At 50.8% G+C, this 57,671-nt stretch carries 47 protein-coding genes (2 of these 47 cut by a window edge); 29 read left to right on the forward strand and 18 right to left on the reverse strand.

Going from position 1 to position 57,671, the window contains the following annotated elements; translation table 11 throughout:
* The 11 genes from HJG54_RS32520 to HJG54_RS32570 all read left to right on the forward strand — a co-directional run.
* Positions 1-533: the 3' end of a response regulator gene (locus HJG54_RS32520; RefSeq protein WP_316435968.1), read on the forward strand. 1,471 nt of this gene lie to the left of the window's left edge; the window shows 533 of its 2,004 coding nt (coding positions 1,472-2,004); its start codon lies off the left edge, out of view; it ends in the stop codon at positions 531-533.
* 83 nt (positions 534-616) lie between these two features.
* On the forward strand, positions 617-3,331 hold the full coding sequence (locus tag HJG54_RS32525; RefSeq protein WP_316435970.1) for an ATP-binding protein: 2,715 nt from the start codon (positions 617-619) through the stop codon (positions 3,329-3,331).
* A complete protein-coding gene (locus tag HJG54_RS32530; RefSeq protein WP_036011395.1) occupies positions 3,328-3,702 on the forward strand; it encodes a response regulator in 375 nt (124 codons plus the stop codon). Before HJG54_RS32525 ends, HJG54_RS32530 begins: the two co-directional genes overlap by 4 nt.
* 461 nt (positions 3,703-4,163) lie before the next feature.
* Positions 4,164-5,273: a photosystem II q(b) protein gene (locus HJG54_RS32535; RefSeq protein ID WP_316435971.1), complete on the forward strand. Its 1,110-nt coding sequence runs from the start codon at positions 4,164-4,166 to the stop codon at positions 5,271-5,273.
* Between the two features lie 112 nt (positions 5,274-5,385).
* On the forward strand, positions 5,386-7,740 hold the full coding sequence (gene psaA, locus HJG54_RS32540) for a photosystem I core protein PsaA (protein WP_316435972.1): 2,355 nt from the start codon (positions 5,386-5,388) through the stop codon (positions 7,738-7,740).
* A gap of 361 nt (positions 7,741-8,101) precedes the next feature.
* Entirely contained in the window at positions 8,102-10,327 is a 2,226-nt protein-coding gene (gene psaB, locus HJG54_RS32545) for a photosystem I core protein PsaB (RefSeq protein ID WP_316435973.1), read from the forward strand.
* A gap of 275 nt (positions 10,328-10,602) precedes the next feature.
* Positions 10,603-11,172, forward strand: coding sequence for a photosystem I reaction center subunit XI (locus HJG54_RS32550; protein ID WP_316435975.1), 570 nt, complete (start codon positions 10,603-10,605; stop codon positions 11,170-11,172).
* Between the two features lie 416 nt (positions 11,173-11,588).
* Positions 11,589-11,756, forward strand: coding sequence for a photosystem I reaction center subunit VIII (gene psaI / locus HJG54_RS32555; protein ID WP_316435976.1), 168 nt, complete (start codon positions 11,589-11,591; stop codon positions 11,754-11,756).
* 45 nt (positions 11,757-11,801) lie between these two features.
* The gene (locus HJG54_RS32560; RefSeq protein WP_316435977.1) at positions 11,802-12,296 is read left to right on the forward strand and encodes a Photosystem I reaction center subunit III; all 495 of its coding nucleotides are present in this window, start codon (positions 11,802-11,804) and stop codon (positions 12,294-12,296) included.
* Positions 12,297-12,357: 61 nt separating this feature from the next.
* On the forward strand, positions 12,358-12,498 hold the full coding sequence (locus tag HJG54_RS32565; protein WP_316435978.1) for a photosystem I reaction center subunit IX: 141 nt from the start codon (positions 12,358-12,360) through the stop codon (positions 12,496-12,498).
* Between the two features lie 107 nt (positions 12,499-12,605).
* Positions 12,606-12,737, forward strand: coding sequence for a hypothetical protein (locus HJG54_RS32570; RefSeq protein WP_316435979.1), 132 nt, complete (start codon positions 12,606-12,608; stop codon positions 12,735-12,737).
* Between the two features lie 65 nt (positions 12,738-12,802).
* On the opposite strand, the gene HJG54_RS32575 is transcribed toward HJG54_RS32570, so the two are convergent.
* From HJG54_RS32575 to HJG54_RS32600, 6 genes are all read right to left on the reverse strand, one after another.
* Positions 12,803-13,831 carry a dipeptide ABC transporter ATP-binding protein gene (locus tag HJG54_RS32575; protein WP_316435980.1) on the reverse strand — a complete coding sequence of 343 codons (1,029 nt, stop codon included), beginning with the start codon at positions 13,829-13,831 and terminating at the stop codon, positions 12,803-12,805.
* A gap of 21 nt (positions 13,832-13,852) precedes the next feature.
* Positions 13,853-14,887: an ABC transporter ATP-binding protein gene (locus tag HJG54_RS32580; protein WP_316435982.1), complete on the reverse strand. Its 1,035-nt coding sequence runs from the start codon at positions 14,885-14,887 to the stop codon at positions 13,853-13,855.
* A gap of 51 nt (positions 14,888-14,938) precedes the next feature.
* Entirely contained in the window at positions 14,939-15,640 is a 702-nt protein-coding gene (locus tag HJG54_RS32585; RefSeq protein WP_316435983.1) for a DUF1028 domain-containing protein, read from the reverse strand.
* 58 nt (positions 15,641-15,698) lie between these two features.
* The gene (gene nikC, locus HJG54_RS32590; protein ID WP_316435984.1) at positions 15,699-16,580 is read right to left on the reverse strand and encodes a nickel transporter permease; all 882 of its coding nucleotides are present in this window, start codon (positions 16,578-16,580) and stop codon (positions 15,699-15,701) included.
* A gap of 264 nt (positions 16,581-16,844) precedes the next feature.
* Positions 16,845-17,768 carry an ABC transporter permease gene (locus HJG54_RS32595; protein ID WP_316435985.1) on the reverse strand — a complete coding sequence of 308 codons (924 nt, stop codon included), beginning with the start codon at positions 17,766-17,768 and terminating at the stop codon, positions 16,845-16,847.
* A gap of 101 nt (positions 17,769-17,869) precedes the next feature.
* Positions 17,870-19,513, reverse strand: a complete 1,644-nt coding sequence (locus HJG54_RS32600) for an ABC transporter substrate-binding protein (RefSeq protein WP_316435986.1) — start codon at positions 19,511-19,513, stop codon at positions 17,870-17,872.
* A 525-nt stretch (positions 19,514-20,038) separates the two neighbouring features.
* Between HJG54_RS32600 and HJG54_RS32605 the strand changes: the two genes are divergently transcribed.
* Positions 20,039-23,698, forward strand: coding sequence for an NACHT domain-containing protein (locus HJG54_RS32605; RefSeq protein ID WP_316435987.1), 3,660 nt, complete (start codon positions 20,039-20,041; stop codon positions 23,696-23,698).
* A 413-nt stretch (positions 23,699-24,111) separates the two neighbouring features.
* Positions 24,112-24,312, forward strand: a complete 201-nt coding sequence (locus HJG54_RS32610) for a hypothetical protein (RefSeq protein ID WP_316435989.1) — start codon at positions 24,112-24,114, stop codon at positions 24,310-24,312.
* A 272-nt stretch (positions 24,313-24,584) separates the two neighbouring features.
* On the opposite strand, the gene HJG54_RS32615 is transcribed toward HJG54_RS32610, so the two are convergent.
* Both HJG54_RS32615 and HJG54_RS32620 read right to left on the reverse strand, forming a co-directional pair.
* Positions 24,585-26,672 carry a dynamin family protein gene (locus HJG54_RS32615; RefSeq protein WP_316435990.1) on the reverse strand — a complete coding sequence of 696 codons (2,088 nt, stop codon included), beginning with the start codon at positions 26,670-26,672 and terminating at the stop codon, positions 24,585-24,587.
* Between the two features lie 264 nt (positions 26,673-26,936).
* Positions 26,937-27,419 (reverse strand): DUF2165 family protein, encoded by a 483-nt coding sequence (locus HJG54_RS32620; protein ID WP_316435991.1) that lies wholly within the window; start codon positions 27,417-27,419, stop codon positions 26,937-26,939.
* Positions 27,420-27,546: 127 nt separating this feature from the next.
* On the opposite strand from HJG54_RS32620, the gene HJG54_RS32625 reads away from it, so the two are divergent.
* Positions 27,547-27,960: a hypothetical protein gene (locus tag HJG54_RS32625; protein WP_316435992.1), complete on the forward strand. Its 414-nt coding sequence runs from the start codon at positions 27,547-27,549 to the stop codon at positions 27,958-27,960.
* Between the two features lie 23 nt (positions 27,961-27,983).
* On the opposite strand, the gene HJG54_RS32630 is transcribed toward HJG54_RS32625, so the two are convergent.
* The 4 genes from HJG54_RS32630 to HJG54_RS32645 all read right to left on the reverse strand — a co-directional run bounded on the left by HJG54_RS32630 (position 27,984) and on the right by HJG54_RS32645 (position 31,936).
* Complete coding sequence (locus tag HJG54_RS32630; protein ID WP_316435993.1) at positions 27,984-28,613, reverse strand: alpha/beta hydrolase; 630 nt, start codon at positions 28,611-28,613, stop codon at positions 27,984-27,986.
* Positions 28,614-28,699: 86 nt separating this feature from the next.
* Positions 28,700-29,464 (reverse strand): alpha/beta hydrolase, encoded by a 765-nt coding sequence (locus HJG54_RS32635; protein ID WP_316435995.1) that lies wholly within the window; start codon positions 29,462-29,464, stop codon positions 28,700-28,702.
* A gap of 211 nt (positions 29,465-29,675) precedes the next feature.
* Positions 29,676-29,816: a hypothetical protein gene (locus tag HJG54_RS32640; RefSeq protein ID WP_316435997.1), complete on the reverse strand. Its 141-nt coding sequence runs from the start codon at positions 29,814-29,816 to the stop codon at positions 29,676-29,678.
* Positions 29,817-29,839: 23 nt separating this feature from the next.
* Positions 29,840-31,936 (reverse strand): iron uptake porin, encoded by a 2,097-nt coding sequence (locus HJG54_RS32645; RefSeq protein WP_316435999.1) that lies wholly within the window; start codon positions 31,934-31,936, stop codon positions 29,840-29,842.
* 326 nt (positions 31,937-32,262) lie between these two features.
* On the opposite strand from HJG54_RS32645, the gene HJG54_RS32650 reads away from it, so the two are divergent.
* Positions 32,263-33,057: a Uma2 family endonuclease gene (locus HJG54_RS32650; protein WP_316436000.1), complete on the forward strand. Its 795-nt coding sequence runs from the start codon at positions 32,263-32,265 to the stop codon at positions 33,055-33,057.
* A gap of 55 nt (positions 33,058-33,112) precedes the next feature.
* Here the strand turns inward: HJG54_RS32650 and HJG54_RS32655 are convergent, their stop codons facing one another.
* Complete coding sequence (locus HJG54_RS32655; protein ID WP_316436001.1) at positions 33,113-34,555, reverse strand: PepSY-associated TM helix domain-containing protein; 1,443 nt, start codon at positions 34,553-34,555, stop codon at positions 33,113-33,115.
* A 266-nt stretch (positions 34,556-34,821) separates the two neighbouring features.
* Between HJG54_RS32655 and glpK the strand changes: the two genes are divergently transcribed.
* The 4 genes from glpK (at position 34,822) to HJG54_RS32675 (ending at position 40,375) form a co-directional block, all read left to right on the forward strand.
* Positions 34,822-36,306 carry a glycerol kinase GlpK gene (gene glpK, locus HJG54_RS32660; protein WP_316436004.1) on the forward strand — a complete coding sequence of 495 codons (1,485 nt, stop codon included), beginning with the start codon at positions 34,822-34,824 and terminating at the stop codon, positions 36,304-36,306.
* A gap of 710 nt (positions 36,307-37,016) precedes the next feature.
* A complete protein-coding gene (locus tag HJG54_RS32665; RefSeq protein WP_316436006.1) occupies positions 37,017-37,676 on the forward strand; it encodes an NAD(P)H-dependent oxidoreductase in 660 nt (219 codons plus the stop codon).
* Positions 37,666-39,525 carry a monovalent cation:proton antiporter-2 (CPA2) family protein gene (locus HJG54_RS32670; protein ID WP_316436008.1) on the forward strand — a complete coding sequence of 620 codons (1,860 nt, stop codon included), beginning with the start codon at positions 37,666-37,668 and terminating at the stop codon, positions 39,523-39,525. Before HJG54_RS32665 ends, HJG54_RS32670 begins: the two co-directional genes overlap by 11 nt.
* Positions 39,526-39,931: 406 nt before the next feature.
* Positions 39,932-40,375: a GNAT family N-acetyltransferase gene (locus tag HJG54_RS32675; protein ID WP_316436009.1), complete on the forward strand. Its 444-nt coding sequence runs from the start codon at positions 39,932-39,934 to the stop codon at positions 40,373-40,375.
* On the opposite strand, the gene HJG54_RS32680 is transcribed toward HJG54_RS32675, so the two are convergent.
* From HJG54_RS32680 to HJG54_RS32690, 4 genes are read right to left on the reverse strand one after another with little or no spacing between them, the layout of a single operon-like run.
* Positions 40,372-40,959: a Uma2 family endonuclease gene (locus HJG54_RS32680; RefSeq protein WP_316436011.1), complete on the reverse strand. Its 588-nt coding sequence runs from the start codon at positions 40,957-40,959 to the stop codon at positions 40,372-40,374. The genes HJG54_RS32675 and HJG54_RS32680 overlap by 4 nt on opposite strands.
* 36 nt (positions 40,960-40,995) lie before the next feature.
* Entirely contained in the window at positions 40,996-41,388 is a 393-nt protein-coding gene (locus tag HJG54_RS32685; protein WP_316436012.1) for a WD40 repeat domain-containing protein, read from the reverse strand.
* The gene (locus HJG54_RS35670; protein WP_420717420.1) at positions 41,295-41,567 is read right to left on the reverse strand and encodes a WD40 repeat domain-containing protein; all 273 of its coding nucleotides are present in this window, start codon (positions 41,565-41,567) and stop codon (positions 41,295-41,297) included. The genes HJG54_RS32685 and HJG54_RS35670 overlap by 94 nt, the downstream gene beginning before the upstream one ends.
* Positions 41,488-42,354 carry a BTAD domain-containing putative transcriptional regulator gene (locus HJG54_RS32690; RefSeq protein ID WP_316437105.1) on the reverse strand — a complete coding sequence of 289 codons (867 nt, stop codon included), beginning with the start codon at positions 42,352-42,354 and terminating at the stop codon, positions 41,488-41,490. Before HJG54_RS32690 ends, HJG54_RS35670 begins: the two co-directional genes overlap by 80 nt.
* On the opposite strand from HJG54_RS32690, the gene HJG54_RS32695 reads away from it, so the two are divergent.
* From HJG54_RS32695 to HJG54_RS32705, 3 genes are all read left to right on the forward strand, one after another.
* On the forward strand, positions 42,246-42,542 hold the full coding sequence (locus tag HJG54_RS32695) for a GNAT family N-acetyltransferase (protein ID WP_420717443.1): 297 nt from the start codon (positions 42,246-42,248) through the stop codon (positions 42,540-42,542). The genes HJG54_RS32690 and HJG54_RS32695 overlap by 109 nt on opposite strands.
* A gap of 21 nt (positions 42,543-42,563) precedes the next feature.
* Positions 42,564-43,067 carry a YbaK/EbsC family protein gene (locus tag HJG54_RS32700; protein ID WP_316436013.1) on the forward strand — a complete coding sequence of 168 codons (504 nt, stop codon included), beginning with the start codon at positions 42,564-42,566 and terminating at the stop codon, positions 43,065-43,067.
* 193 nt (positions 43,068-43,260) lie between these two features.
* Positions 43,261-44,541, forward strand: a complete 1,281-nt coding sequence (locus HJG54_RS32705; RefSeq protein ID WP_316435595.1) for a transposase — start codon at positions 43,261-43,263, stop codon at positions 44,539-44,541.
* A 187-nt stretch (positions 44,542-44,728) separates the two neighbouring features.
* Here HJG54_RS32705 and HJG54_RS32710 read toward each other — a convergent pair whose 3' ends face one another.
* The gene (locus HJG54_RS32710) at positions 44,729-48,163 is read right to left on the reverse strand and encodes a PAS domain S-box protein (protein WP_316436014.1); all 3,435 of its coding nucleotides are present in this window, start codon (positions 48,161-48,163) and stop codon (positions 44,729-44,731) included.
* Between the two features lie 547 nt (positions 48,164-48,710).
* Between HJG54_RS32710 and HJG54_RS32715 the strand changes: the two genes are divergently transcribed.
* The 7 genes from HJG54_RS32715 to HJG54_RS32745 form a co-directional block, all read left to right on the forward strand.
* The gene (locus HJG54_RS32715; protein ID WP_316436016.1) at positions 48,711-50,114 is read left to right on the forward strand and encodes a UDP-glucose dehydrogenase family protein; all 1,404 of its coding nucleotides are present in this window, start codon (positions 48,711-48,713) and stop codon (positions 50,112-50,114) included.
* Positions 50,115-50,178: 64 nt separating this feature from the next.
* Entirely contained in the window at positions 50,179-51,417 is a 1,239-nt protein-coding gene (locus tag HJG54_RS32720) for a glycosyltransferase (RefSeq protein ID WP_316436017.1), read from the forward strand.
* Positions 51,414-52,604, forward strand: a complete 1,191-nt coding sequence (locus tag HJG54_RS32725; RefSeq protein ID WP_316436019.1) for a glycosyltransferase family protein — start codon at positions 51,414-51,416, stop codon at positions 52,602-52,604. The genes HJG54_RS32720 and HJG54_RS32725 overlap by 4 nt, the downstream gene beginning before the upstream one ends.
* 129 nt (positions 52,605-52,733) lie before the next feature.
* Positions 52,734-54,077, forward strand: coding sequence for a glycosyltransferase (locus HJG54_RS32730; RefSeq protein ID WP_316436020.1), 1,344 nt, complete (start codon positions 52,734-52,736; stop codon positions 54,075-54,077).
* A 56-nt stretch (positions 54,078-54,133) separates the two neighbouring features.
* On the forward strand, positions 54,134-55,270 hold the full coding sequence (locus HJG54_RS32735) for a glycosyltransferase family 2 protein (protein ID WP_316436022.1): 1,137 nt from the start codon (positions 54,134-54,136) through the stop codon (positions 55,268-55,270).
* A gap of 134 nt (positions 55,271-55,404) precedes the next feature.
* Positions 55,405-56,601: a glycosyltransferase gene (locus HJG54_RS32740; protein WP_316436024.1), complete on the forward strand. Its 1,197-nt coding sequence runs from the start codon at positions 55,405-55,407 to the stop codon at positions 56,599-56,601.
* 20 nt (positions 56,602-56,621) lie between these two features.
* On the forward strand, positions 56,622-57,671 hold the 5' portion of the coding sequence (locus HJG54_RS32745; protein ID WP_316436027.1) for a glycosyltransferase family 2 protein. 27 nt of this gene lie beyond the right edge of the window; only the first 1,050 of its 1,077 coding nucleotides appear in the window; the start codon lies at positions 56,622-56,624; its stop codon lies beyond the right edge, outside the window.

The raw sequence follows: 57,671 nt of genomic DNA on the forward strand, positions 1-57,671 counted from the left end.
CCTCGATTCTGCTGTTCACCGATCAGGTTGACCTCAACTTGCGGGTGCAATTCACTCAGGCAGGCGTGCATGCGGTTTTGCCCAAGTCGTTAGTTGGCCAAATTCTCAGCCTCGCTGGACAGCCCGCCGCACAGCCATCTATCCCCTGGCAAGTGCTGATGGTGGATGATGATCCGCAGATACTGGCTGCGATGCAGACTTGGTTGTCCCCTTGGAATATCCATCTCACAGCGCTGGAGCATGCTAAACAGCTGTGGCAAACCCTGCAAACCTGTGACCCCGATTTGCTGATTCTGGATGTGGAGATGCCCCAAATCAATGGGATTGAGCTGTGCCGAGCCATCCGCAGTGAGCCACGCTGGCAGCAGTTGCCAATTGTATTCCTCACGGTTCATCGCGATTCGGAAACACTACGGCAAATGTTAGAGGTCGGCGCAAATGCATTGATCAATAAACCAATTGGTGAATCATCGGCTCTCTTACCGATCCTGACGCAAATCAAGCGAGCGCAAGTCATGCGTGTGATGCAGTAATGTACCAGTCGCATATGAATTACGGACGAGTTACGGACAGGCAATCTGCCTAATCACCAACCCAGAGGAGGATACAACCCGGAATGCGATCCAGACAGTCGTCCCTAAAGTTATCTGATTACTCAGCGAAAGCCATGCTGGGGAACCGCAACTCGTTTGCACTGTTGTTGCATCGCATCACCCGCCGCATTCGCCAATCGCTAGAGCTAGAGGAAATATTGGCTTCCACGGTGGCTGAGGTGCGCTCTTTTTTGGGAACCGATCGGGTCAAAATTTATCGCTTTCATGGCGACTGCAGTGGGGAAGTGGTGGCCGAAGCGATTCGAGATCAGCGCCTGCCCTCCTTATTGCATCACAATTTTCCAGCTGGAGACATTCCCCGCGAGGCCAGAGAGCTGTTTTTAAGCGTCCGGCAGCGTTCTATCGTCAATGTATCCACGCAGCAGATCGGCATCAGCCCCTTCAAGCCCGGTTCCATGATGGATATCCGCTTTCGCAAAGTCGATCCCTGCCATGTCGAATACCTAACCGCGATGGGGGTCAAGTCTTCTCTCGTTGTGCCCATCCTGGCTGAGGAACGGCTCTGGGGTTTGCTGGTCTCCCACCACGCCACGCCACGTCAGCTAGGCGAACGAGAATTGCACCTCGTCCAGTTAGTTGCCGATCAGTTAGAAATTGCTATTGCCCAATCCAATCTGCTCAGCCAGACCCGCCTGCGTGCCCACCAGGAGCAGACGATTAACCAAATTGCCACTCTGCTGCATGCGGCTCCCCAGATTCCGCTGCAAACCGTCCTAGAGCAAACCGTCATTGCACTCCAGGCCAACGGCGGACGGCTCTATCTCCATTCCCACTTTTCAGACCACAGATCCGGGCAATTCCCGCCCCAACTCTTCACCACCGGCCCCCAACCCCAAATCCCCGCTTCCTGGCTGCAAGACCTGGATACACCCCCAAACCGCAACTCAACCAACCCTCCCTCCCTCCTCATCCCCCCCACCCCATCTTCCTCGTTCGGCGAGGCTCACGAGCCGCCATCTTCCTCGTTCGGCGAGGCTCACGAGCCGCCATCTCCCTCCCCCCACCTCGAACAACACCCCCACTGGCAAACCTGGCTAGAAATGGAGGAACCCGCCCCTGTTTCGAGCAACCTGTGGGCGATTGCTGACCTCTACCGAGCCGTGATGCCATCGGACCTGGCAATCGCCTTTTTAACGGTTCAAATTCGTGGGCTGCTAATTGTGCGACTCTACTATCAGCAACAGTTTTTGGGATACCTGAGTTTATTTCGCGGTGAAATTGATTTTGAACGGATTTGGGCTGGACGGATTGATCGCAATGATCCGCGTCAGTTGCGTCCGCGTCGTTCGTTTGAGACCTGGCGTGAGTTAAAGCAAGGACAATCCCACCCCTGGTCAACTGCCGATCAGGAATTGGTGCGAGCGCTGGCCGATCACTTTGCAATGGCGATTCATCAGCACCTGCTCTATCAGCAAGTCTGTACCCTCAACAGTACCCTGGAGCAGGATATTCAGCAGCGCAAGCAGGCCGAGCAAAAAATCTCTGCTCTGAATGCGGAGTTGGAACAGCGAGTCTTGCAACGCACGGCGGAACTACAGCAGGCTAACAGCGAACTATCGCGGCAGATTGCTGACCGGGAGCGCGCCCTGACTAAATTGCAGCAAACGCAAGCCACCCTAGTTCGCCTGGGGCACCAACTAGAGCTGATTCTCAATTCAGTAGCCGAAGGCATCTATGGCCTCGACACCCAGGGCATCATCACCTTTGCCAATCCAGCCGCTGCCAAACTGCTGGGCTATGAAGTCGAACACCTGATTGGGCAATGGATGCATCAGTTTTTCCACCATGCCAAGCCGGACGGTACGCCGTATTTGGCGGCAGAAAGCCCGATTTATCTGACGATGCACAATGGCACTACCCACCACTGTAGCGAAGATCGGTTTCAGCGAGCCGATGGCACCAGCTTTCCGGTGGAATATGTCAGTAGCCCGATTCGAGAAGCTGACCAGATTGTAGGAGCCGTGGTTTTGTTCAAAGACATTACGGCGCGTCAGCAAGTTGAACAAATGAAAGACGAGTTTGTTTCGATTGTCAGCCATGAGTTGCGCACACCGCTCACCTCAATTCGCAGTACATTGGGGTTACTCGCTAGCGGATGGTTGAACAGCTATCCTGAAAAAAGTCAGCGCATGTTGGAGATTGCTTTTTCTAATACTAATCGCTTGGTGCGGTTGATTAGTGACATCCTCGATATCGAGCGAATCAAATTTGGCAAGATGCCGATGCAAAAGCAGACTTGCAACGCGGCTGACCTGATGCTGCAATCGATCGACGCCATGCGAGCGATGGCTGAGAAGGCAGGCATTCAGCTCTCGGTTGCTCCCATCTCCGTCACCCTCTGGGCCGATCCAGACCGGATTATTCAAACCTTCACCAATCTGCTCAATAACGCCATCAAGTTTTCACCCTCCGGTTCTGTCGTTTCCCTTACTGCGGAGCTACACCAGGCAGAACCAGATTATGTGCTGTTTCGAATTAAAGATCAGGGCGTCGGCATTCCTGCTGACCAACTCGAAGCCATTTTCGACCGATTTCAACAGGTAGATGCATCCAATTCTCGCAGTCAGGGGGGAACGGGACTGGGGTTGACCATTTGTCGCGGCATTGTCCAGCAACACCAGGGGCAGATTTGGGTAGAAAGTAAGCTAGGAGAGGGTAGTACGTTCTGTTTCACCTTACCGTTAGTCACACCCGACCATCATGACTCAACACTATGACTAAACATATTCTGATTATTGAAGATGAGCCAGATATCCGCGAGGCGACCCAACTCTGCCTAGAAGTCGCCAAAGGCTGGAAGGTTTCAACCGCCTGTTCTAGCCAGGAAGGAGTCGAAAAAGCCGTTGCCGAACACCCCGATGCTGTTCTGCTAGACGTGATGATGCCCGATGTGGATGGTTTAGCCACCTTTGCCCAACTGCAAGCCCATCCCAGCACCCAGCATATCCCGGTGATTCTCCTAACGGCTAAGGCCCAACCCGATGAGCAACGCCGCTTTGCCCAACTCAAGGTGGCTGGAGTGATCACAAAACCCTACGATCCATTGACCTTAGCAGACCAAATTGCTGAAGTTTTGGAGATACGGTAAAGGAATGTTCTCTGGCTTCCTCTGTCTAGAATCAACTGTCTAGAATCAACTGTTTAGAATCAATCCTAAATTTACAAATCGAAACAAACAACAATAAATCAAGCCAACGTTAGTTGGATTGTTCACTAAAGATAATTCTATCGTTAGTAGTGACACGCTAAGGGAAAAGCGCGAAATCAAGGTTTTTATGTTCAGCCCAATTCGTAACGTTTTCTAAAACAAATTTTGACCTCCATCAGTTCTTCATCTTTTTCTCCTACGCTTCAAAATGAAGAACTTGACGTTATAGATACGCTCACAACTAGACCCACGACTAGACCGTTTTAGATCGAATTGGCTCAAACAGCGGTTGTACGAAGCAGTAGACTCAGCCGATTGATGGATGAATCGATTTATAAATCGGCAACTCTAAGTGCTTCGCAATCGACACGCTTAATTTATTAAAAGGAGCGACTATTATCATGCTGATCCAGTTTGGTCGAGCCAGCGTCGCTAAGAGCGATCAGCCTGACCAAATCTCCATCGCTGAACAGCCCATCCAACGCCCTAGAATCTCGCCCTGGGAGCAGTTTTGCCGATGGGTTACCAGCACCGAAAATCGCCTCTATATCGGTTGGTTTGGTGTGCTGTTGATCCCCACTATGTTGACTGCTGCTATTACATTTGTAGTTGCCATTATTGCTGCTCCAGCCGTAGACATTAACGGTACCGGAGAAATGCTTTCTGGTTCTCTGTTGGATGGTAATAATATCATTACTGCAGCTGTTGTCCCGACTTCAGCGGCGATTGGGTTACATTTTTATCCTATTTGGGAAGCGAGTTCGCTCAAGGAGTGGCTCACTAATGGTGGCCCCTATCAACTGATTGTTCTCCATTTCTTGATTGGGATTATTTGCTATCAGGATCGGGAATGGGAACTCAGCTATCGCTTAGGAATGCGACCCTGGATTTCTTTGGCTTTTACTGCGCCTGTAGCAGCAACCATGTCGGTTCTACTGATCTATCCGGTTGGACAAGGCAGTTTTTCCGCTGGGATGCCGTTGGGAATCTCAGGTACGTTTAACTTCATGATGACATTCCAGGCGGATCACAATATTTTGATGAATCCGTTTCATCAGTTGGGAGTGATTGGTGTCTTCGGCGGTTCGTTTTTATCTGCCGTGCATGGTTCATTAGTCACGTCTACCCTGTTTCGGACCACGGGTGCTGACCAATCTCCTAATGCTGGATACTATTTGGGACAACGAGAAACGACCTACAGTTTTCCTGCGGCTCAGCGCTTTCAGCAAAAGCTATTTTGGCGGGGCATGAGTTTCCCCAACTCGCGCTCGGTCCACTTTTTCCTAGCCGCCTTGCCCGTCGCGGGAATTTGGTCTGCTGCTCTGGGGGTCGATATAGCAGCCTTCAATTTTGATCGAATTTTTTACCATTCTCCTGTGGTCGATTCAGAGGGGCAGGTGATCCGCACTTGGGCCGACGGCATCCATCAGGCTAATTTGGGCATTGCGGCTTTTAATGATCGAACGATTCACACGTTTCCCAGCATCCTAGAAGCTGAGAATGCGTGGTAAATCGTTTCAAACAAACTGCACCTTCATTGCTTTCTCACCTTCTCACCTTCTCACCTTTGTTTCAATTTCACCTTCTCATGTTTCACCTTTGTCTCATTAAAGGAGCGACTCCATGACCATCACTCCTCCAGAGCAACGGCGAGCCAGAGTCCAAGTGGATAACAATCCTGTTCCTACTTCGTTTGAGAAGTGGGTGCAGCCTGGACATTTTGACCGCACGTTGGCACGGGGACCTAAAACCACAACCTGGATCTGGAATCTCCATGCCGATGCTCATGATTTTGATAGTCACACTAGCGATCTACAAGATATTTCTCGCAAAATCTTCGCGGCTCATTTTGGCCATTTGGCCATCATCTTTATTTGGTTAAGTGGCATGTATTTTCACGGTGCTCGCTTTTCCAACTTTACAGCCTGGATGGCAGACCCACTCCATATCAAACCTAGTGCCCAAGTCGTCTGGAATATTTTTGGCCAAGATATTCTCAATGCCGATGTCGGCGGTGGCTTCCACGGCATCCAAATTACCTCCGGGCTGTTTCAACTTTGGCGAGCTGCTGGGTTCACAAATGAGTTCCAGCTCTTCTGCACGGCCATGGGCGGACTGGTGATGGCAGCCCTGATGCTATTTGCCGGCTGGTTTCACTATCATGTGCGGGCACCCAAATTGGAATGGTTCCAAAATTGGGAGTCCATGATGAACCACCACTTAGCAGGCTTGCTAGGCTGCGGTGCGCTGGGTTGGGCGGGGCATCAGATCCACGTTGCGTTGCCCACAAATAAAATGCTAGATGCGGGCGTGCCGCTCAAGGACATCCCGCTACCGCATGAGTTCATTCTAAATCGGGAGTTGATGGCAAGTCTTTATCCTAGCTTTGCCCAGGGGTTGACTCCTTTCTTTACCCTCAACTGGGGCGCTTATACCGACTTCCTCACCTTCAAGGGTGGCTTGAACCCGGTTACGGGTGGCCTCTGGCTCTCAGATACGGCCCATCACCATCTAGCCATTGCAGTGCTGTTCATCATTGCGGGTCACTTCTACCGCACCAACTGGGGAATTGGGCACAGCTTTAGAGAATTGCTGGATGATGCCCGTACTCCGAAGATGTTCCCCTTGTTCAATTTTATTGGACCGGTAGGCCATCGAGGTCTCGACAAAATCTTTGAGACATCTTGGCACGCCAACCTGGCGATTCACCTGGTGCAGATGGGAACCGCTAGTTTGCTGGTGGCACATCATATGTATGCCATGCCGCCCTATCCCTATCTGGCTACCGACTATGCCACGGTCACTTCGCTATTTACGCATCATGTCTGGATTGCGGGCTTCTGCATTGTTGGAGGAGCGGCTCACGCAGCTATCTTCATGGTGCGAGACTATAACCCGGCAGATCATGTCAACAATGTGCTGGACCGGGTCATCCGTCACCGAGATGCCATCATTTCTCACCTCGCCTGGGTGTGTCAGTTCTTGGGCTTCCACAGCTTCGCTATGTACTGTCATAACGACACGATGCGGGCCTTTGGGCGGCCTCAAGACATGTTCTCGGATACGGGAATTCAGCTTCAGCCCATTTTTGCCCAGTGGATTCAGCAGATCCACACGGCGGCGATCGGTGCGGTTAACCTGCAAGCGGCCCAGCCCCTTGGCAATACATTTGGTGGCCTGCGGAATATTGATCTATCTGGAATTGGCACGACAGCGCCTGGAATTATGAATCCAGTCAGCCATGTCTGGGGAGGTGATATTGTGGCTGTGGGTGGCAAAATAGCCATGATGCCAATTACCTTAGGCACAGCAGATTTCATGATTCATCACATCCATGCCTTTACGATTCACGTCACCGTTCTGGTATTGTTAAAAGGCGTGTTGTTTGCTCGCAGTTCTCGTCTGATTCCCGACAAGGCGAACCTGGGTTTCCGATTCCCCTGCGATGGCCCTGGACGCGGCGGCACTTGCCAAGTTTCGGCATGGGATCATGTTTTCCTAGGATTGTTCTGGATGTATAACTCCCTGTCGATGGTAATTTTCCACTTCTTCTGGAAGATGCAGTCCGATGTCTGGGGGGTCGTGAACGCCGATGGTACCATTTCCCATTTGACGAACGGTAACTTTGCCGTTTCCTCGATTACCAATAACGGCTGGCTACGAGACTTCTTGTGGGCACAGTCGGTGCAGGCGATTGGTTCCTATGGCAGTGCCCTCTCAGCCTATGGATTACTCTTCTTGGGTGGGCACTTTGTGTTTGGCTTTAGTCTGATGTTCCTGTTCAGCGGACGCGGCTATTGGCAAGAGCTGATCGAATCGATTGTCTGGGCACACAATAAACTCCACATCACGCCTGCAATTCAACCTCGCGCTCTGAGCATCGTCCATGGTCGGGCGGTCGGGGTCGCTCATTATCTGTTGGGCGGTATCGTCACGACCTGGGCGTTTTTCTTAGCCCGAATGGCAACGATTGGGTAGATCCGATCCCCCCTAGCCCCCCTTCAAAAGGGCCACCGTGTACACAGATCTCGATCGTGACTCAATGCAAGGGTTTGATCCCCCTAAATCCCCCTTATCAAGGGGGACTTCAATCCCTGGTTGGTATGGGCTGTGCCCAGGCTTCGCCTACAGTTCCCCCCTTTGGGTTAGGGCGGGTAGGGGGGATCTTCGATTTGTGTGTATACCGTAGCTTCAAAAGGAGGAGACCGAGTAAAACCAGTTTGAAGGTCCTCTTTTTATAGGCGTAGCCTTCCCGCAGAGTAAGGGGATTTAGGGGGATCAAGAAATTCAAACCAATATTCCGAGACCTTAGCACCTCAGAATTCAAACTTGCAAAACTATGGCAACCAAATTTCCTAAGTTTAGCCAGGGTCTACAGCAAGACCCAACAACCAGGCGAATATTCTATGCCATGGCTACAGCCCATGACTTTGAAAGTCACGATGGCATGACCGAGGAGAATCTGTATCAAAAGATTTTTGCGTCTCACTTTGGTCATCTTGCCATTATCTTTCTCTGGGCGTCTGGCATTGTCTTTCACGTCGCTTGGCAAGGTAATTACGAATTATGGATCAAAGATCCGCTGCGAATTCGCCCAATTGCCCATGCAATTTGGGATGCGCAGTTTGGTCCATCTGCGATTCAGGCCTTTACGCGAGCCGGAGCCGCCAACCCGGTTGATATCTGCTATTCCGGCGTGTATCACTGGTGGTATACGATTGGGATTCGCACCAATAATGAGTTATACGCTGGTGCATTGTTTTTAATCTTGTTGGCATCGCTGTTTCTCTATGCTGGATGGCTACATCTGCGGCCCCGGTTCCGGCCCAGTTTGAGCTGGTTCAAAAATGCAGAATCGCGGTTGAATCATCACCTGGCTGGATTATTTGGCGTTAGCTCGCTGGCCTGGGCTGGGCATCTGATTCATGTGGCAATTCCCGAATCGCGTGGTCAACATGTCGGCTGGGATAATCTGCTGTTTCACCGTCCCCATCCGGCAGGATTAGGGCCACTCTTCACAGGCAACTGGGGCGCTTATGCTCAAAATCCCGATACGGCCCAGCATGTATTCAGCAGCGCCGATGGAGCGGGAACGGCCATCCTCACTTTCTTGGGTGGTTTCCATCCCCAAACCCAGTCCCTCTGGCTCACCGATATGGCCCATCACCATCTGGCGATTGCGGTGATCTTTATTATCGCGGGACACATGTATCGCACGAACTGGGGTATTGGGCACAACATTCGGGAGATGTTGGATTCCAAAGCCGGTTTGTTTGGGGGCAAGAGCGAAGGTCAGTTCAATTTGCCCCACCAAGGACTGTATGACACCTACAACAACTCACTCCACTTCCAGCTCGCCTTTGCCTTGGCAGCCCTTGGCGTCGCCAGTTCCCTGACGGCCCAGCACATGTACTCGATGCCGCCCTATGCCTTCATCTCCAGGGACTTTACGACGATGGCGGCCCTCTATACCCATCACCAATACATTGCCGGATTTTTGATGGTAGGAGCCTTTGCCCACGGCGCGATTTTCCTGGTGCGCGACTACGATCCGGTGCAAAACAAAGGCAATGTGCTCGATCGGATGTTGCAACATAAAGAGGCGATTATTTCTCACTTGAGCTGGGTATCGCTATTTCTCGGTTTTCACACTTTGGGCTTGTATGTGCATAACGACTGCGAAGTCGCCCTTGGCAGTCCAGAGAAACAGATTTTGATTGAGCCGGTATTTGCCCAATTTATTCAGGCGTCGCACGGCAAGATGCTCTACGGCATCAATACGCTATTGTCCAATCCCGATAGCATTGCCTCAACCGCTTGGCCCAACCATGCTAACGTTTGGCTGCCTGGCTGGCTCGATGCGATCAACACCGGTACCAACTCGCTGTTCTTGACGATTGGCCCCGGCGATTTCTACGTCCACCATGCGATTGCTCTGGGTTTACATGTCACGACCCTGATTCTCGTCAAAGGCGCACTGGATGCCCGTGGCTCCAAGCTAATGCCCGACAAGAAAGACTTCGGCTATTCCTTCCCTTGTGACGGACCCGGGCGCGGCGGCACCTGCGATATCTCAGCCTGGGATTCATTTTATCTCGCCATGTTCTGGATGCTGAATACCCTCGGCTGGGTGACTTTCTACTGGCACTGGAAGCATCTCACCATTTGGCAGGGCAATGTAGCGCAGTTCAACGAAAGCTCCACCTATCTGATGGGCTGGTTCCGCGACTACCTTTGGCTGAATTCGGCCCAGTTGATTAACGGCTACAACCCTTATGGCATGAATGCCTTAGCCGTCTGGTCCTGGATGTTCCTGTTTGGCCATTTGGCGTGGGCTGTTAGCTTTATGTTCCTGATTACCTGGCGGGGCTATTGGCAAGAGCTAATCGAAACGTTGATGTGGGCGCACGAAAATACACCCTTGTCCTTTGGCTATCCCAAAGACAAACCCGTGGCGCTCTCTATCGTTCAGGCTCGTTTAGTCGGCTTGACTCACTTTACGGTCGGCTACATTGCCACCTACGGAGCTTTCCTAATTGCGTCCACGGCGAGTCAGTTTGGCTAGCAACTCACAAATTTAAGTTTTGAGTTTTGAGTTTTAGATTTTGAGTTGAATGACGTAAGGTAAATAACTTTGGATTCCGTAACAATTCAAAACTTAAACCTTAAAATTCAAAACTTTTGAAGGCTTGAGACTCTCCTCGTCTCAGGAGTCCTGGTCAAGAAGTAGTGATCAGGACTTTCCCCCAATCATTCCTTTTAGTGGTTAATACGCTTTTCCGTATTCAGTTCAAAAACTTCATGATTTGATTCATTTGAATATTCAACAGGTCAAGTAACATGGCTACTCAAATCTCTTCTCCTGCTGCTGCCTATGCAGGTGATGATCCAATCCAGCCGGATCACCGCGATGTCTGGCGAGCCAATCTTTCCACTCCAATCAATGACTCTCCAATTGTCAAAGCCTACTTGCGCAACTTACCGGCCTATCGTCCGGGGCTATCTCCCTTTATGCGCGGACTAGAGATTGGCATGGCGCATGGCTATTTTTTGGTTGGACCTGAGGTGGTAGTTGGTCCGCTGCGGGAAACTGCCCATGGCGCAAATCTAAGTGGTTTGATTACTGCAATCTACATTACCGTTTCAGCCTGTCTAGGAATTTCTATTTTCGCGCTAGCCACATTTCAGGGCGATCCGAGAGGAGCCTATAACTCCCATTCTAAGGATGATCTGAGGCCGCTGCGCAAAAAAGAAGATTGGTTTCAGCTTGGTAGCGGGGTGCTGCTTGGCTCGATGGGTGGCGCGGTTTTTGCCTATCTGCTGTTAGAAAACTTCAGCGATCTCGATTCGATTCTGCGCGGTGGTGTCAATGTCAGCCAGTTGTTATTTCCCTGGTTGGGATTAAGCTGATTATCACTTGGTTGCTAAGCAGTAACCATCACCCATCCCTATACCCATCCACCCATCGATTCCTACTATCCACGACCATTTACCGCTCTCGTTAATAATTGTCACTGAATTATCAGTAGATCGGAAATGAATTTATTTTGGTCACCAGACTTGGGTTCGTTCGCGCAGCGTGTGCATAGCACAATACTCCTAAATCTCTAGGGAGATGCGCCTTCGGCGTAGAGGAAGGGAGACTTCAAACCAGGGTTGCACAGTTCCCCCCTTTTATAAGGGGGGCAAGAGCCAAGTCGGTTTTAAGAAACTGCGGTACAGCTCGGTTGCACAGTTCCCCCCTTTTATAAGGGGGGCAAGGGGGGATCTCAACAGGATTTGCGATCTACTGACTATCAATCATCAAACTCAAGTGAGGCATAACGATGGAAACCAATTTAACTGAACTTACCGGTGCCTATGCTGGAGCATGGCTACCTTGGATCATGATTCCGTTGATATTTTATATTTTGCCATTTCCCGTCTTTGCGCTGGTGTTTTTGTGGATTGAGCGGGAAAACGTCGAACAGGAAAACGTCGAGCAGGAAACCTGACGCCAACCCCATTAATAGAAGGAGAAATAGATAGAAGGAGAACAGATGATGCGTCTGCTGCGTATTTTATTTTTACCGATCTTCGTTCTAATTATTTGGTTTAGCACTGTTTCTAATGCAGTGGCTGTGAATACAACCTTGATTCCTTGTAAGGATTCTCCGGCATTTCAACAGCGTCAAAACAGCGCCCCCGACAACTACTACTACACCCGTCCCTTTGAGATTTACTCTTCAGAATTGCTGTGTGGCCCTGATGGATTGCCCCACTTGCCCCTCGACCGACTGGATCGGGCTGTAGATGTTGCGATTCCCTTTGGCATATTTTTCTATGTAGCTGGTTTCATCGGCTGGTCAGGCAGGGCCTATTTACGCGCATCTAACAAAGCCAAGAATCCAGAGGCGCTAGAAATTTTCATCAGTATTCCCCTGGCGATTCAATCCCTCTCGCAGGGACTGCTTTGGCCTGTGTTTGCCCTCAAGGAATTCTTCAGTGGAGAACTGGTTGCTGACGACGAAACGCTTTCGGTCTCGCCGCGCTAAAGTCTGCTCAATTGCGTCGTCCTTTGTTTAACATTCAGGTCAACATTCAGGAGTCAGCGTCATGCAATATCTATCCAAATATCTCACTATGGCTCCAGTACTGGGCATTCTCACTTTTGTAGCAGTCTGGATCTTGTTTATTCAACTCAATCACTTCTTTCCTGGCCTACAGTATGGCACCTATTTTCACTCGGTTCCCTGATCCGGGAAGTTGAGACGAGTGATAACAATGCTCCTTTTCTCGCATGCCCACAGGGTGATAGTCTCCCTTTCTGAGATCCGTAATGGTAACAGATGGGAGATTTTTTTATGGCAGTTGAGCGAAGGGGTAAAGGGGTGAAGGGGTGGATGTTTACTGTGGTTAGTAAAACTGAGGATCAGGCGCGGCTAATCTGGTTTCGGTATGGCGAAAAATTTCATCATGCCGAAATTTTGATTTGATGCGATCAGAATCATTTGGCCCTTCGTCAGCTAGACCAGTGAGGAAGCTTCTATGGCCTCCTGAATTACCTGAAGTCATCAACTAGATGACAGGCTACATAATGTCCGCCTCCAGCATCCTTAAATAGCGGTTCTGGTTCTTGCCGACAGCGGTCAATGGCCACTGGGCAACGGGTATGAAAGCGACAGCCTTGGGGTGGATTGGTTGGGCTAGGCAAATCTCCCTGCAAAACAATGCGCTGACGGGTTGCTTCTAGATCGGGATCGGGGATTGGTACGGCGGATAAAAGCGCCTGAGTGTAGGGATGGAGAGGGGTATTGTACAAAGCATCTCGATTCCCTAACTCAACAATTTTTCCTAGATACATCACTGCGATGCGATCGGAAATATGACGAACTACGCTCAAGTCATGGGCGATGAACAGATAGGTTAATCCAAACTGCTGCTGTAATGCCTGCATGAGGTTAATGACCTGGGCTTGAACTGAGACATCGAGAGCTGCAATTGGTTCATCACACACGATGAAATCTGGCCGAACGGCAAGGGCACGCGCAATCACAATTCGCTGCCGCTGTCCGCCCGAAAACTCATGGGGGTAGCGGTGAACCACCTCTGGACTCAAGCCAACGGTTTGTAAGAGTTGTTGAACCTGGGCTTGCTTGATGGCTCCTGTGGCTAAATCAAAAATTTCTAGCGGTTCACCTACAATATCTCCAATTGTCATGCGTGGATTCAGTGAAGCATAGGGATCTTGGAAAATCATTTGCATATGTCGCCGCATTTGCCGCAGGGATTCACCAGTGAGGTTGGTTAGTTCGGTTTGCTCAAACAAAACCTGACCCTGGGTTGGCCGCAGGAGTTGGAGGATCGCGCGTCCAGTGGTGCTTTTGCCACAGCCCGATTCGCCCACTAGTGCCAGTGTTTCACCTCGCTTGATTTCAAACGATAATCCATCGACAGCCTTGATCCAGCCGACCCGGCGCTGTAACAGCATGCCGCGCATCAAGGGAAAGTGAACCTGCAAGTTCTCGATCTGCAGCAGAGTATCAGTTTGTGGCTGCGTCAGTTGATCGCTGGTCTGAGATGGCATCATAGGGCTAGGGCGCAAATAGGGTTAGGCGACAAACGGAGCATTGGGAGTTGGTGGGTGAGGATTGGTTTCTGGCAGAATGGTGGCACCGACTGGCTTCACCCAACAGGCCACCGTGTGATGATCGCCAACCAACTCTAGGGGGGGATCGTTGACGTGACACTGCTCGATCGCAAACCGGCAGCGCGGCGCAAATGGGCAGCCTTGCGGATAATGAATCAGATTGGGTGGCAGTCCTTCAATTGGCTGGAGAGCGGCTTGTCGCTGTGCATCCAGGCGCGGCATGCTTTGCAGTAAACCAATCGTATAGGGATGGCGCGGACTTTTGTAGAGTTGCCGCAGTGGAGCTTGTTCAATGATTTGGCCAGCGTACATGACAAGGATACGATCAGCCAGGCCAGCTAGTAATGACAGATCGTGAGTAATCCAGATTACTGCCATGCCGAGTTCGGCTTTGAGTCGCTTCACCAGTTCTACAATCTGAGCTTGAATGGTGACATCTAGGGCGGTGGTCGGCTCATCGGCAATCAGCAGTTTGGGATTACAAGCCAAGCCCATCGCAATCATTACCCGCTGCCGCATCCCGCCCGAAAACTGATGGGGATAACTGCGAATCCGCTCAGCCGCGTTGGGAATGCCCACATATTGTAGAAGCTGAATGGCTCTGGCTTTAGCCTCGGTAGATGTCATGCCCAGATGCAGTTGAATTGCTTCGGTCATTTGTTTTTCGATCCGCAGCACGGGGTTAAGCGAAGACATAGGGTCTTGGAAAATCATTGCAATCTGGTTGCCACGAATGCTGCGAATTTCTTGATCACTGAGCTTCAACAAATCACGTCCTTCAAACCGTACTTCACCGCCTGTAATTTGACCAGGGGGTGAGGCAATTAGCCGCATGACCGATAGCATCGTAATGCTTTTACCCGATCCCGATTCACCGACAATGCCAACCGTTTCGTCTTGGTCAACGTGAAATGAAACGTCATTCACCGCATGCACGACGCCATTCCGAGTAAAAAAGCGAGTTTGGAGTTGCCGAACTTCAAGCAGGTGATTCATGAATCAAAATAGACTTCTATATAAATTTTCACGTATATCTTTTCTAAACTTTTACGTGGACTGTTCCGCAATCAGCGCTTCAACCAATTCTCGGCTAAAGCGGCCTTCGGGATTGCGGGCCGTGGGCAGCGCATGTCGAAAAGAAACGTAATAGTTCTGCTGAGATTCTTCAAACAGTCGGCGCAACTCCATGACTGGGTTAACATGATCATCCACCCGCAAATCTAAATAAGCGTACACTTCAGTATGCACTACATACAGCGCGGCAGACTGTCGGCCTCGTTTATCGCCACCTGCGAACTGTCCTGCTTCGAGCGCCAGCAGCAGCCGATCGACAAACTTTGCCTGACTATTGTCTTGGTAAACGGTTGCCATCGCTTGAATGGTGGCTTCGCTGACCAGCATGTTTCCGGCTACCGAGCAATAGGGAAACGACAAATGTCCTGCCCAACCCACACATTCCTTCCCAGTCCAAGCTGCTGTGTTGCCAAAGCGATCGACCAGGTGCACCTGCCGATGTTCACGTCCGGCATCGTCGTGAATCAACATGTCCAACACCGTTTGGGCATCATAATTCTGCAAGAGTTGAAGGCCACGACGACCCCAGAGCGGATTGGTCAGCGCCTGAGTGGCCACAGCTCCCACCTGCGCCTGGGCAAAGGGAACCAGTGCCCCCACGGCTAGATTTTTGGTAGAAACCGCTACCCCCGTCATCCCAGTTGCCCGGTCCCACGCCACAATCGAAAATGTCATTCTATCGATATCCTCAAAATCTGGAATGTCATTAAGTTGGATTTGCGTGAAGCGTGTCTTAAGAGTGCCGCTGCTGCGGATCAAACGCCTCTCGCAATCCATCCCCCAACAGATTGAACCCCAACACCGTAATCGCAATTGCTAAGCCTGGAAAGGTAGTTACCCAGGGTGCTCGTTTGAAATAGTCTCTTCCAGCGGCCAGAATGGCACCCCATTCCGGAGAGGGGGGTTGCGCACCCAACCCTAAAAACGACAGCGCTGATGCAGAGAGTACAGCGACTGAAACGCCCACAGTAGCAACTACGATAATTGGTGATAGAACATTGGGTAAAATATGGCGAAAAATTAAGCGAAAATGTTTTGCACCCAGCGATTGAGCCGCCTTGAAATACTCTTTGTTTTTCTCCACCAGCACTGCTCCATAGGTGACACGAGCATAGAACGGAATCGAGCTAATGCCAACGGCAATCATGGCATTCTTGAGGCTCGGCCCCAGCACCGCCACAGCCGCTAACGCAATCAGCGTTTCGGTGAACGAGAACAAGACATCCATCGCCCGCATCAGTACTGTTTCCAGCCAGCCTCCGGCATAGCCTGCCACCAGCCCGATCACAACCCCAGCCGTCATCGAAATGCCGACAGCAATGATACCAATCATCAGCGTCAGGCGACTGCCATACACAACTCGGCTAAACAGATCGCGCCCAAACTCATCGGTTCCGAACCAGTGTTGCGCGTTAGGCGGCTGTAGATTTTTGCCTACTCCCATTTGCGCTGGATCGAAGGGAGCAATCAACGGAGCAAAAATAGCGACCAGAATTAGCACCAGCAGAATCAAAGCACCAAGCTTTGCGCCCGGACTCCGGAACAGAACTCGCAAAAATTGCCGCCGATCTCTAATTTGAGAGGATGAAATGGGTGGAGTGAGTTGCTGAGTCATTTGCTCCTCGAACTGTTTTCACTGTCCTGATTAACTAATTTGTCTGACGCTTTTGTCTGACGCTTTTGTCTGACGCTTTTGTCTAACCATTTTGTCTAACCATAGGTATTTGTCTAAGAGGGTGTTTGAAAAGTATCAAAAGTACTGCACGCCCCCTAAATCCCCCAAAGTTGGGAGACTTTCAAACCCAACTTCGGCTTGATTGCCCCCAGAATTGGTGGGGCTATGGGGGGCGGGTCGCAATGGCGACTTTTAAAACATCCTCTAACTATAGGTAATGCGCGGATCGATCCAGACATAAATTAGATCCAAAAGAATCGAAACGACAACAACAACGGTGGCAAAAATCAGAATAAAACCCTGAATAGTGGGGTAATCGCGTTGAAAGATAGATTGGATGGCCAATCGCCCAATCCCGTTCCAGGCAAATACATTCTCGACTACAATAGCGCCACCCATCATGTAGGTGAACTGTAACCCTAGCATATTCACTACGTTAATCAATCCGTTTCGTAAGGCATGACGAGATAACACAATATTTTCTCCTAGCCCTTTGGCTCTTGCCGTTCTCATGTAGTCTTGCGAGAGTACATCTAGCATCGAGGAGCGGGTGAGGCGGGAAACGGCTGCTGCATTCGCTAACCCCAGTGTCAGGGCGGGTAGAATCAGGTTTTTCAGATCGGTGCCGGAAACGGGCAGCCAGCCTAATCGAATCGAAAAGATGTAAATTAGCATTAGCCCCAACCAAAAGCTAGGGATGGAGATGCCTAAAATCGCTCCGGTCATCAGTGTGGTATCAATCCAGGTGCCGCGCTTATAGGCTGCGAAAAACCCAGCGGTGACGCCAACTACTATCGTGACGATCAGGCTAGCGACGGCCAGCAACAGTGTATTGGGAAGGCGCACCAGCAATAAATCTAAAACCGGCTGATTGCCGCGAATGGTGGTGCCGAAGTCACCACGCAGAATGCGTCCCATATACATGAGGTATTGTTCATAAATCGGGCGATCGAGTCCTAGATTATGGCGAATCTGTTCAAGCTGTTCAGGAGTAGTAGACTGCGACTGAGCATACATAATCTGCACTGGATCACCCGGCACGAGATGAATCAGCAGCGTCACAGCAATGGTGGTGATCCAAATGGTGAGCAGTCCACCCAGGATGCGTTTGATCAAATAGCGAGTCATGGGCGTTTGGGATTAAACAGTGGAAATTGTCAGGAATTGAGTCGAGCACGATCGCACCGTGCCCTAAAGAGAATCGCTCTTGAAATTTACTGCAATTTCACCTATTGCAATCTCACATCATTGAAAACCGGGCGGTTGAACGGGCCAATTTTATAGCCCTGCACTTCTTTGCGAGTTGCATAGACCCAGAGCGAACCTGGCGTGTATAAAGGCACATGGATTGCGTTCTTCAGCAAATACTCCATTGCGTTATTGACTGCCTGTTTACGTTGTTCTGGATCAACAGTCGTTCGTGTTTTCTGTAACAGGGTATCCAGTTCTTTGCTTTGGTAGCCACTATAGGCTCCCGGAGAATGCCAGAGCTGATAGAGAATATCTGGATCGAACCAAGCCCAATCCATCATATCGAAGGTGCTGACCCCCGCTTTTTTCTCGTTCTCTTGCTTAACGCGGGCATTCAGTGAACCAATATCCATAGTTTCTATCTTCGCGTTAATCCCAACTTGCCCAAGCTGGCTCTGAAAGATCTGCACCATTTTTTCCCGGTTATCGCCGGTTGAGGTCATCAAGATCACTTCCATCGGCTTGTCAGGACCGTATCCCATTTCAGCTAAAAGCTGCTTCGCTTTTTCAGGATTATATTCGTAGGTGAATTGACCACAAAAGTCCTGATCGTTGCCAAATACGCCACGGCTGATCGGGCATTTTTCGCGCTCTACTAAACCTTCACCAAAGGCTGTCTGAATCGCTGCATCTACATCAACGGCATGGGCTACCGCTTGTCGTGCTCGAATATCATTGAATGGCGGACGGGAAATCGTAAACTCAAAGAAGAAGTTTTGCCCGGTGTTTTTGGCCACATGCAGCTCTAGGTTTGAGTCATTCCGAACAGAATCTAGATCGTCTAGCGGTGGATTGACAATTAACTGCACCTCTCCGGTTTGCAAGCCAGCCAGACGTGCCTGCGCTTCTGGAATTTGGCGCACAATCAACTTGTCCAGATAGGGCGCACCCGGATTTTCCACCGGACGACCAAACTTCTTGTAATCGGGATTCTTCTCGAGTTCAATCTGGTCGCCCTTTGTCCAGTTCACCAGTTTCCAAGGTCCGGTGCCAATGGCCTGAGAAACGCCAAATTGATCGCCCAGCGCTTCGTTACTATCACAGAGCATACTGGCAAACGGATCGGCCATAAACGAAACAAACGCACCAAACGGACTGGAAAACTTGAAGCGAACCGTCTGCGGATCAACGACTTCAACCGCAGCAATTGGTCCCCAGGCTCCTTTAGTGACGCTGGGATTTTTAGCATCAGTGGCTCGCTCTGCCGTATATTTCACATCGGTGGCGTCAAAGGCACTGCCATCATGACAGGTAATGCCTTCGTTTAGTGTGAATGTAACTTCCTTGCCATCTTTGCTGACTTGCCAAGATTTAGCCAGGTTAGGCACAATCTCACCCTGATCGTTGAAGGCCAGCAGCGTATCATAGAGTTGGTCAAAGATTTGCCAAGATAGTGTGGTGGTGGTGCGTTGGGGATCGAGTGAATCGGCATCGCCATAGCGTGCCCAGACCAAAGCACCACCTGCTTGAGCGGATTCGGATCCTGTGCCAGTGTTGGTGCTATTCGATGCACTATTCGATGCGTTATTCGTACAAGCCGTTAGGGCCAAAGCTGCTAAAACTAAACCCCAGAGCGATCGTCGTAACGATTTAGTTCCAACACGAGAAGTATCTTGCAACATTAGAGTTTTCATCCTCAGTAGATGGAAGTAGATGGAAGTAGATAGGAAAGCCGCCGAAAAAAATTGTTATGAGTGTGGCGTCAAGATGCGGAACCATTGCCCATTAATGCCAAACATCAACACCAGATATTTCCAACCATTGAATGTTCTATAGTGTTTGATCATTACGAAATCAGTTGAGTCTGGATGTATCGCGGAAAACCATTTTTAATCCAGGAGTTGAGGGTTTTTCTTAAGACTTTCTAACGAATCGGTTTGCTTGCCGGTTGCAATGACTGCCGCAGCAAGGAAATGTACCTCCCTTCTCAACTAGCTTTCAAGCTTTTCAGTTGGAGCTAAACAGTTTAGCCGCTACTATGAATTGCCATCCAAAAGTTAATAAAAGTTGAGGTGATCAGGCTAAAAGGTCGCTGGGTAACAGTTTGATAGAATTAACTGACTTAAAGTTGAGAAAAGTTGAGGTAGTCGTTCACGGTTGAACTATCGTTATCGCGTCATCAGCATGAGAGTGTTTCGGCCCATTCCATGAATTCGGAACCGTTACTGACGGCTGAAACCGCCGTTGCCTTTGTCGATGCTTTGCTAGCTGCTCATGGGGGTAAGCCTCTGTCCCCCTTGCAAATTGCGCTCTTGCAGTCGGCTTGGTCGACTCAGCGGCAAGAATATCGTCAAATTGCCAAGCGCTTCGGCTATTCGGAAAACTATTTGAAGTTTGATGCTGCTCCCAAACTGTGGCGATTGCTCTCTGAGTTGTTTCAAGAAAAAATACGGAAAGCTAACCTCCAGACCGTGGTGGAGCGGCAATATCGACAGCAAACCATGTTGCCACCAGTCGCATCCAAACCTTCCATCCGACCAGAGCAACCCGCTCCCAATGGTGTAGCTCTTCCCAACTCTCGGTTTAATCAGTTTAATCAATTGATTGATGTATCTATTGATGTATCTATTGATGTATCCCACTTTTGCGGACGGGTGGAAGAGTTAACCCAACTTCAGGCTTGGATCGAACAACACTGCCGGATCTTGGTACTAGTTGGGATGGGAGGAATTGGCAAAACGGCTTTGGCGGCAAAACTAACACAACAGCTAACACAGCAGGATCGGTTTGAGCTCATCCTCTGGCGCTCGCTGGCCCATGCTCCCCCACTCAATGACTTTCTGAGAGATCTGATCAATGCAATCGAACCAGCTTCGGTCGAAGTGAGAGATATCACCACGCAACTGTTGGTTTGTCTAAAACAGAAACGCTGTCTGATTGTTTTAGATGGTGTTGATCACCTATTTCAGGACAGCGCTCCCAATGGAGCCAGATTTGATGGGACTGGTCACTACCGCAATGGCTACCAAAATTACGGCCAATGGCTGCGACAGATTAGCGAGACTTTGCATCAAAGCTGCCTACTGCTCACAAGTCGTGAAACTCCGCGGGAAATAGCTCAGCTTGAAGGAACAAGCGTGCGGATTTTGTCCTTAACTGGATTAGGATTCGCTGATATTCAAGCCAGTCCGGCGATCAAAGGCACATTGGTTGGTAGCGATCAGGATTGGCAAGAGTTGCATCGCCGCTGTGCAGGTAATCCTCTGATCATCAAATATGCCGTATCTGCAATTCAACGCTTATTTGCAGGCAATCTCCGCTTATGTCTACAGGGGACGCTGGTGTTTGGCGCGGTGCGAGACTTACTCGATCAACAGTTCAATCGCCTATCTCCACTAGAGACAGAGTTAATTTATTGGCTAGCAATCCATATCGAGCCAGTATCTCTGCCAGAATTACAAGCGGATTTACTCTCTAGCGTTCCACAATCGGCATTACTAGAAGCTATAGATTCCCTACTGCGTCGTTCGTTGATTGAACTGGCGTTTCCAGCATTAGTCGCCAAGCAATCGCCTTTATTCACGTTGTCATTCTTGATGATGGAGTATTTGGGTGAGCAGTTGGTGAGGCAAGTTTATCAGGAAATTATTAATCAATCGCTGCAAGTATTTCACAGCCATTCCCTGATCAAAGCCCAAACCAAAGACTACATTCGGGAAATGCAAACACAGCGATTTTTGCAACCCTTGGTGGATTTGCTCCACCATCATTTTCAGACGAAGCCGCGTCTAGAGCACCATTTGCGTCAATTAATTTCCCTGCTGCATCAGGAGGCTAAACCAGGCTATGCAGCGGGAAATCTGCTCAATATCTTGACTTATTTACAAATTGATTTGACCGGGTCCGATTTTTCCAATCTCACCATCTGGCAAGCCGACCTTCAGGGCGTTCATCTCCAGGATGTTAACTTTAGCAGAGCCGATCTGTCTCGTTCGACCTTCACCAAACCATTAGGTGGTGCGTTATCTGTAGCGTTTAGCCCTGATGGTAAACAGTTGGCAACGAGTGATATCAATGGCACGATTCAGCTCTGGCAGGTTGCAGATGGCAGACAAATTCTCACCTGTGAAGGATATGGAAGCTGGGTTTGTTTAGTGAGCTTTAGTCCAGACGGACGCTATTTAGCCAGCGCCAGTGAAGATCATAGTGTTAAGCTCTGGGATCCCAGCAGCGGCAAATGTCTGCAAACCTTTACGGGCCATCAGAGTTGGGTGTGGTCGATTGCGTTTAGCCGGAATGGGCAGATCTTGGCAAGTGCCAGCGAGGACCACACAATTCGGCTTTGGAGCCTACGCTCTGGGCGCTGTTTGAAAATTCTCACCGGTCACAATAGCTGGGTTTGTTCGGTGGCCTTTAGTCCAGTCAGTAATCTGCTCGTCAGTGCTGGAGATGATCATCTATTGCGGCTTTGGAACACTCGCAGCGGAGATTGCTGGAAAACCCTATGGGGGCACAGTAGTCGGGTCACCTCATTGGCCTTTAGCCCCGATGGAGGAACAATAGCTAGCGCCAGTGAAGATCAGACGATTCGTCTCTGGGATGTCAAAACCGGTGACTGCTGGCAAATTTTGAAAGGGCATTGCCATTGGGTCTGGTCAGTAGCTTTTAGTCCAGACGGTCAGACGTTGATCAGCGGCAGTCAAGATCAGACGGTGAAGGTGTGGCAGCCTGAAACGGGCCAATGTTTGCAGACGCTGCAAGGACACACCAGTTGGGTGCAGTCGGTGGCCTTTAATTCAGATGGGATTACGCTGGCCAGCGGCAGTGAGGATCAAACCGTGCGGCTGTGGGATCTGAATACAGGGCAATGCATCAAGACATTGCGGGGATACGCCAGTTGGGTGCAGTCGGTGGCCTTTAGCCCAGACGGTCATCAATTAGCCAGCAGCAACGAAGATCATAGCGCTCGCCTGTGGGATATCAGCAGCGGAGAATGCGTCAAAATTCTGCATGGAGCGACGAGTGCGCTACTGTCGGTGGCCTTTAGTCCCGACGGTCACTGGTTGGGTGGCGGCGGCTTTGACCAAACGATTCGTCTGTGGCGAGTCAGTACCGGAGAATGCGGCCCTGTTCTACAAGGTCATACCTCCTGGGTGCGTTCAATTGCCTTTAGCCCAGACAATCAACTGCTGCTAAGCGGTGGCGGCGACTGCTATCTCAAGTTATGGCATATCGAAACTGGCGAATGCATCAAAACTTGGCGGGGTCACAAAAACTGGATCTGGTCTGTTGTTTTCAGCCCCGATGGCCAACAGATCGCTAGCTGTGGCGATGATCAGGCAATTCATCTTTGGGATGCCCATACAGGAGAATGTTTGACCAAGCTGCAAGGACATAGCAGCAGCGTCACCTCGGTCTCATTTAGTTCCGATGGCCAATGGTTAGCTAGCAGCAGCGCCGATCAAACCATCAAACTTTGGCACCGGGACACAGGTGATTGTCTGCACACCTTCAGCGGACATACCAGCGCCATTTTTCTAGCCACATTCAGTCCAGACAGTCAACTGATCGCCAGCGGCAGCGCCGATCAAACAATTCGCCTCTGGCAGGTTAGCAGTGGCACTTGTCTGAATACATTAAGAGGTCATACTAACCTAGTGTTTTCTGTCGCCTTTAGTCCCGATGGAACGATGCTTGCTAGCGGCAGTCGGGACGAAACCATCAAACTCTGGTGGGTCAACCGTGGGGAATGTTGGAAAACACTGCGCGTCAAACGGCCCTACGAAAGATTGAACATTACAGGCGTGACTGGATTAACTGAAACTCAAAAAGTAATGCTGAAAGGGCTGGGTGCAATTGAGGATTGATAATGTTGCACGGTTGCTCTCATAGGGAAGCGTCATAAGTAACGCTTTCATGAAACAGCGTCCCAACAGTAAGACGATACAAAGAAATGTCCAGACTCAACAATTGTTGACAAATGCTGTGACTCGGTTGTGTTTACACCGCTTTTGGTTTATGCTTTGCTTTACTAGTTGTTCTCGGTCCCGGAAGAAGGCTAGGCTGCCCGCTCAAGGCGACTAACCGGGGCGCTGATCCAGAAGTGTTCGCAGCACTTAAGGACCAGCTCACCTGACTTCCTGTCACGGCAGGAAGCAAGGCTGTGTTGATTGTACTGTAAAGTGCAACCTTCGCGGCATCGCTTAATGCAAACAGCAGTCAGGGCATCCTGCCTTGAGCGATTTCTTCAACGAAATCTGATCAAGCGAGGCTAAACCAAATGACTACTGAATTTAACGAACTGCTCAACGCAGGCGATCAGGCTGGCGTGCAAATCTGGATTATCGGTACCAGAGATCAGCTGATCCACCAGATCAACGAGTTCTACGTCAAGCGCATCGCCACCGACCGTTCGCGCTTCACGCCGCTGATTCCGGCTCCCTTTGGCCGCGACAAATACATGACGATATTAATCCGGTAGAAGAGTCAGGCACCAGAAACCAGAAACCAGGAGAAGAGAGATTTTTCCTAGTCGCGCACAGCGACTAGCCTCTTTTTTGGCTTCTAACTTCTGGCAATGTCGAACGAATGATTGCCCTCAGGTCAGGACAAAGTAAGGACAAAGCATTTGTTGATAGATCTATATACTTGCGCTCTAGATTATTTGGCAGATGCTTTGTCCCTACAGCCCTGCTGGTCAATCAACCAGATTTAACAAACGTTCTGACTCCTGTCTTCTGGCTTCTACATCTATTACGCCGCACTCATCAACGGCATCGGTTGCCCGATTAAATAATCGTAGGCATCTTCTACTTCATGTAGTTGAGTTAGCACCGTGTTATCCAGCAGGTTTAGACGACGCTCTTCTACCTGTTGGTTGATTTCGTGATCTTCTTTCTGCCGTACCAGTTCATCCAGTTCCACCTTACGAGATTGAATGTCTTTATTCATCCGCTTGACGACTTCTTGCTGATAGGTGTCAAAACATTCCTTGACGGCTTGATACACCTGGAATGACTGCTCTTGAGCAATTTGGGGCAGTAGCTTGATCAGTTCTGCCTTCATGGTTTCCACCACCTTGCGGCGAGCCATTTCAGCTGAGAAACTGCCCAGGCTCAGACCGGCTAAGGCCATGCCTACAGGTCCCAGAAATACGCCCGTTACAGCATACAGCATCGAGGTCAGCAGCACCGCACCGCTAAAGTTGAGCAGAATTTGCTTCCAGTTAAATACACCCGTTCCCGCCATCGCGATCGTCCCCACATCGCCGGTGGTGAGCGCGTATAGACCCACAGCCCACTTAGCCCAGCGAGGCGAGGTATCTTCGGCACTCAGGTTGGCGTTGGGAATCACCTTCTGACCTGTGAGTTTTTCGGTGATGCGATCAGTGACTTGGGTATAGGATTCGCCATATTGGGTCGCGCTTTTGGCTAAGTCGAGAAAACTAGCATCCAACTGCTGCTGGGCGGTCAAACTCCAGGCGGCAATTTTGTCCAACAAATATTTCTCAAACGCTAGACGCAGAGATGCCTCGAACTCTTGCCGTTTGCCCTTCTGCAAAAAGTCGAAGAACTTTAGCTCCGGCTGATAGCGGCTAAAATCGACTTCAAAGCTAGAGGCTAACTCTGGTAGGTAGGTGCGGAACGAGTTGGAAATAGTGCTGGCCTGCCGCTCACCCACAATCCGAATCTCGTCTTTGAACTGGTCGCGGATGGTGACGAGTTGATCAAATTCTGGTTGCACCGAGCGAATTTTTTGCCGCAGGTCTTGAACGCTTTCGCTTAACAAGGGAATACGGCGATCGCAAGCTTCATGCACAGTACGGTAGGCTTGGCGAGCCATCAATTTGGCCTGCCGCAATTCAGAAATGGCTCGCTCCTTGGTTAAAAAGTGATTCAGCGCGGTGATGAATTCCGAGAAGTCTGTACCATCCAGCGATTCATGTTTTAATCGTTGCCGCAATGCATTCAGCGAAGAAATTTCAAATACGCGATCGTCATAGCGGTCTTCTCCTTCTACCTGACAGTAAGGTGTCAGATTCGTTCTAAAGACTTGTCGTACCCGTTCCTCTGCTTCCTGCAAAGCAGCATAATCGTTCGGATCAATCAAACGATTCTGGATTTCGTCCCAGTGGTTGATCAAGAAGAATACGGACAATCCTCGATCTTTAATGTAGTTCTCTAGATAGCGCTGTTCGCCTAACGTATACGGTTGCGTAGCGCTGAGCACAAATAAAATCGCGTGGCAGTTGTTGATATACCCCAGCGTCAACTGATTGCGCTGTTCGGTGTCGTTCAATCCCGGACTGTCGATGATCTGCACGCCCTTTTCCAGTAGAGTGAGCGGATATTGCACCTCGGCATAGGCCACATCGGGAAAGGCAGAAATACCTTGCTCTTGCAGCGTTTTGGCGACTTCTGGCGGAATCGTGTAGCGCTGTTTGAAGCTGTCAAAATCCAGCAATTCGGGTGCTCGCCCATCTTTGAAATGAACGGTGACCTGCTTGTCTTGCCCATAGCTGAGCACCGTTAGCACTGCCGTACAGGGGTTGACATCCGTTGGCAGCACATTTTCCCCAATCAGCGCATTCAGGAATGTGCTTTTGCCCCGTTTCATGTCGCCCAGCACCAGCAGTCGGAACACCCCTTCGCCCAAATTGCGGCTCACCAACTCCAAATCCTCGATGGTGGTTTCCAATCCCAGCTTGCCGGAGGCGGTTTCGCCAATCTGCTCTGCTTCGGTTAGGGTGCCGGCAATCTCCTGCAAATATCCAGCAAACTCTTGTCGAGCTTTGGCAACTTTGTCTAAATCATGAATCAAACTTTCAGCTTTGTCAGCCATTGAAACTCCTTAGGTGGAAATACGATAGGCCAAAAACCGGTGTCATCCCGTCTAAACTGGTGCACCAGAGCCATGAGTCATTTCCAGGTGAATGCTTCCGCAAATCTGTCGAGTCAATTCTTGGATCCACAAGACTAGATGATTCCCATCCTTTTCTATTCCTTGGTTTCAAGAGATTGACCTCTGCGCTTGTTTCCCCATCATGCAAGGCCGAATCTACTATCGCCATCCTCCACCTGGATGAATAGGGTTCAGAGACCCCACTCAATCTGGTTGCCGCAGCCACAGCAGCACAATGCTAGAGATGGTAAACATGCGAAACGCCGTCGGCTGACCGTTCCACACCGGAGACTGCCACATGACAAACCACTCGCCACCAATGCAAAAGAAGGCCAGCAGCCACAGCACACAACTCGCCGTTAAGCCAATCAACGCATAGGATTTGGCGGCATCGAAGTCAGAGATATCTGCCTTGAGGGCTTGACTGAGCCGCAGCACTCCCGTCCAGCACAGGAGAGCCGTCATCGCTTCCCAGGCAATAATGCTCCAGTAGATCAGGTGCTGTAACGGGGGATAAGTAATGGCTCGCCAGGTTAGCTTACTTTCTGGGAAAATCGTATCCATCAGCAGCACATGCTGCACATAGGCAAAGTTGGTGCCATAGTCAGTCAGATTATTGAAGACGACCAGCGTGAAAAAACAAGCAATAGTAGCAACTAGAATAATTTTAGAGATACGTTCAATCATGAAATTCCTCCCCTTGCTCATAACCCTAATCTGCAGCGGCCCTCTCTCTGCTTGTTTTTCAGAAGGGTGGCAGATGGGTTCTGGTTCATCTCCGCCATCTGTAGATTCATCTCTCAATTCATCACCATTGTCTACCAATAGCCCAGCCGCTTTGGATGTGCAGCTATTCACATCTGAGGAATTGTTCAATCAAGACGGCGGAGGTTGCGGCATGAGTCTCTGGAAGCAAGCAGATGGGCCGCGTCCCTCTGGGTATTTATTTTTTAATCGACTGGCGCAACAGCCAGGGCGAGAGTTGACGCTGATGAAGATTAACGGTGAGTTTGTCCGCTTTCGCCGCACGGCAGCATCGGGCGAAGAGTTCTACGGACAACATACCTCTCAAACCTTTGTCAGTCAGGATGGCAGTATGCAGGTTCAAGTCGATGTGACGCTCGGTGAACCGGGAGAAATTGAATCAGTCGCCGTTGATGGAATCATGCGTGTTCAGAAGGGCGAACACACCGTAGAGATTCCTGTTCAAGGCGATGCAGGTTGTTGAGCATGGGTAAGGCTGATGCAGGACTAGCGATTCCGGGCCGGTTCACAATCGCAAACTAAACCCTCTAGCACCGTTTGCACCGCAGCCACAATCGGTTCAACTCGATTCACAATCCCCTGCACATCCCTAGCAAAGCTGAGCAGCGATCGGCCATCAACGTACAGTTCCTGAGTTGGGTAGTTTTGCAGAAACTCCAGCAGCGAAAGCTGATTGTCATCGCTGAGCGACAAAACCAGCGCCGAGCGGAGCGCCTGCACATTAGCCCGCCGTGATCTGGTATGCAGCGTATTCCCAACCTGATCCAGCACAAATTCACCGGGCAGCGAGTTGCCAACCCGATCCACCAATCGCAGGCTCACCCCTACCTCCTGGGTTAACACCTGCTGCAAGGTTTCAACCTCTAAATTAGCGACATTCAGATACCAGCGAATCTGCCGGGTGGTTTGGCCGGTTTCGGCTAGTGCTTGCAAATCGGCAACGGGAATTGAGCGTCCTAGGGGACCGAAGGTAAACACAACCCGCTCCGCCGCCCGCACCGGAGTAGCCGCAAATAGGGCCGCCGCTCCCATACCAATTAAGCTGCCAAAACCGAGAACTCTGCATCCGACTGGGCCAAACCGAGGCAAACAATCAACGAGGGAAACAATTTTCATAGGAAATTTTTAGGTGAATTGAATGCACAAATCAACCAGTTAATCTGAGGGATCCCAGACAGTAGGGCGCTACACCCATCTACCCGTCAGGGAGTTTGGGTAGCGGTGTGCTGATCGAGACAGTTGACGGCTGTATTAGATGTCAGTTGAGTTTGCGGCGAGTCAGGTGTCGATACAGATGTTGATGCAGCTGTAGACGTCGATGCAGATGTTGATGCAGTCGTAGGTGCTTCACAGTCGCAGACAATTCTTTGTAAATAGTCTTTAGCGACCTCAAGGGCTGGCAAAATCCGCTCTACAAAGGCGCTGACATCGTTATAGGTTGTGACCAATCCAGTAATGTTGAGTGTGACTTCAGGAACTGGATAGTTTTCCAATACTTCTAGCACGGAAATTTGCCGATCCTGGATCGAGGTTCGCACCGCTGTCCGTAGGTCGGTCAGTTCCGAAGATCCTTGAATCAATCGCTGCAGTTGCGCCACCACAAAGCGACCAATCGAGCTGTCAAGAAACTCTGCCTCTACCGTTTCTAGGGTTCCTGGCAGCTGAATTGGTGTCGCGAGTGCTCGTTGGATGAGCGTAGGATCCTGACGATTTAAGTCTAAAAATTCCCTTGCCTGCTGCGGTAATGCGCCTGCGCCTGAGTTAACGAATTGCTTGATTTCATCGAGTGTGATCGTGGTTTCAGAAGGCACGTTCGGGTCCGAGCCGTAATACCGCAGGGTAATTGTCTCTACAGCCGAGGCGCTGGCAGTGGAAAGTAAAATACTAGCTGCACTCAAACCGATGATTTTGGTAACAGCTTTGGTAATGGAGCTAGTAATTGATGCAGTAATTACTTTAGTGATCATTTTAATTACTTCGTTGATGTTACAATCCTAAATAATTCCAGAAAGACCGGAAGCGCTATCTTGAAAAAGCTATATCAGACTACGAATACGTCGAACCAATCGTAGTACTGAAACATTATCGCCTTACATTGGTGTTGTCAAGGTTAAGATAACTACAAACGGATAGAAAACGTAGATTTCAACCTTGTGGATAGAAACGCCGCTCTCCTACTCAGCGTGTTTGAGCAATTGTTGATTCAACTGAGGGTGCAACCGCTGTAATGCGACCGCCTTCAATCCCGACATCCCAAAGTCCGGTTGTTCCCAGCAGACAAGCGCAGGTAATTTTCAGATCCATGAGACTAATTGCCACAATTCATAGTTTGCGTTCAGCCCCTAAAATAAAAACGTCGTTCTGAGCGTAGCAATCACCGCATCGGGGTTGTCGTTGTCCTGATTTGGAGCTGTTAGCCAGATCACACCAGGCGTAATAAAAATATTGTCAGTAACGCGATGACGATAAAACGCCTCAATATGCAGCGGGACATCCACATCAAAATCCTGCGGATCGCCACCCATGCGAGTCAAATAGGGTTCTGCGCCCACAACCAAGCCCAGCAAATTGCCTCGACGGAACAGATCGGGAAATGCAAACGTTAACGCATAGGTGAGAATATTACCATCGCCTTCGCCAATCAAGCGAGGATAGAAGGTGCTAAACCAACCGCTGATCGAAAAGCGGGAACTGGGTTGCCAGTTGAACTGTGCCCCATATCCGTTGGTGATTACGGGCGAGTCCTCAATGGTTGTAACCAGACCACCAGTAAAGCGACTAGCCAAAAGATCCTGCCCCGCCAGCGTGTTAGCGACAGCGGTTCCGGCCACTTCTAAACCATTGTAGTTAAAGCCAAAACGCCCAGAGGGAGAGTATTGGTTGATGTAGACCCCAGCGATTGAAAAATTGTCTGTAACGTTCCAGGTGAGCTGTCCCAGGAATCCGTAGCCGCCATTAAACAAGCCGCTGCCCGGTGAAGGATCGCCAGCCGCCAAGCCATCAGCCAAATAGCCAGCCGTGAGTTGGAGGGCATCGTCAAACGGCGTAGCGTTGAAAATCAAGCCGGTACCGCCGCCTGTTAGCGTATAAATGGGATTGTATTCGCCAAATACACTAATTGCACCGGTGCCGCTCTCGAAATCGCTCAGATAGGGGTTCAGGGTAGGAGCATAGAGTTGAAATTGAGCAAAGCCGTGGGCAAAGGCAATGTTGATGTGCCGATTAATCGGAAAGCTGTAGGACGCAACCCGCACTTGTAATGTATCTGTGGTTAGAGCTGAAAGTTGGGACGAGAGGGTACCTTCTGCTGTAGAGACTTTCACTGGACGCTCCACTCCGCCAACCAGAACATCCACCTCAGTACCAGGTCGATCAAATACACCTGTGTAGGGTGGATCAGCATTCAAGCTGCCAAAGGAAGTATTGCCAGCATAGAGGCTGAGCAGCAGCACATCATCTCCAGTGAAGCTGGTGACGAAGCTCAAGTTCTCTCGATGCTGAAACACAGTTTGGTTATTATCGCCTTCGCCAAAGACATCAGCCACGGCAAAGATTGCGTTTCCCCGCAGCACTGTAGTTGCTGAGAACTGATTGGCTTCTAGTTCGGCCACTCGCGCTTCTAGTCCATCAACCCGGCCCCGTAAAACGGCTAGTTCCGTCTGGAATTCGTCGGCCAGCCGTTGCCGCACTGCTAGATCCTCTTCAGTGACCAGATCGGCGGTACTAGCTTCGATTAGCTCGCTGATGCGATCGAGACAGGCATTCAATCCCGCAGCAAACTCATAGCGGCTCAAAGCCCGTTCCCCTCTAAAGGTGCCATCGGGATATCCGACAATACAACCATAGCGTTCTACCAACGATTGCAGTGCTTTATAGGCCCAGTCGCTAGGCTGTACATCGGCCAGTTCACTCACTGAGGTTAACTGCGCCATTGAGCTGGTTCTGGCCCCGTTGCTGGGGATACTGAGGGCAGTAGCCCCCGGTGTAGCAGTGGGTGCAGTTGACGGCGGGTCGGGTGGGGACGTCTCAGGTAAGGGGGCTGGAGCAATGGGTAAGGGAGCATCAGCGGCAGTAATAGGTGGCTCGGTGCCAGACTCTTCTGCATCCGGTACCTGATTTTGACCTGCATCAATTCTTTCTATGGTTTGGTGCGAATCAATTGGTGTATTTGCAGATGAATGCTGTTGATTTGCCTGTTCCGAATCAGACCCTGAACCCGGAATGGCGGCTGTTTCCGCTTGGGAATTTGGTTCTTGCTCCAGATCCTCTCCGCGTTCGTCGTCATCTGCAGGCGAGGCGATTTCTCGCGCTTCCGGGGTTGCTGCATCTGGGGTTGCTGCATCTACCGCAATGACCGGCACTGCCATCCCAACCGACATGCCCCAGACCGCCGCACCAATCCCGATCAGGGCTAGCTGATTCCATAATTGATTGCTCACGTTGCCCACTCCACACCGTTCAAAGGTAAACACCACTCGCAAGGATCCTACTAGACCTGTAGGATTCTCACAAGGTTTAACACCGCCATTCCACCGCAGCAGGGCTACGATAAGAAAAGCATGCCTATAAGAAATCGAGTGTGAGGAAGCCAACGTTTTCACTTTACACCGAATTACGGTTTTGCAAGAATCCTGTAACAACTGAAAACGAAGTCTTGGACTTTAGGTCAGCCAATGGGTGCTGTCAATAGCAAGAAACGAGCCATTCACTGCTGGACCAGGTGGGATCGAGTAGAATAGCTGTACTGTTTCTCGGCTGAGCTGCTATGTCCATCGCCAATCAGGAAACTGCGCATCCAGAGACGCCTCCCCTTGCCGATGCAGTACAGAGTGGAGCAGAAACGCCTGTCTTTCCTCCCAGCGACCTCTACAGTGACGAACCGCCGTTGGAAACCTACTTTCACTTACGCCAACTGCTGTTGCTGCTCTCCTGCCTCGAATGGTACTGGCGTGACCGCAACGACTTCTTTGCGGCTGGCAATCTCACGGTCTACTACAGTCCCAATCAGCGCAAATCCGAGGACTTCCGTGGTCCCGATTTCTTTGTGGCGCTTAACACTGAACGAAAGCCGCGCAAAAGTTGGGTGGTGTGGGAAGAAGACGGTAATTATCCCAACGTGATTATTGAGTTACTGTCTGACTCAACCGCCAAAACCGACCGGGGATTGAAAAAGCAGATCTATCAGAATACGTTTCGCACCCCCGACTACTTCTGGTTTGATCCCGTCAGCTTAGAGTTTGAGGGATTTCATCTGGTTGACGGACAGTATGAACCAATTCAGCCGAATCCACAGGGCTGGCGTTGGAGTCAGCAGCTTCAGCTATTTTTGGGCATTCAGGATCAGCAGTTACGCTTTTTTACCCCAGAAGGCCAGCTAGTATTGACCCCAGAAGAGGCAGCCCGCGCAGAACAGCAAAGAGCCGATCTAGCTGAAGAACAAGTTACGCAGGCGCAGCAACAAATCGCTCAGGCGCAACAGCAAATTACTGAAGCAGAAGCTCGCAACCAGAAGCTAGCTGCTAAGCTACGCGAATTGAACATCGACCCAGACGCACTCTGAATTGTTGTGGGGAAAAGCAATAGAATTCCTCTGATTACGGCTTATGAACTGTGAATTAATAAAAAATCTGCCTGAGAGCGGGAATGCGCGATAGAACAAAATAGTCTAGTGATAGAACAATAACCAGAGAAATACCGACTAACGGGAATGCAAATCCTAATATGGCTACGATGATTAAGGGAACTCGCCAATTTTGGCTATAGGGCGGCATGGCCGGAGCACCAAGCAACCCTGATTCCCTAGGCCGCCGTTGCCACCACATCACGGCTCCAGTGATCGAAAGCAGCATGACAATCAAAGCCGCCACCAGCATCAGTAATTGATTGGCAATGCCAAAGTACTTGCCCATGTGAATCGCGGTTCCCATCTCTACGGCTTTAGGAACCAGTCCATAATCGCTCCAGCGTACATCTGCCAATACTTCACCACTGTACTGGTCAATGTGCATCGTTACTTCTTGCCTCGGATCGTTGGGGAACGCAGAAACTGTGTATACACCTGTTTTTCCCTCTGGCAGGGTGACGCTAAAACCAGGAGGTGCACCTTTGGCCTGGGCGAGGGCGATCACAAAATCGAGGTTGACCCGAGGTGCAGACGCCGCTTCGTTGGTTGCAGCAGAACCGCCGTGACCATGGCCGGCGTGATTTGCTCCAGATAGATGCGATTGCGGCATGGGTAATTGTTCCACGGCCCAAGGCACAACCTGACCCCGTTGATTGAGGGAGCCAGTCAAGATAGTAGATTCAGGAATCTCATCCCACATCTGAGCTGGAAATCTCCCCCACACCTGAGCAAAGGTATCTCCCCAAAAGCCAGTCCAGGGCAAGCCAGTGAGGATCAGAAATCCAATCAGGAGCAGACCATAGAAACCGGGTACCGCATGTAAATCGCGCCAGAATATGCGTTGGTTGGAACTCCATAGACGCGGAATTAGCGTTCCTAGCACGGCAAACCGATGGCGCGGCCACCACAGATACAGCCCCGTAATTAACAGCACCAGACCCCAACAGGCAGCTAACTCCACGAGATAATCACCCGTCTGACCAATCAGTAAGTCACCGTGAATTTTGCGAGCAATCGCCTGCAGGTTATGGTCTTCATCGCGCTGGCCCAACACTTGACCTGTGTAGGGATCGACAAACACCATGAGATTGCGCTCGTCTGCGGTGGTCAACAGCACTTCTGTACTGCGATCTGGCGCGATATTGGGTGTAATTTGAGTGACAGTTGCAGTGGGAAAGGCTGCCTGGGCACGTTCGACCTGCTCTGTAAACGCGAGGGCTGTGCCGTTAGGCTGTACAACCATCAGATTGTGATACATCACGGTGTCTAGCTGAGGCTTGAACAGATAAACAATCCCTGTGGCGGCCAGAATTATCATGAAGGGGATGACGAACAATCCAGCATAGAAATGCCAACGCCAAACGGTACGATAAAAGCGATTGCCTGGAGATTCGGTTGCTGATGTTGCTTTAGGAGCGGTTGGAGATTTACCCATATGCATGCTGTTAACAAGAGCTAGAAAACGAAAACTAGGAGCGGAAAAACTATCTCCTACAGCCCAAGCACTGTCAAAAGACAGAGCGTCAAACATTTACAAATCTTTGCTTGAAGTTGTCCAAGCGATGGCGTTTGGTTGCAGATGAGGGCTGCCAATGTAGCCCAGGTAACCATGTTGCCGGATAATGGACCCACAGGTGGTTTTCTGTTGGGATGACAAACCCATGCCGTGGTGAAAATCAGGTCAAAATTCAGAACAACTCTATGACGCAATACATCCTCGCCTTTGATCAAGGTACAACCAGTTCTCGCGCCATTGTGTTTGACCGCCAAGGCAATGTGCTTTCCCTGGCCCAGAAGGAATTTCCGCAAATCTTTCCCCAGTCGGGTTGGGTCGAGCATGATGCCGAAGAGATCTGGTCCTCGCAGATTGGGGTAGCGAACGAAGCCCTAGCCCGGCTTGGTATTTCAGCCCGCGACATTACCGCCATTGGCATTACCAATCAGCGGGAAACCACCGTCGTCTGGGATCGCAGTACTGGGCACCCGATTTACAACGCTATTGTGTGGCAGGATCGGCGCACGGCTGAGTTGGCTGATCAGCTGAAAGCCGCCGGACAGGAAACCCTGTTTCAACAGAAAACCGGCTTGGTGATCGATGCCTACTTTAGCGGCACCAAACTGAAATGGCTGCTGGACAACATCCCCAACGCTAGGGAAAAAGCCAATCGCGGTGAGCTAGCCTTTGGCACGATTGATAGTTGGCTGATCTGGAAACTGACCCAGGGCGAATTGCACATTACCGATGTCACCAACGCCAGCCGCACTCTGCTCTACAATATCCACACCGGTGATTGGGATGAGGAATTGCTCAACCTGTTGAATATTCCCCGGAGTCTCCTACCAGAGGTTCGCAGCTCTTCCGAGGTCTATGGACATACCGCCCCAGGTCTATTAGGTGCGCAAGTCCCGATTGCTGGCATTGCAGGAGACCAACAGGCTGCCACCTTTGGACAGGCTTGTTTGCAACCCGGCATGGCCAAAAACACCTATGGCACGGGCTGTTTTATGCTGCTCAACACTGGCGATCAGCCGATTGCCTCAGCCCACAAACTGCTAACCACGGTAGCCTGGGGCGTGAAGGGCCGCACCGATTATGCTCTGGAAGGCAGTGTGTTTATTGCCGGAGCTGTGGTGCAGTGGCTGCGGGATGGACTGGGTATCATCAAGCGGAGTGAAGAGGTGGAAGCGTTGGCCTATAGCGTTCCCGATAATGGTGGCGTTTACTTTGTGCCCGCTTTTGTGGGACTGGGTGCCCCCTACTGGGATAGCTACGCTCGCGGTACGATTGTCGGACTCTCCCGTGGCTCTACGGCGGCTCATATTGCCCGGGCTGCCCTCGAAAGCATTGCCTACCAAACCGCAGACGTACTCGACGCGATGCAGCAGGATGCCCAACTCCACCTCTCGGAACTGCGGGTCGATGGCGGTGCCTCCCGCAATGATCTGCTGATGCAGTTTCAGGCCGATGTGCTAGGCATCCCTGTGGTGCGACCCAAAGTCACCGAAACGACAGCCTTGGGAGCCGCCTATCTGGCCGGACTGGCTGTGGGCTACTGGGAAAGTGAACAGGAAGTAGTCCGACTCTGGCAAATTGACCAACGCTTTGAACCTGCTATTACTGCAGAGCAGCGGCAGTCTTTACGAAATGGTTGGCAGCGGGCTGTTGCGCAGGCGCGGCAGCGGTAGGGGAGATGGCGGTTCGTGAGCCTCGCCGAACGAGGAAGATGGGGTGGGGTTGCTGGCTATTGTGCTTTGCTTTGGTAGCGTTTGCGGAGTGGAGTGCACAAACTTGGATTTCGTTGAAGTCATTCAACCCAATTAAACGATCAATGGAGTGTGGGCATCTTGCCCACCGCAAGCGAGACCTTGCGCTACAAATCGTTCAAAAATCGTTCAAAAATCGTTCAAATAATCTAAATGGACTGACTTAATGCGGCAATTGCGTTGGTTAAGGTGTTCCTACGCCGTTGATTTCAATGTTCCGAATTAGATTTTGCAATGGGTAATTGACCGTGATCCTTAAGCCTCTCAATTCCCTCACGAAGCATCTTGTCGCTGTGTCAGCAAACGGGTGTCAGCAAACGGGTGTACCCAGGCCGGTGTACCCAGACCGGTGTACCCAGACCGACAAACTGAAAGACTGTAAACCAAAATGATTTTGCAATTGAATCGAAATCAAGCGGTATCTGCCCTGCCTTCGCTGAGTCGGTTACAGATGGGCTGCTGCCTTGCTTTCTGCCTGCTCTTGGCTTTTGATTGCTGGCTGCTGCTGCCTTCGGCATCCTAACTCTATTGCTCTTCCGAGACCAATCTGTTACTGTGCCAATTGAGGATTTACTCGACAAGCTCGCTAGAAACTGAGCTGTACACTACGTTGGGATGACTGGATGAAAGCAATGGGCCAGCCAAATCGAATTCTGATTCTCTTTGCCCATCCTGCCTTGGAGAAGTCACGCATTAATCGGCAGTTGATTAGGGCGATGCGCGAAACGGATTCGATTACCATTCACGATCTATATGAGCACTATCCCAATTTCCACATCAATGTGAAGTGGGAGCAAGAACTGCTGCTGGCCCATGACATTATTGTGTTTCAACATCCCTTCTACTGGTACAGCAGTCCAGCGATTCTGAAGGAATGGCAAGATCTGGTTTTGGAGTATGGCTTTGCCTACGGTCACAATGGCACGGCCCTGCAAGGAAAAAAAGTACTTTCGGCCATTACCACCGGCGGCAGCAAACAAGCCTATTGCCGACAGGGGCACAACTACTTTACTGTCCGCGAACTGTTGACGCCCTTTGAGCAAACGGCTCGCCTCTGTGGCATGGAGTATTTACCGCCGTTTGTGATTCATGGCACCCATCAACTGCGGGAAGCCGATCAAATTGCTTTGTGCGTGGAAGAGTATCGCACCGCAATCGCGGCTTTGCGCGACGATGTAATTGATTGGCAGCAACTGCCGCAACATCTATACCTGAATCATTATTTGTATGCGAACAAGCTAACGAATAATCCAGTGAATCATCCAGTGGAGCCATCCCTGCATGTCCAATGAGAATTTGTTTTTTCAGGCGTTCGTGTATCTGACGGCTGCCGTGATCACAGTGCCCATCTCTAAACGCTTGGGGTTGGGGTCGGTGCTGGGATATCTGATTGCCGGGGTGATTATCGGCCCGTTTGGTCTGCGTTTGGTGGGGCAAGAAGGTCAGGATGTGATGCGCTTCGCTGAGTTTGGCGTGGTGATGATGCTGTTTTTGGTGGGCCTACAGCTTCAGCCGGATTTGCTGTGGCGAATGCGCATGCCGATTGTGGGACTGGGCGGGTTGCAGATGATTGCCAATGTGGTGCTGCTATCGGGGGTGGGCCTGCTGCTGGGGTTATCGTGGCAGACGGCTCTGGCTATCTCCCTGATCCTGCCGCTCTCTTCTACGGCGATTGGCGTTCAAACCCTGACCGAACGGGGACTGATGCGAACGCCGGGAGGCCAGTCTGCTTTTTCGGTATTGCTGTTTCAGGCTGTGGCGGTGATTCCGATTCTGGCGCTGCTGCCCCTACTGGCGGCAAATCCGGCGGTGGATCAAGCTGCTGCTGCCCAAACTGGGCTGGCGGGCTGGCAGCAAACTCTGCTGGTGATCACGACGGTGGCGGGCATTGTCGTGGGTGGGCGGTTCTTGATGCGTCCGGTGTTTCGCTTTATTGCGGCGACACGGCTGCGGGAAATCTTCACGGCTACGGCGCTGCTGCTGGTGGTGGGGATTACTTTAGCAATGCAAGCGGTTGGTCTATCTCCGGCCTTGGGCACGTTTGTTGCTGGGGTAGTGCTGGCGGAGAGCGAATACCGGCATGAGCTAATGAGCACAATTGAACCGTTTCAGAGCTTACTGCTGGGCTTGTTTTTTCTCTCGGTGGGAGCGAGTATTGATTTTAATTTAGTCCTGGGACAACCGCTGCTGATTGTCGGGCTGATTATCGGTGTTTCCATTTTCAAATCCGGGCTGTTGATTGGGTTAGGTACGCTGTTCAAACTGGGGCTGAGCCAAAGTATTTTGTTTGCCTTTGCCCTGGTGCAGGGAGATGAGTTTGCCTTTGTCTTGTTTTCCTTTGCGGCTCAGAGCAATGTGCTATCGGAAAATCTGGCCGGAATTTTGATTGCGGTGGTTGCCCTCTCGATGCTGCTGTCGCCGCTGTTTATGATTGCCTATGACCGATTGATCGAACCGCGCTTTGCCATTACGTCCGACGAGCGGGAGGCTGACGAAATCGACGACAACGAAAATCCGGTGATTATTGCTGGATTTGGCCGCTTCGGGCAGATTGTCGGCCGGTTGCTGCTGGCAAATGGCTGTTCGATTACGGTGCTGGAACACAATCCCGCCCAGATTGAACTGCTGCGCCGATTTGGCTGGAAGGTGTTTTACGGTGATGCCTCGCGGATCGATTTGCTCTATGCTGCCGGTGCCGACCAGGCCAAGCTGCTGGTGATCGCGATTGACGATAGCGAGAAAATCCTGGAAATGGTCGATCTGGCGCGGAAACACTTTCCAGACCTGAAACTTCTGGCGCGGGCGATCGACCGACGCCATGCCTATGAGCTGATTCGACGTGAGGTAGATGTAATTCAGCGGGAAACGTTTAGCTCGGCCTTGGATATGGGAGTTGAAGCCCTCAAACTGCTGGGAGTCCGCTCCTATCGAGCACACCGGGCCGCTCAGACCTTTAGGCATCATGATGAGGAAGCCCTGCATGATATGGCGGCGATGGCGGAAGATGATTCAGCGTTGATGGCCCGATCGCGACAGTTGAGTGAAGATCTAGAGCAAATTCTGCAATCTGACGAACGGGAAGTGGTTCATGAGGTGGATCGAGCCTGGGATCTGTTGGCGCAGCAACAAGACGGCCAATAGTCAGCTATTGCTGGTTTCAGCATTCTCCGAATCGTATCGGTTGCTAACCCTAAGTTACCGAGCCAAGCGATCCAGTTCCGTTCCAAAACCGTTCCGATCAACTGAGCTGAGTCTGTCAATATTGACATGTTATTTTGCGGCTTCAGCCGCGCAGGAAGAAGCGAAGCTAAGGCCAAATTGACACAAAATTCTGTACAGGCTGATCCTAAATTTTTAGCGTGGGTGCAATCTGCTCCATGCAAGTGCACGGTTTCCATTGCCCTGATGAAATCGTTTTTACCGTCCATGTAGCCTTCAAGGTTGCTCGCATCCAGTTGTTGCCAGATAGAATATTTTCCAGCATTACCAAAGATGGAGTCAGCGTCAAAAATGCCGTTTATCAACTACGTGATGGGGAAGTTTTGTGATGCGTATCTCTTTAGCTCAAGCTGAACACATTGACCATCTGGCAGTCCTGTTTGATCAGTATCGTGTTTTCTACAACCAGGCTTCTGATCTTGATGCCGCCAAGCAATTCCTGGATGAACGGTTCCAGCATCGGGATTCTGTCATTTTTGTGGCTATGGATAATCAGAACATGGTTGGATTTACTCAACTTTATCCCAGCTTTTCGTCGGTATCGATGCAGCGAGTTTGGATTTTGAATGACTTGTTTGTGGCAGAGAATTATCGTAAACAGGGAGTTGCCAACTTACTCATGGATGCAGCGGAACAATATGCACAAGATACTGGTGCAGTTCGTATTGTTTTAGCAACCCAAATTACGAATACCGCTGCTCAAACGCTGTATGAATCCCGCAACTACGTTAGAGACGAAGCTTTCTATCACTATGCATTGCGATTACATTAGCCGTTGGTGATCGCCTTGCGAAACGTGCGAATTGCCTCAGCTACGTCTGTTTCAGCTACTAAAACACAACGTCTCAGCAGTTCAATATCTAATGTTTCGAGTCCAGGTAATTGGCTCTGCTCAATGCGCTGGTAGCCATCAGCACCAAGATGATAAAGCGCAAAAGTGCCATCCTGCCAGAACCACACTTCTGGAACACCAAGTGCCTGATAGCGAGTGAGTTTACTGATTCCACCACTCGTCAATACCACCTCAATGGATAAATCTGGAATGGGTTTCGATCGCCCCAAGCAATAGGACTCGTCAGCTTGAACAAACGCTAACCCTTCTCGCTCCTGGTCTTTTTGCCGAGTAGGGACAAACGGAATTCCCTTCTCTGTCAAAAAAGTTGTGATCAAATAGCCGATGATGTGAGCAAAAACCTCATGCAATTCCCCTGGCATTAGGATTTCTATCACTCCATCGTAAAACGCTAATCTTGCACCCGGAGAGTCCTGCAATCCTTGTTGAACTAGTTTGAATCCTTCCCATGTGCCAGGAAGGGTGATCAACTGATCATGAGTTTTGTCCAACAACTGAACCATGGCGATCGCATCTCCTATGACCCACCTGCCCCTATTTTAATTGAATTCTATTGCTCCCAATGCCTTCAACGCTGACTTTTGAGCATCCGTTAATCCTGTGACTCCAGTGATGTCCATGCCTTCGTAGGGGCGATCGGCTCTGAGAGTTTTTAGACATTCGCCTGTTTGCACATCCCAAATTTTGATGGTTTCATCGGCACTGCTGCTGGCGATCAACGTGTTATCGGCATTGAATACAACGGTGTGAATCACATTCTGATGTCCTTCAAATACGCTTACAGGTTTACCCGTATTTACATCCCATAATCTGACGATTCGGTCGTCCCCTCCACTGACTAACCACCTGCCATCCGTGCTAAAGGCAATTGACCAGATCTGGCTATTGTGGGCTTGCCACTGCCTGAAACATTTGCCAGTTGCACATCCCAAAGTTTCACGCCATGCCCACCTGTTGCTATGATCGCGCCATCAGGACTGAATGCGACTCGTAAGATGCGATCGGCTTCTCCCTCAAATGTTTTGACAACGTCACCTGTTTTGACATCCCAAAAAATAATCGTTGTTCCATCCGCATGACTTGCCAATATGCTGCCATCTGAAGTAAACACAAGATTTCGTATCCAATTCGTCTGGGCAGGAATGACCCGAATGATCTGTCCCGTACTCACATCCCACAGACAGTTTGTGCCATTCACTGTAATTTTCATACCCTGGACGGCATTGTCCAGCGCGATCGCCTGCTTGAAAGATTGTTTCCAAATTGTCGAGAATAATTAGGCAGCGATGAGTGCGTAACCAATGAACTAACCGTCCAACCTCCATCCTGGTGTCCTGCTGACCTGATAAAAACGACACCAAATCGGACAACAGTGTTTCTAAAGGTGGGGCATTGCGAAGCGATCGCCAAATCACAAACTCAAACTTTTGAGCAGGCCCTGAATTCTGAATCAGTTCCTGCGCCGTTTTCACGGATAGTGCCGTCCTACCAATTCCACCCATGCCCAGCAGTAGGATCAGGCGGCAGTGATTGTTCACCCACTGCTGAAGGGTTGCCAGTTCAATCTCCCGACCATAGAAAGTAGAGACATCGATCGCCTCGCCCCAATCGAAGTTAGGGAGTGTGGGAGTAGGGGGAGTAAGAGTTGTGGGAGTAGTCGTCTCTTCTACTCCCCTACTTCCCTGCTCTCTTGCCCTCCCGATCTCTTCCTCCTGCAACAATTGCTCATAGAGTTGGCGAGTCGTCGGGCTAGGATCAATCCCCAGTTCCTCTCGCAGGGTGGTGATGCATTGGTGATAAATGCGCAGGGCGGCAGCTCGATCCCCGATTAGACGGTAGGAGCGCATCAGGGCAGCATAACTATCGCCGATGCAAGAAGAATGACCTGTTTGTGGCAGAGAATTACCGTAAACAGGGAGTTGCCAACTTACTCATGGATGCAGCGGAACAATATGCACAAGATACTGGTGCAGTTCGCATTGTTTTAGCAACCCAAATTACGAATACCGCTGCTCAAACACTGTATGAATCCCGCAACTACGTTAGAGACGAAGCTTTCTATCACTACATGTTACGGTTAGTTTGATTGATCAATAGAGGCGATTTAATGAATATGAACTTAAATGGTGAATCGACCAAGAAATTGAGCACAAGTATCCAGAAAGTTCAAGCCGCTCTCTCAGCAATGGGCTTAAACCTTCAGGTTGTTGAATTGCCATCCAGTACCAGAACGGCTCAGGAAGCGGCTGAAGCAATTGGGTGTACTGTTCCGCAAATTATGAAATCTCTTGTGTTTCGAGCCAAAGAATCGGGTAAGCCAATTTTGGTGCTTGCCAGTGGGGCCAATCGTGTGAATGAGAAACGCCTGAGTGAAATTGTGGCAGAACCGATTGAGAAAGCCACTGCTGATTTTGTTCGCGCGAAAACCGGGTTTGTGATCGGCGGCGTTCCCCCGGTGGCGCATCAAGAAACGATCGAAACCTACATTGATGAAGATTTGCTGCAATATGAGGAGCTGTGGGCGGCGGCAGGAACCCCCAACGCTGTGTTTAGGCTCAGTTCTGCTGATATTGAGCGGATGATCAATGGCCGAATTATTTCGGTGCGATAAGTTTGATTATACTGATGTTGTCAAGCATTCAATTATATCAAGTCTGGTTAATTAGCCATAATTCTGGCAGGGGCGACAGCAATTCTCATTTTGGCGAAAAGCTGTTCAAGTCCTGGAAATATCGGTATTGTAAGAACATCTAAGAGAGCCAAGAGAGCCAGAACCGTTGAAAGAACGGGGGTTGTTTGACACAATAGTTGGTTCCTTTCGCCAGCGCCTGTCCTCGCTACCGGACAAACGCACGGGCAAGAATACCCGCTATGGGATGGAAGATGCAGCCTTGAGCGCGTTTAGCGTGTTCTTCACCCAAACCCCGTCATTTCTGGCATACCAGCGAATGATGGAGGGCAGTAAAGGTCATAGTAATGCCCAAAGTCTGTTTGGAGTACATCAGATACCGAGTGACAACCAGATTCGGGCGTTGCTCGATGGGGTGAAACCAGAGCAGGTATTTCCCATCTTTGAGGAAATCTTGCAGGTGTTGGAGCAACAGGGACAGTTGAAGAGATTGCGCTCGTTTGCCGACACTCTGCTCATGGCAATCGATGGCACCGAATACTTCGGTTCGAGCCAAATCCATTGCCCGCAGTGTTCAACGCGCCAGTTGAAGTCAGGAGAGATGTACTATTTTCATAGTGTGGTCACTCCAGTCATCGTTTGTCCGGGTCAATCTCAGGTGATTCCATTGGTGCCTGAGTTTGTCGTACCGCAAGATGGGCATGACAAACAAGACTGTGAGAATGCAGCCGCCAAACGGTGGTTTTTGCAGTACGGACAACGCTACCGTGCCTTCAATGTAACGGTTTTGGGCGATGACCTCTACTGTCATCAACCCTTATGCCAACAGCTCTTAGCTCAACAATTCGACTTCATTCTGGTATGCCGTCCGGAGTCTCACGCTACCCTCTATGAGCATCTCGAAGGCATTGATTTACCGACAGTGACGACCAAACGTTGGACTGGAAAGGTCGAGGAAACCTATACCTACCGCTACCTCAACGACGTGCCCCTCAAAGATGGGGATGATGCGCTCTTGGTGAATTGGTGCGAACTGACGGTGAGCCGCCCAGATGGGAAGGTAGTCTACAAAAATTCCTTTGCCACCAATCATCCAATTACCGACGACACTGTGGCAGAGGTCGTCCTAGCCGGTCGTACCCGCTGGAAGGTGGAAAACGAGAATAACAACACCCTCAAGACCAAGGGCTACAACCTCGAACACAATTTTGGGCATGGCAAGCAGCATCTTGCTTCATTCCTCGCTACCCTCAACATCCTGTCCCTGCTGTTTCATACCTTACTGGAGTTGCTCGACCAGAAATACAAGCTGTTGCGATCTCATTTGCCCACTCGCAAAACCTTTTTTGATGATTTGCGGGCGTTGACCCGTTACCTGTATTTCAACAATTGGGATCACCTGCTCACCTTTATGCTTGAGGGTTTAGAGCTAGAAATCCCACCTAACACCAGTTGATTTTCCATACTGAGAATTGCTGCAGGGGCGAAGCATTTGCGTCAGAAGCTCTGCAGCTATGCCTTAGATTCATTTCGCAAATGCTTCGCCCTGATGATAGTGTGGTTGTGCCAAATGATAAAGCGTGAAAGTGCCATCCTGCCAGAACCACACTTCAGGAACGCCAAGTGCCTGATAGCGAGTTAATTTACTGGGATTTAAGCAGCATTGTAATCGAACTCACTAGCGTATCTGGTTCTACAGGTTTAGCGATGTGTTGCTGAAAGCCTGCAGCCAATGCCTGCTGCTGGTTGAATTCTCCGGCATAGGCGGTTAGGGCAATGGCTGGGATCTGTCCACCTTCGGGCAGTAATTCTCGAATCTTGTGAAGTAGGGTGTAGCCATCCATCTCAGGCATGCTGATGTCGGTCAGCAAAACATCGGGCTGGAATTGCTCCACTTGCTGGAGAGCCTCCGTAGCTGAAGTGCTGGCTCTAACGGTTGCTCCGGATTGCTCCAGGATAAATCGCACCAACTCCAGATTGTCTGTTTCGTCATCTACAGCCAGAATCCGGATAGCAGCAAGGGGCAGGGGAGGGGCGCTAGGAGATTCACGCCTTATCTCTTCTGGCTTTGCAGCAACTGGCTTCACCCACAACGGTAGAGTCACAGTGAATGTGGCTCCTTGGCCTTCTCCAGGGCTAGCAGCTTCGATCGTCCCTCCGTGCAGTTCAACAATTTGGCGCGCAATTGCTAAACCGAGGCCCAAACCGCCGAATTGACGTGTGATTGAACTATCGGCCTGACGGAAATACTCGAAGATGTGAGGCAGAAATTCCGGCGAAATGCCTTTGCCGGTGTCGGTAACGGTAATTTGGGCGTAGGGGTGGGTGGGTGGAGGTGATGGGGGAGATGCGGCTTGTGAGCCTCGCCGAACGAGGGAAGATGGCGGCTCGTGAGCCTCGCCGAACGAGGAAGATGGGGAAGGTGAGGACGATCCTGCTCCCCTATCTCCCTTATCTCCCCTATCTCCCCTATCTCCCCTACCACCCTCACCAACCTGCTCCAACCGCACGGTTACCTGACCGCCATTGGGGGTAAACTTAAGGGCATTTGAGAGCAGATTCCACACTACTTGCTGCAAGCGATTGAAGTCGCCCATGACCTGGAGAGGCGTTGAGGTGTTCGGAGATTCATTCACCGGTCCACTCACCCACTCATCCACGGCCTGTCTCACTATAAATCTCAGCTCAATTCCCTTCGCTTCTGCTGCCAACCGCACTGTTTCTTTTGCTGCTTCAATCACGGCAACTAAATCGACGGGGCCAACATTCAATACCAGTTTGCCGCGCAGGATGCGGGAAATGTCTAGCAAATCGTCGATCAATTGAATTTGCAATTTGGTGTTGCGCTCGATCGTTTCTAGGGCACGTGTGGTCTGTTGGGTGTCGAGATGGCCGTTGCGTAAAAGTCTGATCCAACCCAGAATCGGGTTGAGAGGGGTGCGTAACTCGTGGGACAGTACGGCTAAAAATTCATCCTTGATCCGATTGGCGGCTTCGGCTTCGGCTCGAGCGGCGGTTTCTGCGGCTAAGCTGCGAGCCAGTTCGGCTTGGGCCTGTTTTTGAGCCGTCACATCTCGAATCGTGACAATTGCTAAAATGACCTGGTTTTGCTTGTCCAAAACAGGTGTGCCGCCGTAGCTACCTATAAAGGTTTTACCCGTATCACGACGGTGGACCTGAATTTCACAGTTCGAGAAAGTTTCACCCTGCAAGGCTCTAGAGATGGGCCACTGCTCGATAGGAACGAAATTCCCCTGCAAATCATGCACTTCGATGGTGTTGGGAAACTCGCGGAGATGATGCTGCACCTGCTCCAGGCTGTCGTATCCATGCAGAGCTAGCGCTGCTGGGTTAAACATCAAGATGTTGCCCTGCGGATCGGCGATCACCAACCCCTCAGTCATGCTGTTAATCACGGCTTCTAGCTGTCCGAGGCTGGTTTCCAGCTGCTGGAGCAATCGTTCGCGTTCGACTTCAAAGCGTTTGCGGTCGCTGATATCGATTGACATTCCGCCCAACAGGGAGCGTCCGGTTGCATCTTTGAGCGGAAATTTGACCGAAAGGTAATGGGGCTGATCATCGTCGAGCGGATTTAGCTCAACCACTTGAATCATCTGTCCAGATTGCAAGACGGCCCGATCATTGGCTCGAAACGTTTGGGCGACATCAGCGGCAAAGAAATCAAAATCGGTCTTACCCAGCCACTCGACCAGAGGGCGGTTAAAAGCGCGCTCCACGCTGGGATTGACATACACATAACATCCCAATTCATCTTTGATATAGGCATTGATGGGGCAGTAACTCATGAAGCTTTGAAACAGGGCCTGACTGGCTTGAAGTTCTTCTTCGGTCTGTTTCCGTTCTATAAACTGCCCAATCTGACTACCAATAGCTGTCATCATCTGCAGTAAGTTCTGATCGGGTTCTTGATACTGATCACTAAAGCATTCAATTACGCCTAAAATATCTTGATTCAGCGAAACCGGAAACCCAAATACGCTGCGCAGCCCCACCTCCAAGGCAACCGCCTTTCTTGGAAAAGCAGCATCTTCAGCTACATCGCGAATCCACGTGGCTTCGCCCCTTTCCCAGATCCGACCCGGTAAGCCCATGCCTGCGGTAAAGGTCATGGTTTGGTTAATCTGGATCAAGGCAGTGGCATCTAGTCTGGGGGAATACCAGCCATGCAGATAGCGTAGGGTTTGGGTCTGCGGGTCAACTCGCCAAAAACAGCCTATCTGCCAACCCAGGCTTTCACAAAGCGACCGCAAGACTAGGGATATTGCATCACTAATGGCGGTTGCCTCAGCCAAAGCGCGTGCGATGGTGTATTGAATGGCTAACTGCTGCTCGGCTCGTTTGCGTTCGCTGACATCGAGAATGAAACTGATGATTTGTTCTGGATTATCTTCTAGCAGCGCTGTTCCCACCACCACCGGCACGCGCTGCCCCTGCTTGCCCATGAATGCTTTTTCGTAGGGTGTATTTTTCCCTTTGGTAAGCAGTTCTTCGTAGGCAGATCTATCTAAATGTTTCAAATCTGCTGGTGTCATCTCATCCCAACGAATTCGTCCGGCTACTAGATCGGCGCGAGTGTAGCCAACGCTATTGAGAAACGCATCGTTAGCATCAGTGATAGCGCCATAAATATCTGCTGATACTACACCAATGACGTTAGAATTAACCAAACGACGAAATTTAGATTCGCTTGCTTTTAGCTGCCGTAGGCTTGCTTTAGTTTGCTGTTGGGCACGACGCAGTGAACCAATCAGAATGCTAATCAGAATGCCTTCTAGCAGGAAAATAATTGTTCTGCCACTGCCCACCGTGTCGAGCGAGAAGGCATGGGTAGGAGCTATAAAGAAATAGTTGGCTAGCAGGGCCGACAGCACCGTGGCTATGAGGCCGCCCCGCCGACCCCGATATAGGGCTGCAATCGGCACAGAGCCGAAAAATAATAGAAATGGGGTTTTGGTCATCCCTAACCAAGGATCGAGGCCGAACATCAGCAGGAGAGCTATGACGACACTTCCGGTGGCAACGACACAATCTAGGGTGAGCGAATTGAGCTTTGGCATGGTCAACAGCGGAGGTCAGCAGCGCGGATCAGCAGTGGAGGGTTATTTCACGCCACAGGCAGAAAATTGGCAAAACGATTGCCGTACAACACCTCCGTGTTGATTTTCTATCATCAGACAGAGAACGGAATCTACCTCTAGAGCGAAATTTTAACTTCCTGTATAGGGCACTACTTCTAAGAAATTTCTCATCCATGCTTCATTGAACGTTCATGAGGGAGGTCTCATCAATCCTTCATTGACAATTCACACCCCTTTGGCAAGCTGTAGACATGAAACTAGAGGTGAAAGTCAGCATGAAGTATGGAGAGAGTTCTAACGTAAGTTCGGGAACGTTAGACCGCTAAGCAGTAGAAGTTTTGCTGACTTCCAGCTTAGAGCCGATCCGAGACTCCCAAAGGGGTTTGAAACTCAGAAGCTCTAACGAGGGTGCGGATCGGTAGCGCAGGATATTGTCAGCTTGGATTAGTCAATTCACAACAAGTGTTTGAGTCTTCGTTCAAGTTCCTGGTTCAAGTTCTTTACAAGTTGCTGAGAGGTAAGTCTTATGCAAGTATGCGTGATTGGAACGGGATATGTAGGTTTAGTGACTGGTGTATGCTTAGCTCACGTCGGGCATGATGTAGTTTGCGTAGACAAGGATGAAGCAAAAGTAGCGTTAATGCAGTCTGGACAGTCTCCGATCTACGAGCCGGGATTGTCGGAGTTGATGAAATCTTCAATGCAGTCTGGGAAGCTATCGTTTACGTCTAATCTGGCAGATGGGGTTGCCCACGGAGAGATTCTGTTTATTGCGGTGGGTACACCAGCCCTGCCCAGCGGTGAAAGCGATACGCGCTATGTAGAAGCAGTAGCTCGTGGCATTGGTGAGCATTTAAACGGTGGCTACAAGGTAATTGTGAACAAGTCTACCGTACCCGTTGGGTCTGGTGATTGGGTCCGCCGCATCGTCATGGATGGAGTTGCAGAACGTCAGGAGCTAATTGCTGGATTTGATGTGGTCAGCAACCCCGAATTCTTGCGCGAAGGCTCTGCCGTTTACGATACCTTCAACCCGGATCGGATTGTGTTGGGTAGCCACAGTGACCGGGCCATCGCCTTGATGCAGCAACTCTATGAGCCAATCGTCAATCGCCAGTTTGCTGCCGACCCAACTCTGCCGCCTGTTCCCGTGGTAATTACCGACCTGGCTTCGGCAGAAATGATCAAGTATGCCGCCAACTCGTTTCTCGCCACCAAAATTAGCTTTATCAACGAAATTGCCAATATCTGCGACCGGGTGGGGGCGGATGTCACCCAGGTGGCGACCGGCATTGGTCTCGATTCGCGCATCGGCAACAAGTTCTTGCAGGCGGGGATCGGCTGGGGTGGTTCCTGTTTTCCCAAGGATGTATCAGCGCTGGTGCACATTGCGGAAGACTATGGCTACGATGCCTCATTGCTCAAGGCAACCGTCAGCACCAACCGTCAGCAGCGGTGGCTGGCCATCGAAAAACTGCAGCAGGTGCTGAAAATCCTCAAGGGTAAAACGATTGGTCTGCTGGGGCTGACCTTTAAACCCGACACCGACGACCTGCGCGATGCCCCTGCCCTGGATTTGATCGAACAACTCCATCGACTCGGTGCCAAAGTCAAAGCCTACGATCCCTTCTATGCCAAAGCCGATGCCCCGGTCCCTGTCTTGCCTCAGACAGCATGCCTGACTCCCACGGTCGAAGATCTAGCGGCTGGCTGTGATGCGCTGGTTTTGGTGACTGACTGGCCCCAGTTCCGTCAACTTGACTATGCTCAGCTAGCACAGCAGATGGTGACACCGATTTTGCTAGACGGACGCAATTGCCTAGATCCACAGCTATTGGTGGACGCTGGCTTCTATTACGTGGGTATGGGCCGCCCCAACTTTGGCTATGCCCGGTCTAGTCAGGTCCCGTCGCCGCTGCTATTAGCCTGAGCCGTTTGATCCTCACATCACTGACCGACAGTCAGAAACACGGAGATTTTTGCAGATGAAACTGATGGTCTACTCTCACGATGCCTTCGGCTTGGGCAATATCCGCCGCATGCTGGCAATCTGTGAATCCTTACTCAAAACCATTCCGCAGGTTTCGATTCTGGTTGTGTCTGGCTCCCCGGCTCTGCATAGCCTCCGTCTACCCGCAGGTCTCGACTACATTAAACTGCCCTGTGTCGGGCGCGACCAAGCGGGAGAAATGGCCTCCAAGTATCTCGATGCCGACCTGAAGGATGCAGTGAAGCTGCGGTCTGATCTGATTCTGGCCGCTACCCGCAATTTCAAACCCGATTTGTTTCTAGTTGATAAAAAGCCCGATGGCTTGGAATCAGAGCTGAAAACAACGCTGAACTATCTCCGTGCGATTCGCCCGCAGACGAAACTGGTTTTGCTGCTGCGCGACATTTTGGACCGTCCGGAAGCCACGATTCAGCAATGGCAGCGCCACGGCTACTATCAAACCATCGCTAATCGCTATGACCAAGTTTGGGTCGTGGGAACGCCAGCGGTCTTCGATGTGCGCACCGAGTACCGCTTTCCTCGCGAAGTGGCTCAGAAGGTGCGGTTCTGTGGCTACATCCGCCGGGAACCCGGTTTAAAACCACCCGAAATCCTGCGGCAAGAAATTGGGGTACAGCCAAATCAGAAGCTAGTGCTGGTGACGCCCGGAGGCGGTGCCGATGGCTATCGATTAGCCAGCACCTATCTAGCCAGCTTAGCCGCATTGCCGTCTGCCGACTCGCTGCAAAGCGTAATCGTTTCCGGTCCAGAAATGCCAGCCGCAGAACGGGAAGCGCTGCGCCAACAGGCTGCTAATTTTGCCACCGTCCAGCTTCTAGAGTTTACAGATGATTTGACTAGCTACATGGCGGCAGCAGATTTAGTGGTGTCGATGGGGGGCTACAACACGATCACCGAAATTTTGTCGCTGCAGAAGCGGGCCATCGTGATTCCCCGCACCCAACCCGTTGCGGAACAGTGGATTCGGGCGGAACGTATGGCCCAGTACGGGCTATTTCGAACAATTCATCCCGATGATCTGACACCCACAAACTTGATGGAGCTGATGCTGCAAGAGCTACAGGCTTCGCCGTTCAATCCGGCTGCTGCCCAACTCGATATGAATGCCCTGCCGCGGATCACCGAATACCTGTTTGCGCTTCTCCGTCAACCCCCCCAGTGTTTGCTGAAGCCGCTCTCGTCTCAAGCCCCTTTGTGTCCTCTGGAGGTTGCCATTCCATGAAACGCCTGATGTTTTACTGTCAACATATTCTAGGCATTGGTCATCTCGTGCGCAGTCTAGAGATTGTACGCGGCCTGTTGCAGGATTTTGAGATTTTCTTTATCAATGGCGGTGAAGTCATCGATGGCTTTCCCGTTCCTCGTGTTCCGCACGGTCCGGAGGGCCATCAGGTTCATCTGATCAATATCCCGGCCATCAAAACCGATAGCGAGTTTCGAGAACTGCAAATCCCTGATGGTTTCCAAACCGTAGAGCAGGTGCTGGCCCATCGCCGCGATCTGTTGCTGTCTATCTTTGAGCAAGTGCAGCCCAATGTGCTGATGATCGAGCTGTTTCCGTTTGGCCGCAGACGCTTTTCTGCCGAACTGATTCCCTTGCTAGAGCAGGCTAAGGCTGCCGATACCAAAGTAGTGTGCAGCCTGCGGGATATTGTAGTCACCAAACAGGATCGGGCACGCCACGAAGAGAAAATTTGCCGCTTGATGAACCAGTATTTTGATCTGCTGCTGATCCACGGCGACCCCCAGTTCATGCCTTTAGAAGTTAGCTTTTCGCGAGTGCAGGATCTGAATTGTCCGGTGCACTATACCGGCTATGTCGCGCAAATGAATGGCCCCGATCCGGCTGAAGTCCCGATTCCAAGCGTGCCCCAGCCCCTCATTCTCACCAGCGTTGGCGGTGGCCGGTTTGGGCATGAGTTGCTCCATTGTGTCGCCCAAGCCAGCAAATTTCTAGACGATCAGATTCCGCATCAGATTCAGATGTTTACCGGACCGTTCTGTCCAGATGACGTGTATGCCTCCCTGCGTGATATGGCCTTGCAGCGCCGCAACCTCACCGTAGAACGATTCACGCCCCATCTGCTGCACTACATGCGACAAGCCGATCTATCGATTAGCATGGCTGGCTATAACACCACAATGAACGTCTTGACTACAGGTGTGCGATCAATGCTGTTACCATTTCAGGGCAATGACGATCAGGAACAGCGATTACGCTCCGAGCGGTTAGCGGAATTAGGAATCGTGCAGGTGATCCAGCGCCAGGATCTCCAACCCGAACGATTTGCCCAAAAGGTAATTGCTTCTCTACAGCAAGCCCCCGCCTCGATCCGATTTGACATGCAGGGAGTGGAAAAAACGGCTCAGCTCGTGCGGTCGATGGTGCGGGAAGTGGCGGTGGTGTAGGGTGAATGGGTTGGGGGTTGGGGGTGAGGGGTGAGGGGTGGATGGGTAGGTGAGAGAGTAGGTAAGAGAATGAAAATCTTCTCATGCAAGCTTCATACCTGGCTTAATCCTGAGTGAGAAATTAGAACAGTGGATATTATCTGCTTCACCAGCGTTAGGAAGCTACCAACATTACAGCAACTCCAGGTTCATCCCTCTTTCAGCAACGCCTTCATTCCTCATCACCCCCCACCCCTCACCCCTCACCCCCTACCCCTCACCCCCCACCCCAACAAAGAGGTCATTGCCATGAAAAAAGTCATGTTCTACTGCCAATATCTCGCTGGTATGGGTCACTTGGTGCGGAGTACGGAAATTGTTCGCAGCTTGATGAAAGATTTTCAAGTGTGCTTCGTGAATGGCGGACAGCCGATCTATGGGTTTGAGTTTCCGGCCAGCGTCGAGGTGGTGCATTTGCCGCCGATTCTAGAAGTGGCGGGGCAACTGGCCGCAGTTGAGCCGTCCCAATGCATCGAGGCGGTGAAAGAGAACCGTAAGGATCAGCTGCTGCAAGTGTTTGAACAATTCCAGCCGGATTGCCTGATCATCGAGTGTTTTCCGTTCAGTAAGCACAAGCTGAAGTTTGAGCTGCTGCCACTACTGGATCGGGCTTTGACTGCTTCAACTCAGATTGTGTGCAGCCTGCGCGATCTGATCATGACCCAAACCCTGGCTGCCACGGCTCGGGCTAAGCGATACGATAAGGTGCGTGATCTGGTGAATCAGTATTTTGACCTAGTGCTGATCCACAGCGATCCGCAGGTACAGCGTCTAGAGGAACAGCTTCCTAACGTAGATCAGCTCAACTGCGCGATCTATTACACCGGCTATGTGGCCCAGTCCCCGCCTGAACGAGTGCCCCTAGATGCGAACGACACAGCCTATCTGTCGTCAGATCGACCGATGATTGTTGCTAGTGCAGGCGGAGGTCGATTTGGATACGAGTTGTTGAACGCAGTTGCGAATGCTAGCCAGCGTTTGGCTGACCAGATTCCTCATCAGTTTCACATCTTCACCGGTCCATTTATGCTGGATGACCAGGTGGCGGCTCTGGAAGCGGCAGCTTGCGAAAATCTGGTGATTCGCCGGTTTACACCGCATTTGATTCAATATCTGGAGCGAGCCGATCTGTCGATCAGCTTGGGGGGTTACAACACCACGATGAATATTCTAAGGACGGGAGTGCGTTCGCTGATTTTTCCGGCAGCTTCCGAAGAACAGACCGGCGAGCAGACTATCCGAGCCGAGAAGCTAGCCCAAAAGGGCATCCTGGACGTGCTCACCACTGCCGATCTCCAGCCTGAACGCTTGGCTGAGAAAATCCTGACCGCGCTGCAACGCCCCCCAGCTTCCCACTCGTTTGATTTGCGTGGCGCAGAAAAGTCGGCAGATCGGATCAAACAATTGCTTGATGACGTAACGGTTGCTGCTTGAGTAACTCATCTGTAACGTATGTGCAAACCAGATTATGAAGAGGAGAGGAAATAGCGATGTCCCAACCCAATGTTGTCTTGATTGTCGGACCCAGAGAGCGATTTAGCTCAACCCAAACCTCGCTAGAAAGCATCTACCGGGACACCGACTACCCCTTTGACCTAGTCTATGTGGATGTGTGCACACCGCCGTTGATTCGCCGCTACCTGGAAGCTCAAGCCCAGGAAAAGCAATTTAAGTTACTGCGCACCGACTACTTTGTTTCTCCCAGCCAAGCTAAAAACGTGGGACTGCGGTATGTCCTCGAGCATGCCAAGGATGTTTATAAATATGTTGTTTTCATCGAAAACGATGTCATTGTTAAACCAGGCTGGTTAACCAAGCTGGTGGAATGCGCCGAAGCAACCAATGCGGCAGTGGTGGGTCCGCTCACCTGCATCGGTCAACCGGCCCATCAGGTGATCCATAACGCGGGTGGTAAGTCCTACATCACTACAGAAGTCAAAGACGGCCAAATTCGTCGCTATATTTATCAGAGTGCGGCGCTGACGGGTAAAGCAGTGGCCGATGTGCCGGATAAACTGCACCGCAAAAAAACCGATTACGTTGAGTTCCACTGTATGTTGGTGCGGACCGCCATCTTTGAAAAAATTGGCCTGCTGGATGAAGGCATGTTGGCGACTCGCGAGCATATCGATTTTTGCTTCATGGTGACTCAGGCCGGAGGCAGTATCTACAGTGAACGAGAAGCGGTGATCACGACGGATACAATTGGCATCGAGTCAAATCAGCAGGGGCTAGTCAGCTGGTTTGGCTCCGTGCAATTGCCTGACTTTAAGTGGTTTGACTTACCCTACTTCATGGTGCGCTGGAATGACGAGTGGGACCTCGCTAGCCTGCACCATCTACGCCAAAAATGGCAGCTCACCGAAGACGAGTATTTCAAAAAGCGCTACAAAAAGGTGGGTGCCCGCCGTCATGAGTTGCTGGTTAAACCGCTGGTGCGTCGTCTCACGTTCGGTCAAGGCAACGCTTGGGTAGAAAGTGTTTTGGTTGCTGTGGAACGCCTGGTCAATCGCTGGTTCTATTATCGGTATCTCCAACAGCGGCAGCGTGTTTTGAAGCAAACCAGTCAATCAAACCGAGAATGGAATCGAGAACCTGCAATGGCAACAACAGAACTCTACCGGTGAAGACAAAGCATCTGCATAGAAAACGGAACGGCTAATTTGCCAATGACTATTGGGGAAATTATATGCTCTGTGCAGAACTGACCAAACCAACCACGCTTGACCTAATTTCTTTTACTTACTAAAAACACGGAATCATGATCAAAGTTTGTATCACGTCACTGGAATTTCCTCCTGATGTTGGTGGAGTAGGGGAATCAGTCTATCGGATTGCTCGCATGCTGCTCGAATTGGGCTACGAGGTTCACGTTGCTGTCTTTCGGGCCATCTTCAGAACCGAGCGCGAAAAAGCCTTGGCAGGTGAATATCAGCGGGCCGGCTGTGTCACCACAAATCGGGATGGCATCACTGTCCATCGGTTGCATCCAGCGATTCGCTCTGAGATTGGCAAAGAACAGGACTACCTCAGCGATCTATATGACCAGTTGAGTATCCTGCATCGTCAACACCAGTATGACCTGTTCCATGCCTTTTTCATCAACGAGATGGGCTTTTTGACCACCTTGTTAGCCAAAGAAATGGGTGTGCCCGTGATCAACAGCGTGCGGGGTGCCGATCTGCACAAGCATATCTTTAGCCCCCAGCAGCACGGACAGATCACCTGGACCTTAGCCAACTCCGACTGGACCACCTTTGTCAGCCGTGACTTGATGCAGCGAGCCAGAGTGCTGGTTCCAGAAATTGGGCCACGCTCGTCGGCTTTCTGGAACTCAATTGCTCCTTTTGCCTTCGACGAGTTGCCCACACCCAGCTTAATTCATCAGCTTCGGGGCACGGTGATTGGTTCGGTGGGCAGCTTTCGCGACAAGAAGGGGGTGGAATACCTGCTGGATGCCTGCCGCAGTCTACCAGAGTTGGACTTGACGCTGCTATTTGTCGGTAGTTTTGTCGATAAGGAAAGCGGCTACTGGCAGCAGGAATTGCGGGAAAGCGGCATGGCGGACCGGGTGCTGATTACGGGAAAAATTAGCCGCTCTGAGGCACTGGCCTACCTGCCCCACATGGATATTTTTGCCATCCCCTCGATTCATGATGGCTGTCCGAATGCGCTGCTAGAGGCGATGCTGGCAGCAAGAGCCATTATCGGCACCAACGTAGACGCGATTGGCGAAATTTTAGACGATGGTGTGAATGGTTTGGTAATCAATCCATTCTCTAGTGAAGAACTAGCTGATGCTATTTATCAGTTAAGCACCCAGCCCGATCTGCGCCAACAGTTGGGTATCGCCGCCAGAAATAAGGTGCTGACGCAGCTCACGCCCGCGATTGAAAAACAAAACTGGCAGCAGGTCTATCAGCAGGCTCTAGGTGTTGCCGCGATGCAATGGAAATAGACTTTTGCAAGGAGGAAGAAATGTCCACTCTAGAGGTCACAACTTCAGAGGTCACAGCTCCAGAGGTTACGACTCCAGAGGTCACAATTGTTGTTGTTCCACGTGAACGATTTCAATTTGCCCAATTATCGCTAGAAAGTCTCTACGAGCATACATCTTATCCGTTTCATTTGATTTACGTAGACAACAACTCGCCGGCTAAACTGCAGCGCTATCTGCAAACAGAATCGGAACGCAAAGGGTTTCAGTTGATCCGCTCGGATCACTTCCTCTCGCCTAATCAAGCCCGCAATGTCGGCTTAAAGCAGGTACGCAGTAAGTATGTGGTGTTCGTCGATAACGATGTGATTTTTGCACCGGGCTGGTTGGAGGCGTTGGTCAAGTGTACAGAAGAAACGGGAGCAGCTGTAGTTGGCTCGTTGGTTTGTCAGTATTTGCCCGTGCATACTATTGTTCACTGCGCCGGTGGCGAATATATGTCGCCCGACGAATACGCCAAGTTCCTCAAGGGAGAACCCACGGTACCGCAAACTCCTGGAGTCAAGGGCAAGTGGCAAATCCACGAAAAAACCTATCACCAAAACCGCAAGGTGGCGGAGGTGCGTGACCAGCTCAAACGCCAGCCCACCGGATTCGTCGAGTTTCACGCCATGCTGGTGCGTACCGAAATTTTCGAGCAAATTGGCCGGTTGGATGAAGGCTTTTCCTGCACCAAAGAGTACCTCGATTTCTGTATGCTCGTAGCGCGGGCCGGCGGCAGTGTTTATTTTGAACCCGATTCGGTTGTCACCTTTTTGACCCATCCTCCGGCTCCGGCTCTGCATTGGTCCGATCTGCCCTACTTTATGGTGCGTTGGAGCGATGCCTGGGAACGCGAAAGTCTGCTTCACTTCCAGCAAAAATGGGATTTGGCAGAAGGCAAATATTTCAGCAAGCGGTTGAAGAAACTGGGTTGGCGCAGACGCGAAGAAATGATTCGCCCCCTTGTTGAGCCGTTTAGTTTTCTGGGAGCCAACAGCCGCAAATGGCTAGAAAAACGCCTTGTGGCGCTAGAAAAATGGCTGAATCGC

The sequence above is a fragment of the Leptolyngbya sp. NK1-12 genome (assembly GCF_032598965.1).
GTDB lineage: Bacteria > Cyanobacteriota > Cyanobacteriia > Elainellales > Elainellaceae > Elainella.

Coding starts and splice junctions, on each gene's coding strand:
- HJG54_RS32620 (WP_316435991.1), bottom strand. CDS start 27,419: ATGATTGAACGTATCTCTAAAATTATTCTAGTTGCTACTATTGCTTGT.
- HJG54_RS32680 (WP_316436011.1), bottom strand. CDS start 40,959: ATGGTTCAGTTGTTGGACAAAACTCATGATCAGTTGATCACCCTTCCT.
- HJG54_RS32700 (WP_316436013.1), top strand. CDS start 42,564: ATGAATATGAACTTAAATGGTGAATCGACCAAGAAATTGAGCACAAGT.
- psaI (WP_316435976.1), top strand. CDS start 11,589: ATGGAAACCAATTTAACTGAACTTACCGGTGCCTATGCTGGAGCATGG.
- HJG54_RS32535 (WP_316435971.1), top strand. CDS start 4,164: ATGCTGATCCAGTTTGGTCGAGCCAGCGTCGCTAAGAGCGATCAGCCT.
- HJG54_RS32565 (WP_316435978.1), top strand. CDS start 12,358: ATGCAATATCTATCCAAATATCTCACTATGGCTCCAGTACTGGGCATT.
- HJG54_RS32595 (WP_316435985.1), bottom strand. CDS start 17,768: ATGACTCGCTATTTGATCAAACGCATCCTGGGTGGACTGCTCACCATT.
- HJG54_RS32735 (WP_316436022.1), top strand. CDS start 54,134: ATGTCCCAACCCAATGTTGTCTTGATTGTCGGACCCAGAGAGCGATTT.
- HJG54_RS32615 (WP_316435990.1), bottom strand. CDS start 26,672: ATGGCTGACAAAGCTGAAAGTTTGATTCATGATTTAGACAAAGTTGCC.
- HJG54_RS32670 (WP_316436008.1), top strand. CDS start 37,666: ATGTCCAATGAGAATTTGTTTTTTCAGGCGTTCGTGTATCTGACGGCT.
- HJG54_RS32605 (WP_316435987.1), top strand. CDS start 20,039: ATGAATTCGGAACCGTTACTGACGGCTGAAACCGCCGTTGCCTTTGTC.
- HJG54_RS32600 (WP_316435986.1), bottom strand. CDS start 19,513: ATGTTGCAAGATACTTCTCGTGTTGGAACTAAATCGTTACGACGATCG.
- HJG54_RS32530 (WP_036011395.1), top strand. CDS start 3,328: ATGACTAAACATATTCTGATTATTGAAGATGAGCCAGATATCCGCGAG.
- glpK (WP_316436004.1), top strand. CDS start 34,822: ATGACGCAATACATCCTCGCCTTTGATCAAGGTACAACCAGTTCTCGC.
- HJG54_RS32580 (WP_316435982.1), bottom strand. CDS start 14,887: ATGAATCACCTGCTTGAAGTTCGGCAACTCCAAACTCGCTTTTTTACT.
- HJG54_RS32710 (WP_316436014.1), bottom strand. CDS start 48,163: ATGCCAAAGCTCAATTCGCTCACCCTAGATTGTGTCGTTGCCACCGGA.
- HJG54_RS32725 (WP_316436019.1), top strand. CDS start 51,414: ATGAAACGCCTGATGTTTTACTGTCAACATATTCTAGGCATTGGTCAT.
- HJG54_RS32550 (WP_316435975.1), top strand. CDS start 10,603: ATGGCTACTCAAATCTCTTCTCCTGCTGCTGCCTATGCAGGTGATGAT.
- HJG54_RS32585 (WP_316435983.1), bottom strand. CDS start 15,640: ATGACATTTTCGATTGTGGCGTGGGACCGGGCAACTGGGATGACGGGG.
- HJG54_RS32525 (WP_316435970.1), top strand. CDS start 617: ATGCGATCCAGACAGTCGTCCCTAAAGTTATCTGATTACTCAGCGAAA.
- HJG54_RS32610 (WP_316435989.1), top strand. CDS start 24,112: ATGACTACTGAATTTAACGAACTGCTCAACGCAGGCGATCAGGCTGGC.
- HJG54_RS32635 (WP_316435995.1), bottom strand. CDS start 29,464: ATGATCACTAAAGTAATTACTGCATCAATTACTAGCTCCATTACCAAA.
- HJG54_RS32570 (WP_316435979.1), top strand. CDS start 12,606: ATGGCAGTTGAGCGAAGGGGTAAAGGGGTGAAGGGGTGGATGTTTACT.
- psaA (WP_316435972.1), top strand. CDS start 5,386: ATGACCATCACTCCTCCAGAGCAACGGCGAGCCAGAGTCCAAGTGGAT.
- HJG54_RS32650 (WP_316436000.1), top strand. CDS start 32,263: ATGTCCATCGCCAATCAGGAAACTGCGCATCCAGAGACGCCTCCCCTT.
- psaB (WP_316435973.1), top strand. CDS start 8,102: ATGGCAACCAAATTTCCTAAGTTTAGCCAGGGTCTACAGCAAGACCCA.
- HJG54_RS32560 (WP_316435977.1), top strand. CDS start 11,802: ATGATGCGTCTGCTGCGTATTTTATTTTTACCGATCTTCGTTCTAATT.
- HJG54_RS32630 (WP_316435993.1), bottom strand. CDS start 28,613: ATGAAAATTGTTTCCCTCGTTGATTGTTTGCCTCGGTTTGGCCCAGTC.
- HJG54_RS32665 (WP_316436006.1), top strand. CDS start 37,017: ATGGGCCAGCCAAATCGAATTCTGATTCTCTTTGCCCATCCTGCCTTG.
- HJG54_RS32575 (WP_316435980.1), bottom strand. CDS start 13,831: ATGATGCCATCTCAGACCAGCGATCAACTGACGCAGCCACAAACTGAT.
- HJG54_RS32655 (WP_316436001.1), bottom strand. CDS start 34,555: ATGGGTAAATCTCCAACCGCTCCTAAAGCAACATCAGCAACCGAATCT.
- HJG54_RS32740 (WP_316436024.1), top strand. CDS start 55,405: ATGATCAAAGTTTGTATCACGTCACTGGAATTTCCTCCTGATGTTGGT.
- HJG54_RS32715 (WP_316436016.1), top strand. CDS start 48,711: ATGCAAGTATGCGTGATTGGAACGGGATATGTAGGTTTAGTGACTGGT.
- HJG54_RS32720 (WP_316436017.1), top strand. CDS start 50,179: ATGGTCTACTCTCACGATGCCTTCGGCTTGGGCAATATCCGCCGCATG.
- HJG54_RS32675 (WP_316436009.1), top strand. CDS start 39,932: ATGCGTATCTCTTTAGCTCAAGCTGAACACATTGACCATCTGGCAGTC.
- nikC (WP_316435984.1), bottom strand. CDS start 16,580: ATGACTCAGCAACTCACTCCACCCATTTCATCCTCTCAAATTAGAGAT.